Here is a 57,671-nt window from a genome sequence, read left to right as displayed (position 1 = left end):
GCGGCCGATCAGGACAAGGTGTTCAAGGCGTCGAACGCGCGCCGCATCGTGCTCGCGACCAACGTGGCCGAAACCTCGCTGACGGTGCCGGGCATCCGCTACGTCGTCGACACCGGCCTCGCGCGCGTGAAGCGCTATTCGTACCGGAACAAGGTCGAGCAGCTCCAGGTCGAGTCGATCTCGCAGGCCGCCGCGAACCAGCGCGCGGGCCGCTGCGGCCGGGTGGCCGACGGCGTCTGCATCCGCTTGTACGAGGAAAGCGACTACCAGGCGCGCGCGCGCTTCACCGATCCGGAAATCCTGCGCTCGTCGCTCGCGTCGGTGATCCTGCGGATGAAATCGCTGCACCTGACGGCGATCGAATCGTTCCCGTTCCTCGAGCCGCCGCCCGGCCGCGCGATCGCGGACGGCTACCAGCTGCTCAACGAACTCGGCGCGGTCGACGACGACAACGCACTGACGCCGCTCGGCCGCGAACTCGCGCGGCTGCCGCTCGATCCGCGCGTCGGCCGGATGATTCTCGCCGCGCGCGACCAGCAGTCGCTGCGCGAGGTGCTGATCATCGCGAGCGCGCTGTCCGTGCAGGACCCGCGCGACCGGCCGATCGAAGCGCAGGAGCAGGCCGACCAGGCGCACCGCCGGTTCGCCGACGAGCGCTCCGAATTCCTGCAGTGGCTGAAGATCTGGGCGTGGTTCGAAGAGGCCGTCGCGCACAAGAAGTCGAACCGCCAGCTGATCGACGCGTGCCGGCAGAATTTCCTGTCGCACCTGCGGCTGCGCGAATGGCGCGACGTCCATTCGCAGCTGCTGACGGTCGTGCGCGAACACGGCTGGCGCCTCAACGAGGTCGAGGCGACCTACGAGCAGGTGCATCTGGCCCTGTTGACGGGCCTGCTCGGCAACCTCGGCATGAAGGCCGACGACGATCCGCACTACCTCGGCGCACGCGGGATCAAGTTCTACCTGTGGCCGGGCTCCGCGCTCGCGAAGAAGGCCGGCCGCTGGGTGATGGCGGCCGAACTCGTCGAGACGAGCCGGCTGTACGCGCGCTGCCTCGCGAAGATCGAGCCGGAGTGGGTCGAGAAGATCGGCGCGCACCTGCTGAAGAAATCGCTGTCGGAGCCGCATTGGGAAAAGCGTCCCGCGCAGGTCAGCGCGTTCGAGCGCGCGACGCTGTACGGGCTGCCGATCTACCACCGCCGGCGCGTCGCGTTCGGCAAGCAGGACCCGGCGCGGGCGCGCGAGCTGTTCATCCGCGGCGCGCTGGTCGAAGGCGAATTCGACACGAAGCTGCCGTTTTTCGCGCACAACCGCAAGCTGCTCGCCGACATCGAGCAGCTCGAGCACAAGTCGCGCCGCCAGGACGTGCTGGTCGACGACGAGCTGATCTACGCGTACTACGACCAGGCGATTCCGGAAGGAATTCACACGGGCGTCGCGTTCGAGCGCTGGTATCGGGATGAAGTGAAGAAGGGCGGCCAGGCGGAGGACAAGCAGCGCCTGCTGTACCTGTCGCGCGACGACCTGATGCGCCACGAGGCGGCGGGCGTCACGACCGAGCTGTTTCCGAAGCGCGCGACGATGGCCGGCGTCGAGATGGCGCTGACCTACCACTTCGAACCCGGCACGCCGCGCGACGGCGTGACGCTCGCGGTGCCGCTGTACGCGCTGAACCAGGTCGACGCGCGCCGCTGCGAATGGCTCGTGCCGGGGATGCTGAAGGAAAAGGTGCAGCTGCTGCTGAAGTCGCTGCCGCAGAAGCTGCGCCGGCATTGCGTGCCGCTGCCCGAGTACGCGGCCGGCTTCGTCGAGCGCACGGGCCGCGAGCGCTTCGGCGCGGGCGGCCTCGTCGAGGCGCTGATCGCCGACGTGCGCGGCGAGACGCAGGTCGCGATGAAGACGGCCGACTTCAAGCTCGAGACGCTGCCCGCTCACCTGTTCATGAACTTCAAGGTGATCGACGAGCACGGCCGCCAGCTCGCGATGGGGCGCAATCTCGCGCAACTGCGCCAGGAACTCGGCGCGCAGGCGCAGCAGCAGTTCCAGAAGATCGCGGCGGCGTCGACGATCGCGCCCGGCGGCGAAGCCGGCGCGGACGACGCAGGCGCCACGCCGGCGCCGGCGGCCACGGCGGGTTCCGCGGCTTCGACGGCGAAGGGCGGCAAGCCGGGCAAGGGCGTCGCACCGCACACGGGCGCCCCGGCGGAAGCCGGCGCGACCGCGCTGTACGAGAACCTGACGACGTGGAACTTCGGCAAGCTCCCCGAGCTGCTGGAGATCCGCCGGCGCGGCCAGACGCTGTACGGCTATCCGGCGCTCGTCGATCGCGGCACGCATTGCGACGTCGAGGTGTTCGACTCGCCGGAGGAGGCCGCGCGGATCCACCGGGCCGGCTTGCGGCGGCTGTTCGCGCTGCAGCTGAAGGAGCCGATCAAGTTCCTCGAGAAGAACCTGCCGGGGCTGCGCGAGATGGCGATGCAGTACATGTCGCTCGGCACGCAGGACGAGCTGCGCGACCAGCTGATCGACACGGCGCTCGACCGCGCGTGCCTGCAGGATCCGCTGCCCGACGACGACGCGAGCTTCCACGCGCGTCGCGACGAAGGCCGCAGCCGCCTGAACCTGCTCGCGCAGGAGATCGCGCGGCTCGTCGGGCAGATCCTCGCCGAATACGCGGGGCTCGCGAAGAAGCTCGCGCAGGCGAAGCCGTTCGCACAGGCCCACGCGGATCTGCAGCAGCAGCTCGCCGCGCTGGTCGGCAAGCGCTTCGTGATCGACACGCCTTACGTGCAGCTTGCACACTTCCCGCGCTACCTGAAAGGCATCGCGCTGCGGATCGACAAGCTGAAGGCCGACCCGGCGCGCGACGCGAAGCAGTCCGGCGAGCTGCTGCCGCTCGTCCAGCAGTACCAGCGCGCGGTGTCGCAGCGCGGCGGCGTCGCCGACCCGCGGCTCGCGGAATTCCGCTGGCTGCTGGAGGAACTGCGCATTTCGCTGTTCGCGCAGGAACTGCGCACGCCGATGCCTGTCTCTGTCAAGCGTCTGCACAAGGTCTGGGAGTCGATGCAGCGCTAGCGCAACGGCGGTTGTCCGGGTCCGCGCCGGCGGCCGGCCCGGCAGGCCGCGCGGCGCCTGCCGCGGCGGGCCGCACGGCGGCCGCGGCGTGCGTCGAAGTGGCGCAGGGCCGACTTCCGTCAACCGGCAGGGCCGGTCGAGCGTTTTACAATCACTGCTGTTCCACGACGTGAGTCTTCATGCGCACTTTCCTTTCCTTCGGCCGCACGCTTGCGCTGGCCGCCGCCGTGCTGGCGCCTGCCGCGCACGCGAATAACGTGATCATCCTCAATTCGGCCGAAGCGACGCTTTCCCTGATCGACCAGCAGACCCGCCAGGTCGTCGGCACGATGCCGACCGGCAAGGAGCCGCACCACCTGATGGCGACGCCGGACAATTCGTCGCTGATCGTCGCGAATTCGGTCTCGAACAGCCTGATGTTCGTCGATCCGAAGACGGGCAAGCTGCAGCGCACGGTCGAAGGCATCGAGGATCCGTACCAGCTCGGCTTCTCGCCCGACAACAAGTGGTTCGTGTCGACCGGGCTGCGCCTCGACCGGCTCGACATCTACAGCTACGACGGCCGCGACCTGCATCTCGTGAAGCGCTTGCCGCTCGCGGTGATGCCGAGTCACATCGCGTTCACGAAGGACAGCAAGACCGTGCTCGTGTCGCTGCAGGTGTCCGGCGAGATCGCGGCGGTCGACCTCGCGACGCAGACGGTCAAGTGGAAGATGCCGGTCGGCAACGTGCCGGCGGGCCTGTGGATGACGCCGGACGACAAGTACCTGCTGGTCGGCATGACGGGCGCCGATTACGTCGCGGTCGTCGACTGGCGCAATCAGAAGGTCGTGAAGACCATCCAGACCGGCAAGGGCGCGCACAACTTCCGCTCGCTCGCGGACGGCACGCACGTCGCGATCACGAACCGGGTCGCGAACACGATCAGCATCATCGACGAGAACACGCTCACCAAGGTCGGCGACATCACCGGCCTGCTGCCGGGCCCGGACGACATGGAGCTGTCCGCCGACAAGAAGACGCTGTGGGTGACGTTCCGCTTCGCGAAGAAGGTCGGGATCATCGACCTGGCCTCGCGCAAGCTGGTGCAGACGATCTCCGTCGGCCGTTCGCCGCACGGCATCTACTTCTACGACCGCGCGCCGTGGAAGGCTGCGAACGGCGCGTGACGGGCGGAGGCGGACGATGCTGCACCTGATCGATGCGTTCGTGTCGGACATCCAGACCTGGCTGTACGTCGACGTCGTGCAGCCGCTCCTCTTCAAGTTCAACCTGATGGACTATGACGAGGACACCTACGACGCGCTGTACTGGGTGATCATCGGCGCGCTCCAGATGGTGCTGATGTTCGCGCTGCTGCGCCCGCTCGAGGCGCTCGCGCCCGTCGAGCGCTGGAAGAACCGCCGCGCGGTGCGGGTCGACGTGATCTATACCGCGATCTCGAAGCTCGGCATCTACACGCTATTCTTCTTCTTCGCGCTGCAGCCGGTGTTCGACCGCCTCCAGGCGTGGCTGCGCCTGCACGGCGTTGCGAACGTCAACCTCGATTATCTGTGGCCGGGCGTGACCTCGCGGCCGATCGTCGCGTTCGCGATCTACCTCGTCGTGCTCGACTTCGCCGGCTACTGGTATCACCGCTGGCAGCACAAGTTCGGCATCTGGTGGGAGCTGCACGCGGTGCATCACAGCCAGCGGCAGATGTCGTTGTGGTGCGACGACCGCAACCACCTGCTCGACAATGTGCTGCAATCGTGTTTCTTCGCGGCGATCGCGCTCGTGATCGGCGTGACGCCGTCGCAGTTCGTCGTGCTGACCGCGGTCACGAACTTCGTGCAGAGCATCCAGCATACGAATGCGCGGCTGTCGTTCGGCTGGCTCGGCGAGCGCCTGCTCGTGAGCCCGACCTTCCACCGGCGCCACCACGCGGTCGGCTACGGTCACGAAGGCACCAAGTACGGCTGCAACTTCGGCGTGCTGTTCCCGTGGTGGGACATGATGTTCGGCACCGCGTCGTGGAACCGCACGGTCGAGCCGACCGGCATCCGCGAGCAGGTCGAAGGCGTGTCCTACGGCGAAGGCTTCTGGGCGCAGCACGGCCTCGCGTTCGTGCGGATCTTCCGGCGCCTCTTTCCCGCGAAGCGCGGCGCGGCGTCGGCCTGAGCGCGTCACTTTCCCGTTGAACGGCTTTCCCGCACGGCCCGCATGCGCTTTGGCGCCTGCGGGCCGTGTGGTTTATCCTTTTCCCGTTTTTCATCGTCGATACAGGTTCGCATGAACGACTTGCTGCGCTCCTTCGTCCGGGCGTTCGCCAGCGCGCTGCACCCGCGCATGCTGTGGCTCACCCTGATGCCGTTCGTCGTCTCCGCGCTGCTGTGGGGCGTCGTGCTGTGGTTCTCGTGGCAGACGCTGATCGACGCCGCGCGCGGCGCGCTCGACGGCTTCGTGCTGACCGCGGCGCTGTACCGCGCGTTCGACGCGCTCGGGATGTCGCAGCTGCATGCGGTCGTCGCGCCGTTCGTCGTCGTGTCGCTCGCGATTCCGCTGATCGTGCTGACCGTGCTGCTGCTGATCGCGACGATCTCGATGCCGGTCGTGATCAGGCACCTGTCCAACCGGCAGTTCGCCGCGCTGGAGGCGAAGCGGGGCGGCACGTTCTTCGGCAGCGTGTTCAATTCGCTCGGCGCGGCGATCGTGGGCGTCGTGCTGCTCGTCGTCACGATTCCGCTGTGGCTGATCCCGCCGTTCTTCGCGTTGTTGCCGCCGGTGATCTGGGGCTGGCTCACGTACCGCGTGATGACCTACGACGCGCTCGCGCAGCACGCGAGCCGCGACGAACGCCGCGCGCTCGTGCGCCAGCATCGCTGGCCGCTGATCGGCATCGGCGTCGCGACCGGGCTGCTCGGCACCGTGCCGACCTTCGTGTGGGTGTCGTCGGTCTGGATGATGGTGCTGTTTCCGTTCGTGGCGGCGGCCATGATCTGGGTTTACGCTTTCATCCTCGTCTTCTCGGCGCTGTGGTTCGGGCACTATTGCCTGCGCGCGCTGGACGACCTGCGTGCGAGTTCGCGCGCCACCGCAATCGACATGGGGCAGGCATGAGCATCGGCATCATCATCATCGGCGACGAAATCCTTTCGGGCCGCCGGCAGGACAAGCATCTGGCGAAGGTCATCGAACTGCTCGGCGCGCGCGGCCTCGCGCTCGACTGGGCCGAATACGTCGGCGACGATCCGGCGCGGATCACCGCGACGCTCGCGCGCGCGATCGCGTCGGGCGACATCGTGTTCTCCACGGGCGGGATCGGCGCGACGCCGGACGACCACACGCGCCAGTGCGCGGCCGCCGCGCTCGGCGTGCCGCTCGTGCTGCATCCGGAAGCGAAGGCGCTGATCTCGGAGCGCATTCGCGAGACGCACACCGATGCGGCCACGCCGGTCGACTTCGAATCGCCGGAAAACCAGCATCGCTTCAACATGGGCGTGTTCCCGGCGGGCGCGACGATCATCCCGAACGGCTATAACCGGATTCCCGGTTTCTCGGTCGGCGATCTCCATTTTGTGCCGGGCTTCCCGGTGATGGCGTGGCCGATGATCGAATGGGTGCTCGACACGAAGTACCGGCATCTCCATCACGCGACGCCGCACGCGGAGCGCTCGCTGTACGTGTTCGAACTGCCGGAGTCGACGCTCACGCCGCTGATGGAGAAGATCGAGCGCGATTTCCCGAGCGTGCGCGTGTTCAGCCTGCCGAGCGTCGGCGATGCCGAGCGCGGCGGGATCTATGCGCGCCGGCATATCGACCTCGGCGTGAAGGGCGAGCCGGAGGCGGTCGCGGCCGCGTTCGTGAAGCTGCGCGAAGGCGTGCACCTGCTCGGCGGCGACGTGGTCGAACCGGAGGCGCCGCGCGCCTGAAGGCCTGAAGGCCGCGCGCGGCGATCGCGCATGCGGGCCGTGGCACGGCCCCGCAAAAACCACGGGCCGCGCAACGCGGCCCGTCATCGGGATGTCATCGCCCGGCTCGACGATGTGGCAGTCGGGCGTGCCTGGGCGGATGCGCCGTCAGGCGCCGATCCACGGCAGTTTCCGGAAGCACCAGCCGTCGACCGTCTTGCGGTGGCCTTCGGCATCCTTGCCGCCCTCGAAGCCTTCGAGCAGGTCGAAGGCCTTCGTGAAGCCGGCCTGCGTCGACGCGACCGCGGCGAGCTTCGAACGCGCGGCGCTGCGGCACAGGAACAGGATCGGCGTATCGGCCGGGAGGGCCGCTTTCAGTTGATCGATGAATTCGGCGTTCGGCACGCCGCCCGGATAGCGCGTCCATTCGAGGTGCAGGTACTGGCCGTCGCCGACGAGCGGGCGGCCGATCCAGTCGAGCTCGGCGCGGGTGCGCACGTCGACGAGGCGTGCCGACGGGTCGAGCTGCAGCAGTTCGAATGCCTCGGCCGGCAGCAGGGCGCCGGCATAGTTGAGCGCGCCTTGGGCGCGGCGTTCTTCGGCCTTCGCGTAAAGCTGGTCGAGCGTACTCATGGCAGGAGGTCTCCGTATCGGTCAAACGAACATTCTAGCGCGGCGCCGCCGCGCCGATGTCCGCGTGCCCGGTGGCGCATGCACCGCCCACGCGCTCACCAAAAGAGTGCAGAATGGCACGAATGCACCAAAAAGATTCGTCGACGCCGTCGCCTCCCCGGGATTGCACCGTTGCGGTGCGGGGGCGCCGCCGCCGGTGCGGGGCCCGGCCCCGGAATCGCGCAGCCGGGCCCCGCTACGGCGCGGGTCGGCGTGATTCGCGTCGGTTTTGCGATGGTTGGCACGGAAGCTGCTATATAGAATTCGGTCGACCCGGGGCACGCTGCGCCAAAGCCAGACTCCGGGCAGCTCGATAAACGAGGCGGTTCCCAGTCCGCCGGAATTGTTCAATCAGGAGAAGAGGTTATGAGTAAAACCGTCGCCGACGTCATGCAGCTCGTGAAGGACGAGGACGTCAAGTTTGTCGATTTCCGCTTCACGGATACGCGCGGCAAGGAACAGCACGTGTCGGTGCCGGTTTCGGCGTTTGACGAAGACAAGTTCGAAAGCGGCCATGCATTCGACGGCTCGTCGATCGCCGGCTGGAAGGGCATCGAGGCGTCGGACATGCTGCTCATGCCGGACCCGAGCGCCGCATTCGTCGACCCGTTCTATGAAGAGTCGACCCTCGTGCTGACCTGCGACGTGGTCGAGCCGGCCGACGGCAAGGGCTACGAGCGCGACCCGCGTTCGCTCGCGAAGCGCGGCGAAGCGTACCTGAAGAGCACGGGCATCGGCGACACCGCCTACTTCGGTCCGGAACCGGAATTCTTCATTTTCGACTCGGTCCAGTGGAACACGGACATGTCGGGCTGCTTCGTGAAGATCAACTCGGAAGAAGCACCGTGGTCGTCGGCCAAGGAATTCGAAGGCGGCAACACGGGCCACCGTCCGGGCACGAAGGGCGGCTACTTCCCGGTCGCGCCGGTCGACACGTTCCAGGACATGCGTTCGGAAATGTGCCTGCTGCTCGAACAGCTCGGCATCCCGGTCGAAGTGCACCACCACGAAGTGGCGGGCCAGGGCCAGAACGAAATCGGCACGAAGTTCTCGACGCTGGTTCAGCGCGCCGACTGGACGCAATGGTCGAAGTACATCATCCACAACGTCGCGCACTCGTACGGCAAGACGGCGACGTTCATGCCGAAGCCGGTCGTCGGCGACAACGGTTCGGGCATGCACGTTCACCAGTCGATCTGGAAGGACGGCCAGAACCTGTTCGCGGGTAACGGCTACGCGGGCCTGTCGGAACTGGCGCTGTTCTACATCGGCGGCATCATCAAGCACGCCCGTGCGCTGAACGCGATCACGAACCCGACGACGAACTCGTACAAGCGTCTGGTCCCGCACTTCGAAGCACCGGTCAAGCTCGCGTACTCGGCGCGCAACCGTTCGGCATCGATCCGCATTCCGCACGTGTCGAACCCGAAGGGTCGCCGTATCGAAACGCGCTTCCCGGATCCGATGGCGAACCCGTACCTGTGCTTCACGGCGCTGATGATGGCCGGCCTCGACGGGATCCAGAACAAGATCCATCCGGGCGAAGCCGCCGACAAGAACCTGTACGACCTGCCGCCGGAAGAGGACGCAAAGATCCCGACCGTCTGCGCAGGCCTCGACCAGGCACTGGAAGCGCTCGACAAGGATCGCGAGTTCCTGACGCGCGGTGGCGTGTTCACCGACGGCATGATCGATGCGTACCTCGCGCTGAAGGAGCAGGAGCTGGCGAAGTTCCGCATGACGACGCATCCGATCGAGTTCGAGATGTACTACTCGCTGTAATCGGCGATGGCGCTTCGATTCAGCGCCGTCATGCCGGTTCGTTCCCGTCGCGTGGCCTGCGGCGGGAACCGCGGAGTCTGAAGGGGGACGGCGTCCAGCCGTCCCTTTTTTGTTCCGAAAATTTCCAATTTCCGACCCGGTAACGCGCGACGACACGCACGATGGCTCTGAAGAATCTCATCAAGGCGAAGACGGGGCAGCCCGAGCGACTGACGGAAGACGAGCGGCTCGCGCGCTCGGGCCTGCTTGCGGGGCTGGAAGCGCTGCCGACGGCCGTGATCGTGCTCGACCGCAAGACGCTGCGGGTCGCGTTCGCGAACCCGTCCGCGGAGGCGATGCTCGACATCTCGCGCCGGCAGCTCGCGCAGCGGCCGTGGGGCGAGATTTTCCCCAATGCGAACGAACTCGCGTCGACGATCACCGCGATCGGCCAGGAGCGCTTTCACGCGACGCATCTCGATACCGTGCTCGACCGGCCCGGCCGCGAGCCGCTGCACGTGCATGCGATCGTCGGCTTCCTCGAGACCGTGCCCGATTTCGTGCTCGTCGAGCTGTTCGAGAACGAACGGCAGTCGCGCACCGATCGCGAGGAGCGCATCCACGACCTGACCGCGGTCAACAAGCAACTGATCCGCAACCTCGCGCACGAGATCAAGAACCCGCTCGGCGGCATTCGCGGTGCAGCCCAGCTGCTCGAATTCGAACTGAGCGGGCGCGAGCGCGGCGAGTTGCGCGAATACACGCAGGTGATCATCAAGGAGTCCGACCGCCTGCAGACGCTCGTCGACCGGTTGCTGGAGCCGCATCGGCATCCGCACATCGTCGGCGACGTGAACATTCATGAAGTATGCGAACGCGTGCGCGCGGTGATGCTCGCGGAATTTCCGCGCGGGCTCACCATCGAGCGCGACTACGACGTGAGCGTGCCGGACTTGCGCGGCGACAAGGAGCAGCTGATCCAGGCGCTGCTGAACATCGTGCGCAACGCGGCGCAGGCGCTGCGCGAGCGGATCGCGCAGGGCGACGCGAAGATCGAGCTGCGCACGCGTATCGCACGCAAGGTGACGATCGCGAAGCGCCTGTACAGGCTGGCACTGGACTTGCACGTGGTCGACAACGGGCCCGGCATTCCGGAGGAGATCCGCGACCGGATCTTCTACCCGCTCGTGTCCGGGCGCGACGACGGCAGCGGCCTCGGCCTCACGCTCGCGCAGACGTTCGTGCAGCAGCACGACGGGATGATCGAGGTCGAGAGCCGGCCCGGTCGTACCGAATTTCAGATCCTGCTGCCGCTCGATCATTGAGCGGCGGCATGGCGATTCACCGGATTCACCCATACCTGACCGACCTATGAAGCCGATCTGGATAGTAGACGACGATCAATCGATCCGCTGGGTGCTCGAAAAGGCACTCGCCCGGGACAGCTTCGCGACGAAGAGCTTCGCGAACGTGCGCGACGCGCTGGCCGCGCTCGACCACGAGACGCCGCAGGTGCTCGTGTCCGACATCCGGATGCCGGGCGGCTCCGGCCTCGAGCTGTTGCAGGCGATGCACGAGCGCCTGCCGGGCCTGCCCGTCATCATCATGACGGCGTTCTCCGATCTCGACAGCGCCGTCGCGGCGTTTCAGGGCGGCGCGTTCGAATATCTCGCGAAGCCGTTCGACGTCGACAAGGCGGTCGAGCTGATTCGCCGCGCGGTCGAGGAGAGCCTGCGCGGCGGCGCGCCGCAGGACGAGCGTGTGGCCGAAGCGCCCGAGATGCTCGGCCAGGCGCCCGCGATGCAGGACATGTTCCGCGCGATCGGCCGCCTGTCGCACTCGGCCGCGACCGTGCTGATCACCGGCGAGTCTGGCACCGGCAAGGAGCTCGTCGCGCGGGCGCTGCACCGTCACAGCCCGCGGGCCAACGGGCCGTTCATCGCACTGAACACCGCGGCGATTCCGAAGGACCTGCTCGAATCCGAACTGTTCGGCCACGAGCGCGGCGCGTTCACCGGCGCGCAGACGACGCGCCAGGGCCGCTTCGAGCAGGCCGAGAACGGCACGCTGTTCCTCGACGAAATCGGCGACATGCCGTTCGACCTGCAGACGCGCCTGTTGCGCGTGCTGTCGGACGGCCAGTTCTATCGGGTCGGCGGCCACAACCCGCTGCGCGCGAACGTGCGCGTGATCGCCGCGACGCACCAGAATCTCGAGTCGCGCGTGCGGCAGGGGCTGTTCCGCGAGGACCTTTACCACCGGCTCAACGTGATCCGGCTGCGGCTGCCGCCGCTGCGCGAACGCAGCGAGGACATCGCGCTGCTCACGCGCCACTTCCTGCAGAAGAGCGCGCGCGATCTCGGCGTCGAGCCGAAGCGCGTGTCCGACGAAGCGCTCGCGTATCTGACGTCGCTCACGTTTCCGGGCAACGTGCGTCAGCTCGAGAATCTCGCGAACTGGCTGACCGTGATGGCGCCCGCGCAGACGGTCGAGATCAAGGACCTGCCGCCCGACCTCGTGCCGGCAGGCGCGCCGGTGACGGCGACGGCCGACGGCGTGGATGCGCACGCCGGCACCGGCATGGGCGGTGGCGACATCGCGCGCGTGCAGCCGGCGGCGGGAGCGCCGTTGACGGCAGCCCCCGTCGCGGCCGCGCCGAATGGCGCACCGGCCGGCTATCCGATGTGGGAAAGCGGGCTGCGCACGGAAGTCGCGCGGCTGTTGCGCGAGAATTCGGCCGACGTGATGGACGAGCTCGCGCGCCGCTTCGAGGCGGCCGTGATCCGCGAGGCGCTCGATTTCACGCGCGGCCGCAAGGTCGAGGCGGCAGAGCGGCTCGGCATCGGCCGCAACACGATCACGCGCAAGATCCAGGAACTGCATCTGGAGCCGTAAAGCCTCTGTCGCGGCATGCGCGTGCGTCGCGCATGCCGCGATCGGACATAATCGCGGTTTGCCGTCACGTGCGCTCCCGTCATGTCCGATTCCTTCCGCTGGCCCACCGGGGCCGATCCCTTCCGTTTTCTCGAAGCGCTCGACAGCAAGCGTGCCCGTGCGTGGGTCGACGAGCAGAACGCGCGCACACGGGTCGCGCTGCGCGACGACGATGCGTATCGCGCGTTGACCGCGCGGCTCGCGCAGGCGTATCTGCCGCGCGAACGCCCGGTGATTCCGACCCGCTGGCGCGACTGGGCGTACGACCTGTGGCAGGACGATCTCCATCCGAAGGGACTGTGGCGCCGCGCGCGCTGGGACGACTGGCGCGCGGGCCGGCCCGAGTGGGAAACGCTGCTCGACGTCGACGCGCTCGGCGCGCAAGAGGGCGAGTCGTGGGTGTTCGAGCAGGACGCGATCCTGTACCCGGACGGCGACCGCGCGCTGCTGTCGTTGTCGCCGGGCGGCGCCGACGCGGTCGTCGTGCGCGAATTCGACCTCGTGCAGCGCCGTTTCGTCGACGGCGGCTTCACGATCGACGTGCCCGGGAATCACACGATAGGCTGGATCGACCGCGATACCGTCTACGTGAGCTGGGATCGCGGCGAGGCGCATGCGACCGCCGCCGGCTATCCGTACGAAGCGCGCCGCTGGGTACGCGGCACGCCGCTCGCCGATGCGCCGGTGGTGTTCCGCGGCGAACCCGACGACATCAGCGCGGGCGCGGGGTTCGATCCGATCGACGGCCGCCACGTCGCGTGGCGCAGCGTCGATTTCTTCGACGCGCATGCATACCGGCTGACCGACGCGGGCGAGTGGGCGCGCTACGACGTGCCGACGCACGTCGAGGTCGGTTTCTGGGAAGGTTGGCTGATGCTGGAGCCGCGGCTCGACTGGGACTGCGGCGGCGTGCGTCACGCGGGCGGCTCGCTGCTCGCGATCCGCGAGCAGGCGTTCCTCGCCGGGTCGCACGAACTCACGACGCTGTTCGAGCCGCGACCGACGACGTCCGCGTGCACGTGGACGCACACGAGCACGATGCTGATCGCGAGCTGGCTCGACGACGTGCACAACCGCACGATGCTGTGGCAGCCGCGCCAGGGTGAGGACGGCGCGTGGACGTGGCACGCGCGGCCGTTCGAATGGCCGGGCGACGCGCAGATCGACGTCGAGCCGGTCGAGTCGACGCTGAACGACGACGTGTACGTGGACGTCGACACCTATCTCGATCCGCCCGAATGCTGGCTCGCCGATCTGGCCGACCGCGCGGTCGATGCGCCGTCGCGTCGCGTGCTGCTCGACCGGCCGCCGGTGCGATTCGATGCGGCCGGGCTCGTCGTGCGTCGCGCGAATGCCCGCTCGCGCGACGGCACGGCCGTGCCGTACACGCTGATCGGGCCGCGTGATGCGCTCGATGGCCTGGCGCATCCCGACGGCAGCGCCCGCGTCGCGCGGCCGTGCCTGCTGTCAGGCTATGGCGGCTTCGCGATTCCGAACCTGCCGGGCTACAGCGATGCACTCGGCATCGCATGGCTCGAACGCGGCGGCGTCGCGGCGTTTGCGCACATCCGCGGCGGCGGCGAATTCGGACCGGGCTGGCACGTCGACGCGCAACGCGAGCATCGGCAGCGCTCGTTCGACGACTTCATCGCGGTGGCCGAGGACCTGATCCGCACCGGCGTGACGACGGCCGCGCAACTCGGCATCGAGGGTGGCAGCAACGGCGGGCTGCTGGTCGGCGCATGCATGGTGCAGCGCCCGGAACTGTTCGGCGCGGTGCTGTGCCGCGTGCCGTTGCTCGACATGCGGCGCTATCCGAAGCTGCACGCGGGCGCCGCATGGCTCGACGAGTACGGCGATCCGGACGATGCGCGCGAGGGCGCGGCGCTCGCCGCCTACTCGCCGTATCACCGCGTGCGCGAAGGCGTTGCGTATCCGCCGCTGCTGCTGACGACGTCGACCCGCGACGACCGCGTGCATCCCGCGCATGCGCGCAAGATGGCCGCGCGCATGCATGCGCTCGGACACGAACGGGTGTGGTACTGGGAGAACACCGACGGCGGCCACGGCAGCGCCGACGATCTGGAGCGTGCCGAATCCGATGCGGCGGAATTCGGCTTCCTGTGGGCGCATCTCGGGCCCGCGCCCGCGCGCGCTTGAGCGCAGGCGCGAGCGGGCAGGGCGTTCAACTGACGACCGCGATCACGGGCGTGTGGTCGGACGGCTGTTCCCACGTGCGCGGCACGCGATCGACCTCGCACGACGTGCAGGTTTCGGCGAGTGCCGGCGACAGCAGGATGTGGTCGATGCGCAGCCCCGCGTTGCGGCGGAACGCGAACATCCGGTAGTCCCACCACGTGAAGGTCTTCTCGGGCTGCTCGAAGCGGCGGAACGCATCGACGAAGCCGAGTTCGATCAGTTTCGCGAAATGCGCGCGCTCCTGCGGCGACACGAGGTTCTGGCCTTCCCATTTCGCCGGGTCGTGCACGTCGCGATCTTCCGGCGCGATGTTGTAGTCGCCGAGCAGCGCGAGCTTCGGGTAGCGCTGCATCTCGGTGCCCAGCCACGCCTGCAGCGCGTCGAGCCACTGCATCTTGTAGACGAACTTGTCGGAGTCGGGTGCCTGGCCGTTCGGGAAATACGCAGACACGATGCGCACGCCTTCGACCGTCACGGCGATCACGCGCTGCTGTGCGTCGTCGAAGCCGGGGATGTTGCGCACGACGTCCGATTCGTCGACGGCGAGCGTGTCGCGCGCGAGGATCGCGACGCCGTTGTAGGTCTTCTGGCCCGCGAACCAGCTGCGGTAGCCGATCGCTTCGAGATCGGCGCGCGGATATTTCTCGTCCGGCAGCTTCAGTTCCTGCAGGCACAGCACGTCGGCTCCGCTTTGCGCGAGCCAGTCGAGCACGTGCTGCTTGCGGACGTTGAGCGAGTTGACGTTCCAGGTGGCGATTTTCATGAACGGGAATGCGTGCGGGGGTGAATGCGAAGGACGCCATCTTACCGCGAGCACGGGGCGCGAACGCGCGCGACACACGACGTGAAGCCGGTGCCGTGCGTGTCGATATCGACGGCCTGCGAAGAATTTGTGACAAAAGTATTGACGTGAGTGCTTCATCACCCTATAATTTATTTCTCTGACGCGGGGTGGAGCAGTCTGGCAGCTCGTCGGGCTCATAACCCGAAGGTCGTAGGTTCAAATCCTACCCCCGCAACCAAGCACACCAGGCGATGTGCAGCGCAAGTGACCGATGCGCGCTTCGTCGACAGGAACCCGGCCCCGTGCCGGGTTTTTTGTTTTCAGCCCGCCGCCCACTCGACCGCCGCCTTTGCATGCAGCGCGGTCGTATCGAACACCGGCAGCGGCGCGTCGTCCGCGCCGATCAGCAGCGTGATTTCCGTACAGCCGAGTATCACAGCCTGTGCGCCGCGTTTCGCCAGTTCCCCGATGATCGACACGTAGGTCGCACGCGACCCGGCATCGATCACGCCGTGACACAGCTCGTCGTAGATGATCCGGTGCACGTCGTTGCGTGCGGATTCGTCCGGCACCAGCACGTCGAGGCCGAACTTGTCGCGCAGGCGCTCCGCATAGAACGGCAGCTCCATCGTGTAGCGCGTGCCGAGCAGCGCGACGCGCTCGACGCCGGCGGCGCGCAGCGCGGTGCCGGTCGGATCGGCGATGTGCAGGAACGGCAGCGATACGGCAGCCTCGATCGCGCCGTGCACGCGGTGCATCGTGTTGGTCGTCAGCACGACGAGATCGGCGCCGGCCGCTTCGAGCCGACGCGCGGCATCGGCCATCCGTTCGCCGAGCGCGGCCCAGTCCTGCGCGCGCTGCAGCGCTTCGATCTCCGCGAAATCCACCGTGACCAGCACGCTCTTCGCGTTGTGATGGCCGCCGTGCAGCGCCTTCGAATGGCGATTGATCATCCGGTAGTACTCGGCCGACGATTCCCAGCTCATTCCGCCGATGAGTCCGATCGTTTTCATCCGTCACCTGTGCGTTTCATATGTCGTGGCAGACGAGTATAGGGGGCGGCCCGGGCGCGCGGCGGTACGATCCGCGCGAAGCGGACCGGTACGGCATTGCCGGTCGGGGGTGGCCGGCGAGCGGGTGGAGGCGATCCGAGGCGTTCCGGCTGCGCCGGGCGTCGGCCGTCGGCCGAACGCGGCAGCACGCGACAGTTGAAACGGCCACTGTGTTTTTGTACAGTATCGGCACCGTGAATCCGACCATCATCCCGCCTGCCGATCCGCGCGGGTCGCCGCCCGGCGACGCGCCGTCGCGCGTGCGCAAGATCATCCACTGCGACTGCGACTGCTTTTACGCGTCGGTCGAGATGCGCGACGACCCGTCGCTGCGCAACCGGCCGCTCGCCGTCGGCGGCCGGCCCGACCAGCGCGGCGTGATCGCGACCTGCAACTACGAGGCGCGGCGCTACGGCGTGCATTCCGCGATGTCGTCGGCGCTCGCGATGCGCAAGTGTCCGGACCTGCTGATCCTGCCGTCCGCGATGGACAAATACCGTGCGGCGTCGCGGCAGATCATGGCGATCTATCGCGACTACACGCACGACGTCGAGCCGCTGTCGCTCGACGAGGCGTACCTCGACGTCAGCGGTTCGCAGCTGTGCCAGGGCAGCGCTACGCTGATTGCGCGGGAGATTCGCCAGCGCGTGTACGACACGGTCGGCGTGACGGTGTCGGCGGGTGTCGCGCCGAACAAGTTCATCGCGAAGATCGCGTCCGACTGGAACAAGCCCGACGGTCTGTTCGTCGTGCGGCCGCACGAGGTCGATGCGTTCGTCGCGGCGCTACCGGTGCGCAAGCTGCACGGCGTCGGCCAGGTGACGGCCGCGCGGCTCGACCGGCTGGGCATCCAGACCTGCGCGCAGTTGCGCGGCTGGTCGCTGATCGACCTGCATCGCGAGTTCGGTGCGTTCGGCCGGCGGCTGTACCAGCTGGCGCGCGGCATCGACGAGCGGCCGGTGCGGGCCGACCAGGAGCGCAAGTCGGTCAGCGTCGAGACGACCTACGTGACCGACCTGACGACGCTCGAGCAATGCGCGGACGAGATCCGCCGCCTCGTCGTGCAGCTCGACGCGCGCATCGCACGCGCGGGCGCGGCCCGCACGATCCGCAAGCTGTACGTAAAGATCCGCTTCGCCGATTTCCAGCGTACGACGGTCGAGTGCGTGGCCGACGCGACGAACGCGCAGACGGCCGTCACGCTGCTCGCGAAGGGGCTGCAACGGCGCGCGCAGGCCGTGCGGTTGCTCGGCGTGGGCGTGCGCATCGACGAGGACACGGCCGAGCGTCACGGGCAGTTTTCGCTGTTCGATGACGATGCGGACGAGGGGGCTGATACTGACGGCGCTGCCGCTGCCGCTGCCGCTGCCGCTGCCGCTGCCGCTGCCGCTGCCGCTGCCAACGCCAACGCCAACGCCAACGCCAACGCCAACGCGGAAACCGACGCAATCGACCCGAACGACCCGAACGACCCGAACGACCCGAACGAGGCGAACGCCGACAACGCCGCCAACGACAAAACCTCCGCGCCATGAAAAAAGGCACCGCCGCAGCGGTGCCTTTCGACGCAGCCGGACAAGCCGGACAGCGCGCGCTCAGTGCGCGGGCGAGGCCATCCCGTTGTGACGCAGCAGCGCGTCGATTTCCGGCTCGCGGCCGCGGAACGCCTTGAACGAATCCATCGCCGGCCGGCTGCCGCCGACTTCGAGGATTTCGCGGCGATAGCGCGTGCCGGTCGCCGCGTCGAGCACGCTGCCGCTGGCGGCGGCCGCTTCCTCGAACGCCGCGTACGCGTCGGCCGACAGCACCTCGGCCCACTTGTAGCTGTAGTAGCCGGCCGCATAGCCGCCCGCGAAGATGTGGCTGAACGTGTTCGGCCAGCGCGAGAACGCGGCCTGCGGGATCACGTGGTAGCGCTCGTTGATCTCGCGCGCGAACGCATTCACGCCGGTCGTGCCGGACGGGTCGAAGTCGACGTGCAGCAGCATGTCGAACATCGAGAACACGATCTGGCGCAGCGTGCCGAGGCCGCTCTGGAAGTTCTTCGCGGCGATCATCTTGTCGAACAGCTCGCGCGGCAGCGCGGCGCCCGTATCGACGTGCGACGACATCGACGACAGCACGTCCCATTCCCAGCAGAAGTTTTCCATGAACTGCGACGGCAGCTCGACCGCATCCCATTCGACGCCGTTGATGCCCGACACGCCGAGCTCGTCGACGCGCGTGAGCATGTGATGCAGCCCGTGGCCGAATTCATGGAACAGCGTGATGACCTCGTCATGCGTGAAGCAGGCGGGCTTGCCGCCGACGGGTGCCGAGAAGTTGCAGGTCAGGTACGCGACCGGCGTCTGCACGGTGTCGCCGCGCTTGGCGCGCGCACGCGCATCGTCCATCCACGCGCCGCCGCGCTTGCCTTCGCGTGCGTACAGGTCGAGATAGAACTGCGCGACGAGCGAGCCGTCGCGGTTCTCCACGCGGAAGAAGCGCACGTCCTTGTGCCACACCGGTGCGTCGTCCGGCTTGATCCGCACGCCGAACAGCGTTTCGGTGACGTTGAACAGGCCCTTCAGCACGGCCGGTTCCGGGAAGTACTGCTTGACCTCGTTTTCCGAGAACGCGTAGCGCTGCTGACGCAGCCGCTCGGCCGCGAACGCGACGTCCCACGGAGCGAGCTCGGTCAGGCCGAGTTCCTTCGCGGCGAACGCGCGCAGTTCGTCCCAGTCCTTGTCCGCGTGCGGACGCGCGCGCGTCGCGAGATCCTCGAGGAACGCGATCACCTGTTGCGGCGATTCGGCCATCTTCGGCGCGAGCGATACTTCGGCGAAGTTGCGGTAGCCGAGCATCTGCGCCTCTTCGCGGCGCAGCTTAAGCTCGTCCGCGACGATCGCCGTGTTGTCCCACTCGGCCTTGCCGCCGCCGTATTGCGGCCCGAGTTCGGACGCGCGCGTCGCATACGCGCGGTACAGCGTCTCGCGCATCGCACGGTTCTCGGCGTACTGCAGCACCGGGAAGTAGGACGGAAAGTGCAGCGTGAACTTCCAGCCTTCCTTGCCTTCCTTCTGCGCGGCCTCGCGGGCCGCTTCGATCGCATCGCCCGGCAGGCCGGCCAGCTCGGCCTCGTCCTGCGCGAAATACGCATACGCGTTGGTCGCGTCGAGCACGTGGTCGGAGAATGCCTTCGACAGCGCGGCCTGCTGCTCCTGCAATTCCGCGAAACGCGGCTTCTGATCCTCGGGCAGCTCGGCGCCCGACAGGCGGAAATCGCGCAGGGCGTTGTCGAGGATCTTCTTGCGCTCGGCGGACAGCGTCGCGTATTCGGCGCTCGCTGCGATCGCCTTGTACTTCTCGTACAGCGCGAGGTTCTGGCCGACGCTCGACCAGAATTCGGTCACGCGCGGCAGGTTTTCGCCGTACGCGGCGCGCAGCTCCGGCGTATCGGCGACCGCGTTCAGGTGGCCGACGACGCCCCATGCGCGCCCGAGCGGCTCCGTCGCCTGCTCGACCGTCTCGACGATCGCGGCCCAGGTCGCCGGCGTCGCGGGTGCGCTCGCCGTGTCGACCGCGCGGTTGGCGGCATCGAGCAGCGTGTCGAGCGCGGGCGTCACGTGTTCCGGACGAATCTCGCCGAAGCGGGGCAGGCCGGAGAAATCGAGGAGCGGATTGGTATTGGCGCTGGCGGACATTAAGACTCCCTGTCTGTTGCCGGATGAACCGGGGTGAAAAGGGTGAGGCGCGATGCGGCGGCGCCCGATATCGACATTATTGGGGCGCAACGCGCGCTTTCCAATCGTTAGTTTCTAACGAGGCGATTGACGGAGCGCGACGCGGAGCCGGAAAGGGTCGAAAGGGGCGGAATGAAGCGGAGCGCGGCAGTGTGGCAGGGCGCTGACGCGGCCGCGGCGGGCGGCCGGCGGGACGCCGGCGCACGCATGCGCGCCGGCTGGACGGGCGAGAGGGTCGAAGGCGCTCAGGCGGCCGCGGCGGCGCGCTCGGCGGCTTCGATCGTGTTGATCAGCAGCATCGTGATGGTCATCGGGCCGACGCCGCCCGGCACCGGCGTGATGTGGCCGGCGACTTCCTTCACGCCGGCGAAGTCGACGTCGCCGCACAGCTTGCCCGCGTCGTCGCGGTTCATGCCGACGTCGATCACCGTCGCACCCGGCTTGACCATGTCGGCCGTCAGGATGTTGCGCTTGCCGACCGCGGCGACCACGACGTCGGCCTGGCGCGTGTGCGCGGCGAGGTCGCGCGTCTTGCTGTGGCAGATCGTCACGGTCGCGCCGGCTTCGAGCAGCAGCATCGCCATCGGCTTGCCGACGATGTTCGAGCGGCCGATCACGACGGCGTTGGCGCCTTGCAGCGGGATGCCGTGCGCTTCGAACATCTTCATCACGCCGTACGGCGTGCACGGGCGGAACAGCGGCTTGCCCGTCATCAGTGCGCCGGCGTTCGCGACGTGGAAACCGTCGACGTCCTTCTCCGGCGCGATCGCCTCGATCACCTTGTGGCTATCGATGTGCGCGGGCAGCGGCAGCTGGACCAGGATGCCGTGGATCTTCGGGTCGCGGTTCAGTTCGTCGATGCGCGCGAGCAGGTCGGCTTCCGACAGCGTGTCGGGGTACGCATCCTTCAGCGAGAAGAAGCCGTTGTCCTCGCACGCCTTGATCTTGTTGCGCACGTAGACTTCGCTCGCCGGGTTGGCGCCGACGAGGATCACCGCGAGGCCGGGCTGGTGGCCGCGTGCGGTCAGGGCGGCGGCGCGTTCGGCGGCCTGCGCGCGCAAGGTCTTCGAGAGGGCGTTGCCGTCGATGAGGAGGGCTGTCATGGTGGTGGTCCTGCCGGGAAGTTGGAATGCGGGCGTACGGCGCGCGAAACGCCGCAGCAAAACACGGAATTATACCGGTCGCCTGCCGTCGTCCGACAGCGAATACAAGGAAAGCGTCATGGCGGCGGTGCCGGCGCCCCGGGAGGCGGCGCCGTGCCGTGCCGCGCGAGTGGGCCGCATCGCGCGGCGCGGCGGTGCGGCCGGCCGGGCAGGCGCCCGGCGGCCGCGCGCAACGTTCAGGCCTGCTTCTTCGACAGCGCGAGGCGCAGCAGATCGGCGACCGTGTTGACGTTGAGCTTTTCCATGATGTTCGCGCGGTGCGCTTCGACCGTCTTGATGCTGATCCCGAGATCGTCGGCGATCTGCTTGTTCAGGCGGCCGGCGATGATCCGCTCGAGCACCTGCTGCTCGCGCGCGGTCAGCTTCGACAGGCGCTCGCTCGCGGCGCGCTGTTCCTGGACGCTCTTGCTTTCGCTTCGGGCCTTGTCGAGCATCCGCTCGACGAGCTTGCGCAGCTCGGCCTCGTCGAACGGTTTCTCGATAAAGTCCATCGCACCCTTTTTCATCGTCGACACGGCCATCGGCACGTCGCCGTGGCCCGTGACGAAGATGATCGGCAGCGCGGCGTTGTCGGCGATCAGGCGCTCCTGCAGCTCGAGGCCGCTCATGCCTGACATCCGCACGTCGAGGATCAGGCAGGCGATCTGGCCGGCCTGCTGCGCCGGCTGGTACGCATCGAGGAACTGCTCGGCGCTCGAGAAACATTGCACGCGATAGCCGTTCGCCTCCAGCAGCCAGCGCAGCGAGTCCCGTACGGCCTCGTCGTCGTCGACGACGAAGACAGTTTCCTGAGTGGTGGTGACAGGGCTATTCATAGTTCTCCCGTAACGGTATGTGATGCCGATGCCTCGCGCCCCCCTTGGCCGAGATCAGCGGGTTCCCCAATGGGCAGGCTGCAGTGGAATGTCGCGCCGGAAATGCGGCCGTCCGGTTCGACATTGTTGACCACCCACAGACGCCCCCGATGCGATTCGATGATCGAACGGCAGATGTTCAGCCCCATGCCCATGCCGTCGGACTTGGTGCTGTAAAACGGTTCGAACAGGCGTTCGGCGGTCGCTTCGTCGACGCCCGGACCCTGGTCGATCACGCGGACGTCGACGAAACCCGCGTCGATGTCGGCGACGACGCGGATCACGCCGTCCGCCGACGCCGGCTTCACGTCGGCCATCGCCTCGGCCGCGTTCTTCATCAGGTTCACGAGCACCTGCTCGATCAGCACGGGGTCGACATAAATAATAGGCATTCTTGCGAGGATTTCCGTGACGATCCGGATCCTGCGCTTCCTGGCCTCGATTTCGGCGAGCCCGACTGCGTCGGCGACGATGTCCGCGACCCGCGCCGGCTGGCGCTTCGGCTCGCTGCGCTTCACGAATTCGCGGATCCGCTTGACGATCATCCCCGCGCGCAGCGCCTGCTGCGCGGTCTTTTCCAGCGCGGGCTGCAGCGTCTCGGGCGTGCCGCGGCCGCTTTTCACGAGCGCGAGCGTGCCCGAGCAATAGTTGTTGATCGCGGCAAGCGGCTGATTCAATTCGTGCGCAATCGACGACGCCATTTCACCCATCGTCATCAATCGGCTCGTGAACTGCAGCTTCTCTTCCTGCTGGTGCGCGAGTTCCTGCGCCTTCTTGCGGGTCGTGATGTCGGTCGCGATCTGCATCTGCGCGAGGTGGCCGTCCACCCACTGGATGTACTGGCGGCGCACCTCGAACCACTTCTGGATGCTCTCGACGTACACCTCCTGCGCGTCTGCCGTGCTGCTCGTCAGCGCGGCGGCCGGCAGGCCGGCGAACGCATCGACCATGTCGATCGAGTCGGACGACGCCTGCGCGCGGTCGAAGCCGCCGCCCGACAGCTCGAGGTGGCCGTCCGGGCGGATCCCGAACAGGTGGCGGTAGTAGCGGTTCGCGAACAGCAGCTCGGCTTCGTCGGCGGCCAGCACCGATACCGCGGCGTCGAGGCTTTCGAGCACCGTCGTGAAGCGCTCGTGCGCGGCCGCGAGTTCCTCGCGCGCGCGCTTCGGCTCGGTGATGTCGGTCATCGACGACATCCAGCCGGTCTGGCGGCCCGAGCTGTCGATCAGCGGCGAAACGTAGAGGCGCGCATGGAACAGCGTGCCGTTCTTGCGCCGCACGCGCAGTTCGAAGCCCGAGCTCGGTGCTTTGCCGCGCAGCGTCATGTCGAGCTGGCGCTGCATTTCGGGATACGAGTCGCGCGGCCAGTAGGGGAACGGTGCGACCTTGCCGACGAGGTCGGTTTCGTCCCAGCCCGTCATCCGGCAGAACGCGGGGTTCACGTGCGTGATGCGGCCGTGCATGTCGAGCACGCGCATGCCGATCAGCACCGAATTCTCCATCGCGCGGCGGAAGAACGCCTCAGCGTACAGCGCCTGCTGTGCCTCGAAGCGTTGGCGCGTGTGCTTCCACAGGCTCCAGAGGCTCCACAGCACGAAGCACGACAGGCCGGCCACGAGCCACACGAGCGTGTTGTTGGTCAGGTTCGTGAGCTGCGGGAACGCGTACACGCGCACGGTCAGCCCCTGGCCGGGCGGGTCGAGCGGCAGGTCGTAGTGGGAGTCGCGCGGCAGGCGCGGGCGCGTCGACGTGGACGACAGCTCGCGGTTGTTCGAGTCGGTGATCGAGATCTTGTACTTCGACGACAGCTCCTGCGGGATGTCGTGCTTCAGGATCCCTTCGACCGAGAACACCGCGGCGAGCGAGCCGAGATATTCGCGGTCGCCGCGCATCACGGGCGTCTGCAGCGTGATGAAGCCGTTGCCGAAGTCGTCGTAGATCAGCGGCGAATAGGCCTGGCGGCGCGTGCTGCGCGCTTCGTCGTACGCGCCGCGCACGGCGTCCTGCATCTGCGCGTCGCCGGGTTTCGCGAGCCGCTGGCCGAGCAGCGGAGGATGCACGGTCGGCCAGCGCTGCACGCCGGGCGCGGTGTACCAGTTCAGATAGAGGATTTCCGGATGCGTCTGCATCACGTCCGCGACGGCCATCTGGAATGCGTTCTGGTCGAGGCGGCCGGACGCGAGATCGCGCGACAGCGCCTGCAGTTGCTCCTGCGCGCCCGTCATCGACAGGCGGATCTGCTGCTGCGCCCACGCGACGTTACGGAACAGGGTGTCTTCCTGCTGCTGCTGTTCGCGGCGATTGAGGCTCCATAGAATGAGGCTCATCACCACGAGGAACACGAGGATCGACAGCAGCGGCGTCAGCAAATAGGAATTGGACCACCACGGTCCGTGGTGCCAGCGGGACGGCTGCGACTCCGCCGGCGGGCCCGACGGTCGCGCCGAGCGTGCGAAAAGCCGATCGGTCAACATGGCAGGATTGTAGCGCAGCGCAATACATGGAAAACCTATACCGGATATGTTGAACGGAAACGGATTTATGCCCGCGGCGCGTGCCGCAGAGGCCCGCCGCAAGGGTGCAGCGCAGCAATATTCCGCATTACGAGAAAAGATCTCATAATTCGAAAATTCTGTTGCGCGGGGCCGGCGACGCTCATTACAATCCGTCGGAGCTTGCCCGCAGGCCGCGCCGCGTCGTCTGCACGAGAGCGATCCTCACATTCCAGGACCCAGGAGACGAGAATGTCCGCTGTACCGAACGAAGTGATGAAATATGTCGCCGCCGAACGTGACGACGACCCGCAAGAAACCGTTGAATGGCTCGAGTCGCTCGACGGCGTGATCTCGTCGGTGGGCACCGGCCGCGCGCATTACCTGATCGAAAAGCAGATCGAGTTCGCCCGCATGCACGGCGAACACCTGCCGTTCTCCGCCAACACCCCGTACATCAACACGATCCCGGTCGAAGCCCAGGCGAAGATTCCGGGCGACCAGGACCTCGAGCACCGCATCCGTTCGTACACGCGCTGGAACGCGCTGGCGATGGTGCTGCGCGCCGGCAAGGACACGAACGTCGGCGGCCACATCGCGTCGTTCGCATCGGCCGCGACGCTCTACGACGTCGGCTACAACCACTTCTGGCACGCGGCGTCCGACCAGCACGGCGGCGATCTCGTGTTCGTGCAGGGCCACTCGTCGCCGGGCGTGTACTCGCGCGCGTTCCTGCTCGGCCGCCTGTCGGAAGAGCAGCTCGACAACTTCCGCCAGGAAGTCGACGGCAAGGGCATCTCGTCGTACCCGCACCCGTGGCTGATGCCGGACTTCTGGCAGTTCCCGACGGTGTCGATGGGTCTCGGCCCGATCATGGCGATCTACCAGGCACGCTTCATGAAGTACCTGGAATCGCGCGGCATCGCGAAGACCGCCGGCCGCAAGGTCTGGGCGTTCCTCGGCGACGGCGAGACGGACGAGCCGGAATCGCTCGGCGCGATCGGCATGGCGAGCCGCGAGAAGCTCGACAACCTCGTGTTCGTGATCAACTGCAACCTGCAGCGTCTCGACGGCCCGGTGCGCGGCAACGGCAAGATCATCCAGGAACTGGAATCGGAATTCCGCGGCGCCGGCTGGAACGTGATCAAGGTCATCTGGGGCAGCCGCTGGGATGCGCTGTTCGCCCGCGACAAGACGGGCGCGCTGATGCGCCGCATGATGGAAGTCGTCGACGGCGAATACCAGACGTACAAGTCGGAGTCGGGCGCGTTCGTACGCGAACACTTCTTCAACACGCCTGAACTGAAGGCGCTCGTCGCCGACTGGTCGGACGACGACATCTGGGCGCTGAACCGCGGCGGCCACGATCCGCACAAGATCTACGCGGCGTTCCACGAAGCGACCAACACGAAGGGCGCGCCGACCGTCATCCTCGCGAAGACCATCAAGGGCTACGGGATGGGCGAGTCGGGCCAGGCGATGAACATCACGCACCAGCAGAAGAAGCTGCCGGTCGAGCAACTGAAGAAGTTCCGTGACCAGTTCCGCCTGCCGATCACCGACGAGCAGATCGCCGACGTGCCGTACCTGAAGTTCGAGGAAGGCTCGAAGGAGCTCGAATACATGCGCCAGAAGCGCATGGACCTCGGCGGCTACCTGCCGCATCGCCGCGAGAAGGCGACGTCGCTGCCGGTGCCGGCGCTCGACGCATTCGAGCCGCTGCTGAAGGGCACGGGCGAAGGCCGCGAGATCTCGACGACGATGGCGTTCGTGCGGATCCTGAACATCCTGCTGAAGGACAAGGCGCTCGGCAAGCGCGTCGTGCCGATCGTCCCGGACGAATCGCGTACGTTCGGCATGGAAGGCCTGTTCCGCCAGATCGGTATCTGGAACCAGGAAGGCCAGAAGTACGTGCCGGAAGATTCCGACCAGCTGATGTTCTACAAGGAATCGGAAACCGGCCAGATCCTGCAGGAAGGCATCAACGAAGCGGGCGGCATGTGCGACTGGATCGCGGCAGCGACGTCGTATTCGACGCACGGCGAGATCATGGTGCCGTTCTACATCTTCTATTCGATGTTCGGCTTCCAGCGGATCGGCGACCTGGCATGGGCGGCGGGCGACATGCGCTCGCGCGGCTTCCTGCTCGGCGGTACCGCGGGCCGCACGACGCTGAACGGCGAAGGCCTGCAGCACGAAGACGGTCACTCGCTCCTGTGGGCCGCATCGGTGCCGAACTGCATCAGCTACGACCCGACGTTCGGCTACGAACTCGCGGTGATCGTCCAGGACGGCCTGCGCCGCATGGTGCAGGAGCAGGAAGACGTGTACTACTACATCACGGTGATGAACGAGAACTACGAGCACCCGGCGATTCCGCAGGGCGAGCACGTAGCGGCCGACATCATCAAGGGCATGTACGCGTTCAAGAAGGCCGACGCGGACGCGAAGGCGCCGCGCGTGCAATTGCTCGGCGCGGGCACGATCTTCAACGAAGTGATCGCTGCCGCCGACCTGCTGAAGAACGACTGGGGCGTCGCGGCCGACCTGTGGAGCGTGCCGAGCTTCACCGAACTCGCGCGTGAAGGCCACGAGATCGAGCGCTGGAACCTGCTCCATCCGACCGAGGAGCGTCGCCTGTCGCACGTGCAGAAGTGCCTGAAGGACACGCAGGGTCCGGTCATCGCGTCGACCGACTACGTGCGCGCGCTGGTCGACCAGATCCGCGGCCAGATCGACCGCCGCTTCGTCGTGCTGGGCACGGACGGCTTCGGTCGTTCGGACACCCGCGAGAAGCTGCGTCACTTCTTCGAAGTCGACCGTCACTGGGTCACCGTCGCCGCGCTGAACGCGCTGGCCGACGAAGGCACGATCGAGCGCAAGGTGGTCGCGGACGCGATTGCCAAGTACAACCTCGATCCGTCCAAGCCCAACCCGATGACCGTTTAACGCACACGCGCCGTGTGATGCCGCGCGCCGCTTCCGGGAGGGGCGCGCGCGGCCATGGAGACACAAAAAGATGAGTCAAGCGATCGAAGTGAAGGTGCCGGATATCGGCGATTACAAGGACGTGCCCGTCATCGAGGTGCTCGTGAAGGTGGGCGACACGGTCGAGCCCGAGCAGTCGCTCGTCACGCTCGAGTCGGACAAGGCGACGATGGACGTCCCGAGCCCGGCAGCCGGCACGGTCAAGGAAGTGAAGATCAAGGTGGGCGATTCCGTGTCGGAAGGCTCGCTGATCGTCCTGCTCGAAGGCGGCGCCGCGGCGCAGGTGAACGGTGCGGCCGCGCCGGCAGCCGCACCGGCTCCGGCGGCAGCGCCCGCACCCGCGCCGGCTGCGGCAGCGCCGGCTGCCGCGCCGGCCACGTCGGGCGGCACGCTCGAGGTGAAGGTGCCGGACATCGGCGACTACAAGGACGTCCCGGTGATCGAGATCGGCGTGAAGGTCGGCGACACGGTCGAGAAGGAGCAATCGCTCGTCACGCTCGAGTCCGACAAGGCGACGATGGACGTGCCGAGCCCGGCCGCAGGCGTCGTGAAGGAAATCAAGGTCAAGGTGGGCGATTCGGTGTCCGAAGGCACGCTGATCGTGCTGCTCGACGCCGCTGGCGGCGCGCCTGCCGCCGCGCCGCAGGCGAGCGCGCCGGCTCCGGCCGCTGCCGCGCCGGCACCCGCCGCCGCACCGGCACCCGCGAAGGCTGCACCGGCTCCGGCTGCTGCCGCGCCGGCCGCCGCAACGTCGGGCGAGTACCGCGCGAGCCACGCATCGCCGTCCGTGCGCAAGTTCGCGCGCGAGCTCGGCGTGGAAGTCGCACGCGTTCAGGGTACCGGTCCGAAGGGCCGCATCACTAAGGACGACATCACCGGCTTCGTGAAGGGCGTGATGACGGGCCAGCGCGCGGCACCGGCCGCGGCAGCCGCGCCGGCAGGCGGCGGCGAGCTGAACCTGCTGCCGTGGCCGAAGGTCGACTTCTCGAAGTTCGGCCCGTTCGAGGCGAAGCCGCTGTCGCGCATCAAGAAGATCTCGGGCGCGAACCTGCATCGCAACTGGGTGATGATCCCGCACGTCACGAACAACGACGAAGCGGACATCACCGAGCTCGAAGCGCTGCGCGTGCAGCTGAACAAGGAGCACGAGAAGGCGGGCGTGAAGTTCACGATGCTCGCGTTCGTGATCAAGGCGGTCGTCGCCGCGCTGAAGAAGTTCCCGACCTTCAACGCGAGCCTCGACGGCGACAACCTGGTGTTCAAGCAGTACTACCACGTCGGTTTTGCCGCTGACACGCCGAACGGCCTCGTCGTGCCGGTGATCCGCGACGCGGACAAGAAGGGCCTCGTCGACATCGCGAAGGAAATGGCCGAGCTGTCGAAGGCCGCGCGCGACGGCAAGCTGAAGCCGGACCAGATGCAGGGCGGCTGCTTCTCGATCTCGTCGCTCGGCGGGATCGGCGGCACCAACTTCACGCCGATCATCAACGCCCCGGAAGTCGCGATCCTCGGGTTGTCGCGCGGGCAGATGAAGCCGGTGTGGGACGGCAAGCAGTTCGTGCCTCGGCTCACGCTGCCGCTGTCGCTGTCGTATGACCATCGCGTCATCGATGGCGCGGAAGCCGCGCGGTTCAATGCGTATCTCGGCGCGTTGCTGGCCGATTTCCGTCGCATCATTCTTTGATGAGCGTGGGAGTGGCTCGCGGGGGCGTGGGGTTGATGTCTGTGATCCTCGCCCTGTCGTTGAACCTGTTTCGCTAATGGTCTGCTAGCGTCGCCCCTGCGCGGGGCGGCGGTCACTTTTCTTTGTCCCACAGGGACTACCTTCGGGTCGTCTTCCAAAGAAAAGTAACCAAAAGAAAGGCGCGTCCTTGGGCGGACGGCAAAGGTGGTCCTGCCCAGGTTCGCGTTCTTTTGTCAGGCCGTAGTCGGTTCTTGCGGGTTTCTCCCCCTCTGTCTGCAGCTAATCAAGAAGGGGACAGTAATGAGTCTCATCGAAGTCAAGGTTCCGGATATCGGCGATTTCAGCGGCGTCGATGTCATCGAAGTCAACGTGAAGCCGGGCGACGTGATCGAAAAAGAGCAGACGCTCATCACGCTCGAATCGGACAAAGCCTCCATGGAAGTGCCCAGCGACGTCGCCGGCACGGTCAAGGAAGTCAAGGTCAAGGCCGGCGAGAAAGTCTCGCAAGGCACCGTGATCGCCATCGTCGAAGCAGCGGCAGGCGCAGCCGCGCCCGCGAAAGCAGCCGAACCCGCAAAGGCCGCAGCACCGGCTCCGGCCGCCGCGCCCGCCGCCGCCCCGGCCGTCGCTCCGCAAGCCGGCAGCTACAGCGGCTCCGCCGACATCGAATGCGACATGCTCGTGCTCGGTGCCGGCCCCGGCGGCTACTCGGCCGCATTCCGCGCAGCCGACCTCGGCATGAAGACGGTGCTCGTCGAACGTTACTCGACGCTCGGCGGCGTCTGCCTGAACGTCGGCTGCATCCCGTCGAAGGCGCTGCTGCACACGGCGCTCGTCATCGACGAAGCCGCGGCGCTCGCGTCGCACGGCATCTCGTTCGGCAAGCCGGAAGTCGATCTCGACAAGCTGCGCGACTTCAAGGGCGGCGTCGTCAAGAAGCTGACGACGGGCCTCGCCGGCATGGCGAAGGCGCGCAAGGTCGAAGTGGTCACCGGCGTCGGCGCGTTCGTCGATCCGTATCACATGGAAGTGCAGGGCGAGAACGGCAAGAAGGTCGTCAAGTTCAAGCAGGCAATCATCGCCGCCGGCTCGCAGGCCGTGAAGCTGCCGTTCATGCCGGAAGACCCGCGCGTCGTCGATTCGACGGGCGCCCTCGAACTGCGCCAGCTGCCCAAGCGCATGCTCGTGATCGGCGGCGGCATCATCGGCCTCGAAATGGCGACGGTGTATGCGACGCTCGGCGCCGAGATCGACGTCGTCGAAATGATGGACGGCCTGATGATGGGCGCGGACCGCGATCTCGTGAAGGTCTGGGAAAAGTACAACGCGAAGCGCTTCGGCAACGTGATGCTGAAGACCAAGACGGTCGGCGCGGAAGCGAAGGAAGACGGCATCTACGTGAAGTTCGAGGGCGAGAAGGCGCCGGCGGAAGCGCAGCGCTACGACCTCGTGCTGGTGGCGGTGGGCCGCAGCCCGAACGGCAAGAAGATCGGTGCCGACAAGGCAGGCGTCGCGGTCACCGACCGCGGCTTCATCGACGTCGACAAGCAGATGCGCACGAACGTCCCGCACATCTTCGCGATCGGCGACATCGTTGGCCAGCCGATGCTCGCGCACAAGGCCGTGCATGAAGGCCACGTCGCAGCGGAAGCCGCGCACGGCGAAAAGGCGTACTTCGACGCGCTGCAGATCCCGTCGGTGGCGTACACCGATCCGGAAGTGGCGTGGGCCGGCAAGACGGAAGACCAGTGCAAGGCCGAAGGCATCAAGTACGGCAAGGCCGTGTTCCCGTGGGCCGCATCGGGCCGCGCGATCGCGAACGGCCGCGACGAAGGCTTCACGAAACTGATCTTCGACGAGGAAACCCATCGCGTGATCGGCGGCGGGATCGTCGGCCTGAACGCGGGCGACCTGATCAGCGAAGTGTGTCTCGCCGTCGAGATGGGCGCGGACGCGGAAGATATCGGCAAGACGATCCATCCGCACCCGACGCTCGGCGAATCGGTCGGCATGGCCGCGGAACTGTACGAAGGCGTCTGTACGGACCTGCCGCCGCAACGCAAGAAGTAACGCGATCGGCTCGGCCGGCCTCGCGCCGGCCACGAAAAACGCCGCCGCCCGGGATACCCGGACGGCGGCGTTTTCTTTTGCCCGCGGCCGACGGCAGTGCCCGGTCCGTGCTGCGCCATCGCACCAGCGCCACCGGGATGCCCGGATGTTCCGTCGCTGGAAACAAAAAAGCCGCGCAGTGCGCGGCTTTGTCAGGAGCAGGGGACGCTTACGCGGCCGGCTTGCTCGAACGGCGCGATGCAGCAGCGCTCGCAGCCTTCGTCGCGACAGCGGCAGCCGCGTTGAAGTTCGTTTCGGCGATCTCGACGGCTTGCTTGGCAGCCTTCTGGACCGTTTCGTACGTCGTGTTCGCAGCGTTCAGTGCCGACTTCAGTGCGGCGACAGCCGTTTCCGAACCGGCCGGAGCGTTCTTCGCGACGTTGTCGACGAGTGCCTGGACCTTCTTGTTCTGCTCTTCGAATTGCGCTTCGGCAACCTTCGCGAACTCGGCTTGCGTCGACGACGCGATTTCATACAGGTGACGGCTGTACGACAGCACCTTTTCCGCGACCGGCTGCGACAGGCTCGCTTGCAGCGCGATCAGTTCCTGTGCGTCCTTCACCGACAGCAGGCGCTGCGCGTTTTCCTGGCTTTCGGTCAGCGTCGACTTCACGACCTGCAGGTTGAGTTCGATCAGCTTTTCGACGCCTTCGAACGCCTTGGTCGTCAGACCGAACAGGCTTTCGAGGTTGGCTTTCTGTGCGGCGGCGATTTGCTCGGGGGTCAGCAAGGACATGTCAAGCTCCTGAAAAGCGATCACGTCGATCGCAGGGATAAAGGGCACTACGATGGGGAACCTCGGCGCCGCGTGCTTTGTGCAACGCAGCAATGAGTCATATTTTAGGGCAGAGAAAAGTCTTGTCAAGCACTTTTTGTGCATTGCACAATCACGACAAATTATCGATAAAACAACGGGTTATCGCGGCCGGTTCGGAATCGGTTTCAGACGTGTTCCCACATGGTGCGCACTTGGCCGGGGCAGGCGCGCCGCACCGTGATCATGCACAGGTAAACCTGACAGGCATGTGGAACGTTATGCTTCTGTTCCTGTCGAAAAGCGCGCCGTTTCGCGATGCGCATGCCGTGGCGATGTGCCGCCGCCGCGGTCAAGACCGGTGCCTGGTACACCGAACGCCGGATACGTACTTTCCCCGCTTTAATTCGTCGCCAAAGTGACGTTATCTCAATTAACCGCGTGGTAATTCGGGAGACGGGTACTGTCGGGCGGCGCATCCCATGAATTTTTTCGATGGGAGCGCGAGGGTTGATCGAGTCATCGTTGGTCGACCCTTACATTCCGGTTTAACGACGATCGGTAAGTGCCTAATATTGCTCTTTTTTTCAGCTTTAACTACACTTGCGGAAACCCCGCCCGCTTTGTCCAGACCCCAATGAAAGCCGAATCGTTTTCACCGCGCAGATTGTTGCAGAGCATGACGCTCGGCACGGCTGTGTCGGTCGCCGTCGCCTTGCTGGCGACCGCCGCGTCCGTCGCGCCCGCTGACGCCTTTGCCGCCACTGCGAAGACCCACCAGGCCGCCAAGAAAGCCGCTTCCACTTCTTCGGAAAAGAAGCGGACGGTGAAGGCCGCCTCCGCGAAATCCGCCAACGTCGCGTCGGCCGATGCGCCGAAGGCATCGCGCAAGCGCGCGACGCTCGCGTCGAACGTGCACGGCCATCGCGGCGCGGTGCGCAAGGTCGCGTTCCAGCCGCGTCGCCCGACGGTCGGCCAGGCATTCGGCCTGCACGACACGCCGGACGCGCTCGCGCTGCGCTCGAGCGTCGCGTACGTCGTCGACCAGAACACCGGCGAGCCGCTGTTCGACAAGAATTCGCTCGCCGTCGTGCCGATCGCATCGATCTCGAAGCTGATGACGGCGATGGTCGTGCTCGACTCGAAGTCACCGATGACCGACCAGATCGAAGTCACCGACGAAGACCGCGACTACGAGAAGGGCACGGGTTCGCGCCTGTCGGTCGGCTCGGTGCTGTCGCGCGAGGACATGCTGCACATCGCGCTGATGGCGTCGGAAAACCGCGCGGCCGCCGCGCTGTCGCGCTACTACCCGGGCGGCCGTCCGGCGTTCATCGCCGCGATGAACGCGAAGGCGAAGTCGCTGGGCATGAACGACACCCACTTCGAGAATTCGACGGGCCTGTCGAGCTCGAATGTGTCGAGCGCACGCGACCTCGTGAAGATGGTCAACGCGGCGTACCAGTACCCGATGATCCGACAGTTCTCGACCGACCGCACGTACGACGTCAATACGGGCAAGCGCAACCTGGTCTACAACAGCACGAACGCGCTGATCCGCGGCAACGGCTCGTGGGACATCGGTCTGCAGAAGACGGGTTTCATCAACGAGGCGGGCGAATGCCTCGTGATGCAGGCGACGATCCATGGCCGGCCGATGGTGATGGTGCTGCTGGATTCGTTCGGCAAGTATTCGCGCTTCGCCGACGCGGCACGCCTGCGCAACTGGCTCGACGCCGGCGGCGGCGAGCGCCTGACGGCCGCCAATACGGCGAACGGCGGCACCTGAGCGTGTCACGGCGGTTCGCGCCGTGCCGATCGCCGCAAAGAAAAAGCCCCGCGATGCGGGGCTTTTTTTCATCTGGCGCCATGCGGCGGGCGGCGCGGCTCACGCGTGCCGTTGCAGCCCTTCGGCATCCTTCGTGGGCGCGGGCCGGTAGCCGAGCGATTCCGAGATGGTCAGCGCGGTGCGGCTCAGCTGGCCGAGCCACGCGTCCTGCAGGCGGTCCGCCGGGGCCGACAGCGACAGGCCCGCGACGAGCTTGCCCGAGTCGTCGTAGATGCCGGCCGCGATGCAGCGCACGCCCAGCTCCAGTTCCTCGTTGTCCCGCGCGCACGATTGCTGGCGCACGAGTGTCAGCTCGCGCTCGAGCTTCGCGATGTCGGTGATGCTGTTCTGCGTATGGCCGGACAGCCCGGTGCGCGTCGCATAGGCGCGCACGCGCGAGGTTTCGTCGACCGCGAGAAACAGCTTGCCGACCGACGTCAGATGCAGCGGCGCGCGGCCGCCGATTGCGCGGACGACCTGCATCCCCGAGCGCTCGGAATACGCGCGCTCGATATAGACGATTTCGTCGCCCTGACGCACCGACAGGTTCACGGTCTGGCCGGTCAGGCGATGCAATTCGCGCATCGGCATCAGCGCAGCGTCGCGTACCGACAGGCGCGCCTTCACGAGGTTGCCGAGTTCGAGCAGCCGCATGCCGAGCCGGTAGGTGCCGGGATCGGAGCGGTCGACGAGGCGGCAGGTCACCATGTCGTTGAGGATGCGGTGTGCGGTCGACGGATGCAGCTCCGTGCGCTGCGCAAGCTCTTTCAGGCTGACGGGGTCGCTGTGCGCGGCGAGCGCGTCCAGCAGCCGCATCATGCGTTCGATCACCTGGATCGACGTTTTGGAATCCGGGGTGGGTTGGCTCATGTCGGGGGAGAATCGGTTGACGCGTCAAGCGGTGTTGCGTCGATTGTATCTCGTATCGTGAAAAAAGCGAACGCCGTTCGAGGAAGTCCTCGTTTCCGGCATCGCGCACTTGCGCGCGCGCCGGCGTTGGTCTTGCCGGCCAAACGGCGGATAATGAGAGCCGTTTTCTCGAAGGAGCGCGTATGCGAGTCGGTTTGTTCGTGACCTGCCTGGTCGACCTGATGCGTCCGGAAATCGGCTTTTCCGCGCTGAAACTGATTCGCGAAGCCGGCTACGAGGTGTTCGTGCCGCCCGCGCAAACCTGCTGCGGCCAGCCGGCCTACAACTCGGGCGACCGCGCGCTCGCACGGGATCTCGCCGAAAAGACGCTGCGCGAGTTCGAGCAGTTCGATTACGTCGTCGCGCCGTCGGGCTCGTGTGGCGGCATGATCCGCGCGCACTACGGCGACCTGTTCCGCGACGACCCCGAACTGATGGGGCGCTATGCGCGATTCCAGCAGAAAGTCTACGAACTGACCGATTTCCTCGCGAACGTCGCGAAGGTGACGCTCGCCCCCGGCGAATTCACGGGGCCCGTCACCTATCACGACTCATGCTCGGGCCTGCGCGAGCTCGGCGTGAAGGCGCAGCCGCGCGCGCTGCTCGCGCAGCGCGGCGTGGCCGTCACCGAGATGAAGGACTGCGAGCACTGCTGCGGCTTCGGCGGCACGTTCGCGGTCAAGTACGGCGACATTTCGGCGGCCATCGCGGACGAAAAGTGCGCGAACGTGCGCGCGTCCGGTGCGGGCGCCGTCGTGCTCGGCGATCTCGGCTGCATGCTGAACATCGAAGGGCGGTTGCGCCGCACGGGCGACCGCGACACCCGCGTGCTGCACGTCGCGCAGGTGCTGGCGGGCGACGTCTGACGCCCGGTTCCCGCTTACTTTTCCTCGATACCGCGATGCAAGTTCAATCGATGCATTTCAAGGCGCGCGCCGGCCAGAAGCTGGCCGACCAGCGCCTGCAGCAGAACCTGAAGAAGCTGTCGACGAAGTTCGTGTCCGCGCGCGCCGATGCGATGACCGCGATCGACTTCCAGGCGACGCGCGCCGCGCTGAAGGCGCGCCGCAACCGTGCGCTGGAGAACCTCGACGTGTGGCTCGAGGCGTTCGAGCGCGAAGCGACGCGGCGCGGCACGACGGTGCTGTTCGCGGAAACGACCGCGGACGCCGCGCGGCTCGTCGCCGACATCGCGCGGCGCCACGACGTGAAGAAGGTCATCAAGACGAAGTCGATGGTGTCCGAGGAAATGCGCCTGAACGCGGTGCTTGCCGAGATGGGCGTGCAGTCGATCGAGACGGACCTCGGTGAATACATCCTGCAGATCAACGACAACGAGCCGCCGAGCCACATCATCGCGCCCGTCGTGCACAAGGACAAGGACGAGATCGCCGACCTGTTCGCGCGCACGCACCACCGCGAGCGGCTGACCGAGATTCCGGACATGACGCGCGAGGCGCGCGAGGTGCTGCGCCCGCATTTCCTGTCGGCCGACATGGGCGTGACGGGCGGCAACTTCGTGATCGCCGAGACGGGGTCGGTTGCGCTCGTCACGAACGAAGGCAACGAAGGGATGTGCACGGTGATGCCGCGCGTGCATGTCGCGGTGACGGGCATCGAGAAGGTGCTGCCGACGCTCGAGGATCTCGCGACCGCGATGCGTCTGCTGCCGCGTTCGGCGACCGGCCAGAAGACCTCGAACTACTTCTCGGTGCTGACCGGGCCGCGCGGCCCCGGCGACGAGGACGGCCCGGAACACAACTACGTGGTGCTCGTCGACGGCGGCCGCACGGGCCTGATCGGCGGCGAATTCCAGGAGATGCTGCGCTGCATCCGCTGCGGCGCGTGCATGAACCATTGCCCGGTGTACCAGAAGGTCGGCGGGCACGCGTACGGATGGGTCTATCCGGGCCCGATGGGGTCGGTATTGACGCCGAGCTACGTCGGGATCGACCGTGCGCTCGACCTGCCGCAGGCCGCGACGCTGTGCGGCGAATGCGACAGCGTGTGCCCGGCCGGAATCCCGCTGTCGCACCTGCTGCGCACGCTGCGCGAGAAACAGGTCGAGCGGCACCTGCGGCCGTGGCGCGAGCGCGCCGCGCTCGCCGCGTGGGGCTTTGTCGCGCGCCGGCCGCTCCTTTACGCGCTGACGACCAAGCTCGCGGTACGGATCCTCGAGCGGCTGGGCGGCAACGGCGGCACGCTGCGGCGCCTGCCGATGATGGGTGGCTGGATGGACACGCGCGACATGCCGACGCCGACCGGCCGGACGTTCCGCGAACTGTACGCGGCCTCGCAAAGCCACCTGGGCTGACGACTGTTCATCGGGTGGCAACAGTGCGTTCGCTATTCATGTATTTATCTTGATAGGTGCGGTCTATAGAATCCTGCCTGTAGTCCCCGGAATCGGGTTTCGGGGCATGAGGTCAAGGAGCCGCATCATGAAAAAGACAATATCGATGTACTGGCCGCTGGCAATCGTCGTTCCGCTCGCCGCGGCCGCTTATCTGCACGCGATGGCCGACGCGCCGGCGAGTGGACCGATCGCCGTTCACCAGGCATCGGCCGAGCTCGCGCGCGCGGTGTCGTTCGGTCTGGTCGACGACGCGGCGACACCGTTGCCGGCCGCATCCGGCGACGTCGTGCTCGCCGCACCCAAGGCGCTGTAAGGCACGCCGCCGTCGCTTTGCGCGGCGGCGCGATTCCGGGCGCCTTTGTATAATGGCGCGTTGTTCTCCCGCGCGGCTCGCCGCGGCTTTCCGATAGTGCGATGACCCGCGTTGCGATCTGTTTCGTCTGTCTCGGCAATATCTGCCGTTCGCCCACTGCAGAAGGCGTGATGCGCCACCAGGTGGACGCGGCCGGGCTGGCCGACCGGATCGAGGTCGATTCGGCCGGTACCGGCGACTGGCACGTCGGCGAGCCGCCCGACACGCGCGCGCAGGCGGCGGCCCGCACCCGCGGCTACGACCTGTCGGCGCTGCGGGCGCGGCAGGTGAGCGCGGCGGATTTCGAGCGGTTCGACCTGCTGCTGGCGATGGACGAAGCCAATCTCGCGGAATTGCGGCGGCGCTGCCCGCCCGGGCATCGCGACAAGGTGCGCCTCCTGATGGAATTCGCGCCGGGCGCGGCCGGGACCGAAGTGGACGATCCTTATTTCGGCGGCGCGCAGGGCTTCGAACAGGTGCTCGACCAGGTCGAGCGCGCGTGCGCGGGCCTGCTGGACACCCTCCGGAGCGGTACCGCACGCTGATCGTGGGGTATTCAGCGGTCTGCGAATACCCTGTCGAAGACATGGATACTTGACTAAAAACGTCAAATATTTATACTTGACCAAAATCGTCAAGATTGCAGTCCCCTAGACACCATGAGACTCACCACCAAAGGCCGTTTCGCCGTCACGGCGATGATTGACTTGGCACTGCGCCAGGAGCAGGGCCCGGTGACGCTTGCAGGCATCAGCCAGCGCCAGCGGATTTCGCTCTCGTATCTCGAACAGCTGTTCGGCAAGCTGCGCAGGCATGAAATCGTCGAATCCGTGCGCGGCCCGGGCGGCGGCTACAACCTCGCGCGTCGCGCGCAGGACGTCACCGTCGCCGACATCATCATCGCGGTCGATGAACCGCTCGACGCCACGCAGTGCGGCGGCAAAGGCACGTGCGACGGCTCGAAGCAGCCCGACGGCCATTGCATGACGCACGAGCTGTGGTCGACCCTGAACCAGAAAATGGTCGAATACCTCGATTCGGTATCGCTGCAGGATCTCGTCGATCAGCAGCGCGCACGCGAGGGTGCGCCCGCGGTGCTGCGCGACCGGCGCGCGCCGGAGCCCGCCGCGGCGCCGGCCGAACCGGTGCGCACGATGCCGCTCGGTCCCAATTCGGTGTTCAACATCGCGAGTTCGTGAGCGCGAACGCGCCGCACACCCCATAACGCACATAGTCCCTGCACAGAATACCCGGAGCGACAGATGACCCAAGAGACTCTCCACCTGCCCATCTACATGGATTACAGCGCGACGACGCCGGTCGACCCGCGCGTGGTCGACAAGATGGTGCCGTACCTGCGCGAGCAGTTCGGCAACCCGGCATCGCGCAGCCACGCGTACGGCTGGGATGCCGAGCGCGCGGTCGAGGAAGCGCGCGAACAGGTGGCTGCGCTCGTGAACGCGGATCCGCGCGAGATCATCTGGACGTCCGGCGCAACGGAATCGGACAACCTTGCGATCAAGGGTGCCGCGAACTTCTACAAGGGCAAGGGCAAGCACATCGTCACGGTGAAGACCGAGCACAAGGCCGTGCTCGACACCTGCCGCGAGCTCGAGCGCGACGGCTTCGAAGTCACCTATCTCGACGTGAAGGAAGACGGCCTGATCGACCTCGACGTGTTCAAGGCCGCGCTGCGCCCGGACACGATCCTCGTATCCGTGATGCACGTGAACAACGAGATCGGCGTGATCCAGGACATCGAGACGATCGGCGAGATCTGCCGCGAGAAGGGCATCGTGTTCCACGTGGACGCCGCACAGTCGACCGGCAAGGTCGAGATCGACCTCGCGAAGCTGAAGGTCGACCTGATGTCGTTCTCGGCGCACAAGACCTACGGCCCGAAGGGCATCGGCGCGCTGTACGTGCGTCGCAAGCCGCGCGTGCGCATCGAAGCGCAGATGCACGGCGGCGGCCACGAGCGCGGCATGCGTTCTGGCACGCTGGCGACGCACCAGATCGTCGGCATGGGCGAAGCGTTCCGCATCGCGCGTGAAGAAATGGCGACCGAGAACGAGCGCATCCGCATGCTGCGCGACAAGCTGCTGCGCGGCCTGTCGCAGATCGAGGAAACGTACGTGAACGGCGACATGGAGCACCGTGTCCCGCACAACCTGAACATCAGCTTCAACTTCGTCGAAGGCGAGTCGCTGATCATGGCGATCAAGGACGTCGCGGTGTCGTCGGGCTCGGCTTGCACGTCGGCGTCGCTGGAGCCGTCGTACGTGCTGCGTGCACTCGGCCGCAACGACGAACTCGCGCACAGCTCGATCCGCTTCACGGTCGGCCGCTTCACGACGGAGCAGGACGTCGACTTCGTGATCAACCTGCTGAACAGCAAGATCGCGAAGCTGCGCGAACTGTCGCCGCTCTGGGAAATGCACCAGGAAGGCATCGATCTGTCGACGATCGAATGGGCCGCACACTGAACACCGCATTGAATACATTCGCGGGCGGATTTGCGCACGCAGACGTAACGAGTCAAGGAGTTTGAGTCATGTCATACAGCAACAAGGTTCTGGATCACTACGAAAACCCGCGTAACGTCGGTTCGTTCGCGAAAGACGACGACGCGGTCGGCACGGGCATGGTCGGCGCGCCGGCCTGCGGCGACGTGATGAAGCTGCAGATCCGCGTCGGCGCGGACGGCGTGATCGAAGACGCGAAGTTCAAGACGTACGGTTGCGGCTCGGCCATCGCGTCGAGCTCGCTCGTGACCGAGTGGGTGAAGGGCAAGACCCTCGACGAGGCACTGTCGATCAAGAACACGCAGATCGCCGAAGAGCTGGCCCTGCCGCCGGTGAAGATTCACTGCTCGATTCTCGCGGAAGACGCGATCAAGGCAGCCGTGGCCGACTACAAGAAGCGCCACGACACCAAGGAAGGCGATCAGGCAGCAGCCTGAGCGGCATCGAGCGGCTTGTGAAGGATCGCGGCGGGCCCGGGTGGCGCGCCGCGGCAAGGACATCATGGCAATTACACTGACCGAAAAAGCAGCACAGCACGTCCAGAAATACCTCGTCCGTCGCGGCAAGGGTGTGGGCCTGCGGCTTGGCGTTCGCACGACCGGGTGCTCGGGGCTCGCGTACAAGCTCGAGTATGTCGACGAGCTGGCTCCCGAGGATCAGGTGTTCGAGAGCCATGGCGTGAAGGTCGTCGTCGACCCGAAGAGCCTCGCGTACATCGACGGCACCGAGCTCGACTTCGCACGCGAAGGCCTGAACGAGGGGTTCAAGTTCAACAACCCGAACGTGAAGGACGAGTGCGGCTGCGGCGAATCGTTCCGCGTGTGACGCGGGTTTCCGCGCGATGCGGGCAAGAGGCGGCACGGGCCGCCTTTTTAATGTGCGGCGTTTGCCGCGCGACGAACCGGAATTGAACGCGACGATGGTTTCGCTGAAAGACAGCCACTTCGATCTGTTTCACCTGCCGGCGCAATTCGCGCTCGACGAGACGGCGCTCGACAGCGCCTATCGCACGGTGCAGACGCAGGTGCACCCGGACCGCTTCGCGGCGGCCGGCGACGCGCAAAAGCGCATCGCGATGCAATGGGCGACCCGTGCGAACGAAGCCTACCGCACGCTGCGCGATCCGCTGAAGCGCGCGACCTATCTGCTGTCGCTGCGCGGCGTCGACATCGGTGCCGAAAACAACACCGCGATGGAGCCCGCGTTCCTGATGCAGCAGATGGAGTGGCGCGAAGGCATCGAGGATGCCGCGGCTGCCCGCAACGTCGACGCGCTCGATGCGCTGCTCGCCGAGCTGCGCGACGAAAAGCGCGTGCGCCTCGAGCGCCTCGGCACGCTGCTCGACAGCGCGGCCGACCAGGCCGCCGCCGAGGCCGTGCGCCAGCTGATGTTCATCGAACGGGTCGCGTCGGAAGTGGGCGCGCAGATCGAGCGCCTCGAAACTTAACCGCGTGCCTCGCGGCACGCGCAGCAAACGGGCCGAGCGCCCGAACGAACCAAGATGGCTTTACTGCAAATTTCCGAACCGGGCATGGCGCCGGCGCCGCACCAGCGGCGACTCGCTGTCGGGATCGATCTCGGCACGACGAACTCGCTCGTCGCGGCCGTGCGCAACAGCGTGCCCGAAGTGCTGCCGGACGAAGCGGGCCGCGCGCTGCTGCCGTCGGTGGTCCGTTATCTGGAGAAGGGCGGCCGCCGCATCGGTCACGAAGCGAAGGAGCAGGCCGCGACCGATCCGCGCAACACGATCGTGTCGGTCAAGCGCTTCATGGGCCGCGGCAAGGCCGAGGTCGAAGGCGCGGCGAACGCGCCGTACGAATTCGTCGATGCACCCGGCATGGTGCAGATCCGCACGATCGACGGCGTGAAGAGCCCGGTCGAAGTGTCGGCCGAGATTCTCGCGACGCTGCGTTACCGTGCGGAAGACACGCTCGGCGACGACCTGGTCGGCGCGGTGATCACGGTGCCCGCGTACTTCGACGACGCGCAGCGCCAGGCGACGAAGGACGCCGCGCGCCTCGCGGGCCTCAACGTGCTGCGCCTGTTGAACGAACCGACCGCGGCTGCGATCGCCTACGGTCTCGACAACGCGGCCGAAGGCCTCTACGCGGTGTACGACCTCGGCGGCGGCACGTTCGACCTGTCGATCCTGAAGCTGACGAAGGGCGTATTCGAAGTGCTGGCCGCGGGCGGCGATTCCGCACTCGGCGGCGACGATTTCGACCACGCGCTGTTCGGTCACGTACTTGCGCAGGCCGGCATCGACCCGAAGGCGCTCGCGCCCGAGGACGTGCGCCTGCTGCTCGATCGCGTGCGCGTGCTGAAGGAAGCGCTGTCGTCCGCGCCGCAGGCGTCGCTCGACGTGACGCTGTCGACCGGTGCACACCTCGTGCAGACGATCTCGCACGACACGTTCGCCGCGCTCGTCGAGCCGCTCGTGCAGCGTACGCTGACGCCGACCCGCAAGGCCCTGCGCGATGCGCAGGTGAGCCCGGCCGACATCAAGGGCGTCGTGCTGGTCGGCGGCGCGACGCGCATGCCGGTGATCCGCGAGGCGGTCGCGAAGTATTTCGGCCAGCCGCCGCTCGTCAACCTCGATCCGGACCAGGTCGTCGCGCTCGGCGCGGCGATCCAGGCCGACCTGCTCGCCGGCAATCGCGGCAGCGGCGACGACTGGCTGCTGCTCGACGTGATCCCGCTGTCGCTCGGCGTCGAGACGATGGGCGGTCTCGTCGAGAAGATCATTCCGCGCAATTCGACGATTCCGATCGCGCGTGCGCAGGAATTCACGACCTTCAAGGACGGCCAGACCGCGATGGCAATCCACGTCGTGCAGGGCGAGCGCGAGCTCGTCGCCGACTGCCGCTCGCTCGCGCGCTTCGAGCTGCGCGGCATCCCGCCGATGACGGCCGGTGCGGCGCGCATCCGCGTGACCTACCAGGTCGATGCGGACGGGCTGCTGTCGGTGTTTGCGCGCGAGCAGCATTCGGGCGTCGAGGCGTCGGTCGTCGTGAAGCCGTCGTACGGCCTCGCCGACGACGACATCGCGAAGATGCTCGAGGACAGCTTCAAGACCGCCGAGATCGACATGCGGGCACGCGCGCTGCGCGAAGCGCAGGTCGAGGCCGAGCGGATGATCGAGGCGACGCAGGCGGCGCTGGCGGCCGACGGCGAATTGCTCGACGACGCCGAACGCACGCAGGTCGACGCGCTCGTCGCGGCGCTGCGCACGATCGCGCAGGGCGACGACACGGACGCGATCGAGACCGCGACCAAGACGCTGGCCGACGGCACCGACGAATTCGCGGCGCGCCGGATGGACAAGAGCATCAAGCGCGCACTGTCGGGCCGCCGCCTCGACGAGATCTGAACGAACGAACTGCATGCGGGCCGGCGACGGCCCGCACGATATTGAACCGTGCGGCGCCAGCCGCCGCACCCTGACTGACGGAACGGACATGCCTCAACTGGTGGTGCTGCCTCACGTCGAACTGTGCCCGGACGGCGCAGTGATCGACGCGACGCCCGGCAAGAGTATTTGCGACAACCTGCTCGACCACGGGATCGAGATCGAGCATGCGTGCGAGAAGTCGTGCGCGTGCACGACCTGCCACGTGGTGATCCGCGAGGGCTTCAACGATCTCGAGCCGTCCGAGGAGGACGAAGACGACCTGCTCGACAAGGCATGGGGCCTCGAGCCGACATCACGCCTGTCGTGCCAGGCGATCGTGAAGGAAGATTCGGACCTGGTGGTCGAGATCCCGAAGTACTCGATCAACCACGCGAAGGAAAATCACTGACGGATCGGCGGGGCGGACTCGCCACGTATACGGGAGAGCAGGCCATGAAATGGACCGATTCGCGCGAAATCGCCATCGCGCTGGCAGAGAAGCATCCGGACGTCGATCCGCAGCGGGTCAATTTCGTCGACCTGCGCCAATGGGTCATCGAGCTGGACGGCTTCACCGACGACCCGGCGCACTCGGGCGAGAAGATCCTCGAAGCGATCCAGGCCCACTGGATCGACGAATCGGACTTCGACGACGAAGACTGAGGTTCGCGCCGACGCCCGCACCGCGTGGCGCCGGCAACGCTCCCGCAAAAGGAAAAGGCTCGTGACGCGTCACGAGCCTTTTTCATTTCCGCGCGGCGCAAGAGCCGCGCGGCGATTCGTCATGCATTACGAGCCGACCAGCGTGCCGTTCTCGATCCGCACGCGCTGGCCCTGGCCGAACGGCGGCGGGTTGTGGTACGTGAACGTGCGCGTCGCGCCGCTTTCCATCTGGACCTGCACCTGGTAGTCGGTTTCCGCGCGCACCTGCTTCTCGACCTGGTTGCCGGCGAGACCGCCGCCGAGCGCGCCGATGATCGTCATCGCGGTGCGGCCGTTGCCGTGACCGAACTGGTTGCCGAGCAGGCCGCCGGCCGCTGCGCCGCCGACCGCGCCGATCCCCGAGCTCTGGCCCGGCGTGCGCGTCTGCGTGATCGCGACGACCGTGCCGCAGGTCTGGCAATAGGCCGGCTGCGCGGGTGCGGACGGCTGTTGCGCGTATTGCGGCGGTTGCGGTGCCGGCGTATGGCGGTGGTGCGTGGCTGCCGGGCGCGGCGCGGGCCGCGGCTCGGCTTGTGCCGCAGCTGCTTTCTCAGCAGCGGCTTTCTCGGCCGCAGCCTTCTGCGCGGCCTGTTCGGCTGCCTGCTGCTGCGCTTGCGCGGCGAGCGCGGCGCTGGCTGCCGCGGCCGTATCGACGGCCGGCTGCGACGCGATCAGCGCGGCCTGGGTCTGGCCGTTCTGCGCGTTGTTGCTGCTGGCCTTCGGGAAGATGCCCGTGATCGCGGCAGTGGCGGCGAGGCTGGCGACGATGACGGCGCCTGCGGCGGTCGCGATGAGCGGGTGCAGGCGTTGCTTTTGCGGCGTGGTTTGATTCTGGTTGTCCATTTTCTTCTCCGGTGTCGACCCGGTTTCGCACGTTGGCGCTGGCCGGATCCCACGCTCGGGAGCGAGCAGACTTGGCGTTCCGGCGCCTCGTTCTGGTCCCGTGGTCATGCGTGGTGACGCAACAGGAGTGTCGTCCACGAGCGAGCGGCGCACCGTATCAAGGTGTAACGAATTGCAGCGCGGGATCGGCGTTTGCTACAGGGAAAACCCGGAGAAGGCCGTCGCGACGAGGGAATAAAACGGGGGAGGATCGAAAACCGGTGAACGCCGGCAGGCGGGATTTACGCGTGGTTACAAAGCTGACGCGTGCGCGCCGCAGGGCGCGGCGCACACGCTGGCACGCCGTCAGTCTTCGCGGCGCAGGTGCGGGAACAGCAGCACGTCGCGGATCGTCGGGCTGTCGGTCAGCAGCATCACGAGACGGTCGATGCCGATCCCGCAACCGCCCGTCGGCGGCATCCCGTGTTCGAGCGCGCGGATGTAGTCGGCGTCGAAGAACATCGCTTCCTCGTCGCCGGCATCCTTCTGCTCGACCTGCTTCTTGAAGCGCGCGGCCTGGTCTTCCGGATCGTTCAGCTCCGAGAAGCCGTTCGCGATCTCGCGGCCGGTCATGAACAGCTCGAAACGCTCGGTGATGCCCGGCACCGTGTCCGACGCGCGTGCGAGCGGCGACACTTCGACCGGGTAGTCGATGATGTAGGTCGGCTCCCACAGCTGCGATTCGGCGGTTTCCTCGAACAGCGCGAGCTGCAGCGCGCCGATGCCGGCGTTCAGGAAGGCCGGCTGCGACACGTCGACGCCGAGGCGCTTCAGTTCGGAACGCAGGAACGCGTCGTCCGACAGCTGGCCGTCGGTGTACTGCGGCGCGTACTTTTGGATCGCCTGCGTGATCGTCAGGCGGTGGAACGGCTTCGCGAGATCGAGCTCGCGGCCCTGGTACTGGATCGTCGCGGTGCCGAGCGCATCGATCGCCGCCTGGCGGATCAGCTGCTCGGTGAAGTCCATCAGCCAGCGGTAGTCGGTGTACGCGGCGTAGAACTCCATCATCGTGAATTCCGGGTTGTGGCGCGGCGACACGCCTTCATTCCGGAAGTTGCGGTTGATCTCGAACACGCGTTCGAAACCGCCGACGATCAGGCGCTTCAGGTACAGCTCCGGCGCGATGCGCAAGAACATCTGCATGTCGAGCGCGTTGTGGTGCGTGACGAACGGCTTGGCCGCGGCGCCGCCCGGGATCGGGTGCAGCATCGGCGTCTCGACTTCCATGAAGTCGGCGTTGTCCATGAACTTGCGGATCGACGCGATGGTCTTGGTGCGCGCGCGGAACGTGTCGCGCGTTTCCGGCGTGACGATCAGGTCGACATAGCGCTGGCGATAGCGCATTTCCTGGTCGGCGAGGCCGTGGAACTTGTCCGGCAGCGGACGCAGCGCCTTCGACAGCAGGCGCAGTTCCTTGCACTGGACCGACAGCTCGCCCTTGTTGGTGCGGAACAGCACGCCGCGTGCGGCGACGATGTCGCCCAGGTCCCACTTCTTGAATGCGTCGTAGGTTTCCGCGCCGACGTCGTTCGGCGTCACGAAGAACTGGATCTGGCCCGAACCGTCCTGCACCGTCGCGAAGCTCGCCTTGCCCATCACGCGCTTGAGCATCATGCGGCCGGCGACCGACACCTCGACCGGGTTCGCTTCGAGCGCGGCCTTGTCCGAGTCGGCGAATTTCACCTGGAGATCGGCGGCGTGATGCGTCGGCCGGAAATCGTTCGGATAGGCGACGCCTTGCTCGCGCAGTGCGCGCAGCTTCTCGCGGCGCTCGGCGATGATCTGGTTTTCGTCCGCCGCGACGGCGGGCTGCGTTTGGGTCGGTTCGGTCATGATGGTCGGAATTCGGAGTGGGTGCGGCAACGCAACGGGAAGGGCGGCGCGACCGGAGGGGCCGCGCCGCGGCGCTTACACGCCCTGTTTGAGGCTCGCGCTGATGAAGTCGTCGAGATCGCCGTCGAGGACGGCTCTCGTGTTGCTCATTTCGACGTTCGTGCGCAGGTCCTTCACGCGGCTCTGGTCGAGCACGTACGAACGGATCTGGTGGCCCCAGCCCACATCGGTCTTGCTCGATTCGAGCTTGTCCTGTTCGGCCTGGCGCTTGCGCATTTCGACTTCGTACAGGCGCGATTTCAGCATCGCCATTGCTTCGGCGCGGTTGCGGTGCTGCGAGCGGTCGTTCTGGCACTGCACGACGATACCGGTCGGCATGTGCGTGATCCGCACCGCGGAGTCGGTCTTGTTGATGTGCTGGCCGCCCGCGCCCGATGCGCGGTACGTGTCGATGCGCAGGTCGGCCGGGTTGATCTCGACTTCGATCGAATCGTCGATTTCCGGATAGACGAACACCGACGAGAACGACGTGTGACGGCCGCCCGACGAGTCGAACGGCGACTTGCGCACGAGGCGATGGATGCCCGTTTCGGTGCGCAGGAAGCCGTATGCGTATTCGCCCGTGACCTTGACCGTCGCGTTCTTGATGCCGGCGACGTCGCCGTCGGACTCTTCGAGCACCTCGGCCTTGAAGCCCTTGCGTTCGCAGTAGCGCAGGTACTGGCGCAGCAGCATCGATGCCCAGTCGCACGCCTCGGTGCCGCCGGCGCCGGCCTGGATGTCGATGAAGCAGTTGTTCGGGTCGGCCGGGTTCGAGAACATCCGGCGGAACTCGATGTCGCCGACGCGTGCTTCGAGCTTCTTCGCGTCGTCTTCCGATGCGACGAGGGTGTCTTCGTCGCCTTCCTCGCGTGCGAGCTCGAACAGGTCGAGCGCATCGCGCAGGTCGCTATCGAGCGCCGTCAGCGTCGTGACGACGCCTTCGAGCAGCTTTTTCTCGCGGCCGAGCGCCTGGGCGTTCTTCGAATCGTTCCAGACGTTCGGGTCCTCGAGTTCCTTGTTGACTTCGGTCAGACGCGCAGCTTTGGCGTCGTAGTCAAAGATACCCCCGAAGCTCGCCCGCGCGGTTGCGCAGGTCGAGCAGGGAGCTTTCGATCGCGTTGAGACGTTCCGCTTCCATGATCGTTCGCTGTTCTTGCTTCGTAAAAAAGCGGAATTATAGCCGATCGGCAGGGTTTCCCGGTGACGCGGAGTGTGCTTGCGCGCGCGCCGCGGCCCCGTCCGGCGCGGCGCGCATGTGGTCCGCATGGTTCGCACATGGCCCGCGGGCGCCGCGGGCCGGGTGGCCGGCCGGTCGGCGCTCAGCCGGCCGCGTGTTCGACGATCAGCTGGACGCGCGTCACGCCGTTCCACGTGTCGGCCACGAGGCGGTACGCGATCAGCGCGCTCGCCGGCAGCGGCTCGGTGTGGTTGAACCAGATCGCGTTGAAGCGCTGGCGGCCGCGCGCCAGTTGCAGCTTCAGGTGCTTTTCCTTCACGAGCGACTGCGACACGACGTCGAATTCGCCGGAGAAAAGCGGGGCCGGAAAGCCCTGGCCCCAGACGGCTTCGTCGAGCAACCCGACGAACTGCGGCGTGAAATACGCTTCCTCGAGTTCGCCGTCGGTCTCGATCACGCGCGCCAGCGCGTCGTCGGACAGCCATTCGCGCGCGACGGCCTCGAACGCGGCCGCGAAGCGCGGCACGTTGTCGGTGTCGAGCGTGAGACCGGCCGCCATCGCGTGGCCGCCGAACGCGACGATCAGGTCGGGCTCGCGCTTCGACACGAGGTCGAGCGCATCGCGCAGGTGGAAGCCGGGAATCGAGCGGCCCGAACCCTTGACCCGCGTGCCGGCCTCGTCCGCATGCGCGAACGTGAACGACGGGCGGTGGAATTTCTCCTTGAGCCGTCCGGCGACGATGCCGATCACGCCCTGGTGCCACTCGGGATTGAACAGCGTGATCGTGCATGCGTCGGCCGGATCGACGTCGGCGAGATCGGCGAGCGCCTGCTGCTGCATGCCGGCCTCGATCTCGCGGCGCTCGCGGTTCATCACGTCGAGCTGCTGCGCGAGGTCCCACGCGCGGCCGATGTCGTCGGTGATCAGGCACTCGATGCCGAGCGACATGTCCGAGAGCCGCCCCGCAGCGTTCAGGCGCGGGCCGAGGCCGAAGCCGAGGTCGAAGCCCGATGCGGTGCGCGCCTCGCGGCCGGCGGCGCGGAACAGCGCGGCGATACCCGGCTGCATGCGGCCGTTGCGGATGCGCTGCAGCCCCTGTGCGACGAGCACGCGGTTGTTGCCGTCGAGCCGCACCACGTCGGCGACGGTGCCAAGCGCGACGAGGTCGAGCAGCCCGTCGAGACGCGGTTCGGTCTCCTTGCTCGCGAATGCGCCGCGGCGGCGCAGCTCGGCGCGCAGCGCGAGCAGCACGTAGAACATCACGCCGACGCCGGCGATGTGCTTGCTCGGGAACGCGCAGCCGGGCTGGTTCGGGTTGACGATCGCGCGTGCGGCGGGCAGCGCGTCGCCGGGCAGGTGGTGGTCGGTCACGAGCACGTCGATGCCGCGTGCGTTCGCGGCCTCGACGCCCGCGACGCTCGCGATCCCGTTGTCGACGGTGATCAGCAGGTCGGGCTTGCGCGCGGCCGCGAGTTCGACGATCTCGGGCGTGAGCCCGTAGCCGTATTCGAAGCGGTTCGGCACCAGGTAGTCGATTTGCGCGCCGAACATCCGCAGGCCGCGCACCGCGACCGCGCTGGCGGTCGCGCCGTCGCAGTCGTAGTCGGCGACGACCAGCAGGCGCCGCTGGTCGGCGATCGCGTCGGCGAGCAGCGCCGCGGCGTCCGCGCAGCCTTTCAGTTCGGTGGGCGGCACGAGGCGCGCGAGCGCCGTCTCGATGTCGGTCGGGGACTGCACGCCGCGCGACGCGTACAGGCGCGCGAGGACGGGATGCAGGCCGTGGCGCGCGAGCGCTTCGGCGTCGGCGGGCGCGACGGGGCGGGTAACGATCCGGGTCATACAGGTCGGGTTATTCGAACAGGGATGCCAGCGCGCGGCGGCGCCAGAACTTGCGCAGGTCGCCGCGCGTCGCTTGCAGCGTCACGGAGCTGGTGTCGCCGCACAGCGTGAAGTCGACGCCGGCCAGCTCGCCGTTCTGCAGCGCGGCGAGGGCGGGCGCGAACCAGTCGCGCTCGAGCGCGGCGAGCGCGTCGTGCCAGCGTGCCCAGTCCTGTTCGATGAACGGGGCGGACAGCGTGGGCAGCTCGACGAGCGTCGCGCCGGCGGCGGCGGGTAGTGCGCCGAATGCGGCCGGCACGGCGCCGGCCTCGGCCTGCGCCGCGCGCGCGAGGCCGAGCGCGGCGGGCGACACGGACAGCACGCGCGCGAACGGCTTGCCGACCGGCTTCAGCGTGCCCTGCGCGTGGAACCAGATCGAATTGACGGCGGGCAACCCGCGCGCTTCGCGCGCTTCGTTGACCGGATGCTGGAACCACGCCATCTGCACTTCGTTCTGCAGCTTCATCCACATCCGCGAGCGTTCGCCGGTGTGCGCCTCGTGCGGCAACCAGATCTCGATGTTGCGGCCGCTGGCGCGCAGCGGCGCGGCGCCGGCGAGGCGGGCGAGCTGCTCGCTGGACAGGTACCAGCGCGCCGGATGCGGCGCTTCCAGTCGCACGCCGAGCTCCTCGATCAGCGGGCGCGCGACCGCCAGCAACGCGGCGGCGTCGCCGTCGTCGAGCGCGAGGCTCGCCGGGTCGACGAGCACGAGGTGATCGTGCGCGATTTCGACGTGAACCGGCTCGACGCATGCCCAGGCCTGGGTGCCCGGGTCGCCGCCGTCCGCCAGCAGCATGTAGGGCGCGAGCGGTGCCTCGTCGGCGGCGTTGCCCTGGGTCGCGCCGAACCGGCGGGCCAGCCAGCGCTCGTGCGGCAGCGTGCGCTGGAAGTCCTCGCCGGCCACGCGCTCGACGAGGCTCGCGCGGGCGAGCAACTTTTCGAGCGCGGGGCTGTCCAGCGTGTGCAGGGACGAGGCCGCATCGGCCGCCGACGGCAGCGCGAACGGAACGAGAAAATGGAGGCGTCGGTCGTGCATGATGGTGCGCATTGTATGGCAAACTGCGCGCGTGATCGGGCCGGCTGACGGTCCGATTGGGCCCGATTGCGTCCGGCGACCGCTTTTTTCGACCGCGCCCCGGGCGGCGCTCCGGCCTCGGGCCGCCATCCCCGCCGTAACCAGCAGAAAGGATTCGCTTGAAACTTCCGTACGAATGGCAGATCGGCTGGCGCTACACGCGCGCCGGCAAACGCACGACCGGCAACGGCTTCATTTCCTTCATCGCGCTCGTGTCGATGCTCGGGATCGCGCTCGGCGTCGCGGCGCTGATCGTCGTGCTGTCCGTGATGAACGGCTTCCAGAAGGAAGTGCGCGACCGCATGCTGTCGGTGCTCGCGCACGTCGAGGTGTTCTCGCCGACCGGCTCGATGCCCGACTGGCAACTGACCGCGCAGGAAGCGCGCCGCAATCCGTCGGTGACGGGCGCGGCGCCGTACGTCGACGCGCAGGCGCTGCTCACGCGCCAGGACGCGGTGAGCGGCGTGATGCTGCGCGGCGTCGAGCCGTCGCTCGAACCGCAGGTGTCGGACATCGGCAAGGACATGAAGGCGGGCCAGCTCGCCGCGCTCGTGCCCGGCCAGTTCGGCATCGTGCTCGGCGACGCGCTCGCCGGCAACCTCGGCGTGACGGTCGGCGACAAGGTCACGCTCGTCGCTCCCGAAGGCACGATCACGCCGGCCGGGATGATGCCGCGGCTCAAGCAGTTCACGGTCGTCGGCGTGTTCGAGTCGGGCCACTACGAATACGACAGCACGCTCGCGATGATCAACATCCGCGACGCGGAGGCGCTGTTCCGGATGGCCGCGCCGACCGGCGTGCGGCTGCGGCTCACCGACATGCAGAAGGCGCCGCAGGTCGCGGTCGAGCTGTCGCATACGCTGTCGGGCAGCCTGTACATCCGCGACTGGACCCAGCAGAACAAGACCTGGTTCTCGGCCGTGCAGATCGAGAAGCGGATGATGTTCATCATCCTCACGCTGATCATCGCGGTGGCAGCGTTCAACCTCGTGTCGTCGCTCGTGATGACGGTGACCAACAAGCAGGCCGACATCGCGATCCTGCGCACGCTCGGCGCGCAGCCGGGCTCGATCATGAAGATCTTCGTCGTGCAGGGCGTGACGATCGGCTTCGTCGGCACCGCATCGGGCGTCGCGCTCGGCTGCCTGATCGCGTGGAGCATTCCGTGGCTGATCCCGATGATCGAGCACCTGTTCGGCGTGCAGTTCCTGCCGCCGTCGGTGTACTTCATCAGCGAGCTGCCGTCCGAGCTCGTCGCGGGCGACGTCATCAAGATCGGCCTGATCGCGTTCGTGCTGTCGGCCGTCGCGACGCTCTATCCGAGCTGGCGCGGCGCGAAGGTGAAGCCGGCGGAGGCGCTGCGCTATGAATGATCGCGCGACCGCATTCGCGGATTCACGACAACCCATCAGACAGGACTCGGCAGGTATGCAGGAATACGTGCTTCAGGCGCGCGGGATCACGAAGGCGTTCGTGCAGGGCGGCTTCAACGTGCAGGTGCTCAACAACACCGAGCTGACGGTGCGGCGCGGCGAGAAGCTGGCGGTCGTCGGCGCGTCGGGCTCCGGCAAGAGCACGCTGCTGCACGTGCTGGGCGGCCTCGACGAACCGAGCGCGGGCGAAGTGTCGCTGCTCGGCAAGCCGTTTACGCAGCTCGCCGAGCGCGAGCGCAACGAGCTGCGCAACCGCGCGCTCGGCTTCGTCTACCAGTTCCATCACCTGCTGCCGGAATTCACCGCGCTCGACAACGTCGCGATGCCGCTGCGCATCCGCCGGATGACGACCGAGGACGCGCGCGCGCAGGCACAGGCGATGCTCGAACGTGTCGGTCTCGGCCCGCGTGCGAAGCACCGGCCGGGCGAGCTGTCGGGCGGCGAGCGGCAGCGCGTCGCGATCGCGCGCGCGCTGGTGACGAAGCCGGCCTGCGTGCTCGCCGACGAGCCGACCGGCAACCTCGACGGCACGACGGCCGATACCGTGTTCAACCTGATGCTCGAATTGTCCGAGACGCTCGAAACGAGCTTCGTGATCGTCACGCACGATCCCGAGCTCGCCGCGCGCTGCGACCGCATCATGCGCCTGCGCGACGGCGTGCTGCACGAGGAGCCGGCGCTGCCGGTGTGAACGAACGCCTCCGCCGTGCCGCCGGACGAGTCCCGGCGTTGCGGCGGGGCGCAGGAAAGCCGCCATGTGGATCGATACGCATTGCCATCTCGATGCCGCCGAATTCGACGCCGACCGCGACGCGGTCACGCAGGCGGCGCGTGCGGCCGGCGTGTCGCGCATCGTGATTCCGAGCATCGGGCGCGACAACTTCACGACCGTGCGCGAACTGGCGCAGCGCACGCCGGGCGCGGTCTATGCGCTCGGCATCCACCCGATGTATACGCCGCACGCACGCGACGAGGATCTCGACCGGCTGCGCATGGAGATCGAGGCGAGCCTCGACGATCCGCGCTTCGTCGCGATCGGCGAGATCGGGCTCGACTACTTCGTGCCGGGGCTCGACGAAGCGCGGCAGCAATTCTTCTACCAAGGGCAGCTCAAGCTCGCGCGGGAATTCGACCTGCCGGTGCTGTGCCACGTGCGCAAGTCGCAGGACCGCGTGCTCGCCGGGCTGCGCCGCTTCGGCGTGCGGCGCGGCATCGCGCATGCGTTCAACGGCAGTTTCCAGCAGGCCGACGCGTATCTCGCACAGGGGCTGCATCTCGGTTTCGGCGGCAACGTGACGTTCGGACGCGCGTTGCAGATCCGCCGGCTCGCCGCGCAGTTGCCGCTCGACGCGATCGTCGTCGAGACCGACGCGCCCGACATCGCGCCCGAATGGGCGTACAAGTCCCGCAATGCGCCCGACCAGGTGCCGCGCATCGGTGCCGTGCTCGCCGAGCTACGCGGGATCGACGCGCACGCGCTGTCCCTATCCACAACGGCTAACGCGCTCGGCGCGCTGCCGCGACTCGCCCTTTCGTCCGCATAATCGTTGCCGGAAGGCGCCGTCTCGACAGCGGCAGCGCCAGGTCGACGAGGAGGCGCGATGCGCGTGTGGTGGATCGCGTTCGCGCTCGGCGTCGTCGTGCTGCAGCGGCAGGCGGCGTTGCCGGGCGCGGGCGGCTGGGCAGGCGGGGCGGCGGTGCTGGCCGGTTGCGGCGCGCTGCTCGCATGGTGTGCGCGGCGCCGTCGAACCCGCGCGATCGTCGCGCTCCGGTGGGTGCTGTGCGGGTACGCCGCCGGTGCGATCGGATTCGGCTATGCGGCCGCGCGCGCCGAATGGCGGCTGCGTGACAGCCTGCCCGTCGAGCGGGAAGGGCGCAACATCGTCGTCACGGGCGTGATCCGCGGGTTGCCGGTGATCGACGACACCGGTGCGCGACTGCTGTTTGCCGTCGAATCGAACGATGCGGCGCTGGCCCGGTTTCCTCCCGTGATCCGGTTGTCGTGGCGCACGTACGGCGCGCCCGGAGCACGCGACGCGATGCCCGATTTGCGCGCCGCGCAGCGCTGGCGCCTCGTCGTGCGCCTGAAGCGTCCGCATGCCGAGGCGAATCCCGGCGTGCGAGACAGCGAGGCGGCATGGCTCGCCGCGGGCATTCGCGCGATCGGCTATGTGGTCGCGCCCGAGCGGGCGGAACTGCTCGACGCGCGTGCGTCGGGATGGCGCGCGTCGATCGATCGGCTGCGCGACGCGCTGCGTGCCCGTATCGGCGATGCGCTCGGCAGCGGCGCGCGCCATCACGGCATCGTGACCGCGCTCGCGGTCGGCGATCAATCCGGCATCGGCGACGACGCGTGGCGCGTGCTGCGCAATACGGGCACGAGTCATCTGGTCGCGATCTCCGGGCTGCACGTCGGGCTCGTCGGCGCGCTCGCCGGCGGGATCGCATCGATCGTCTGGCGGCGTCTGCGCTGGCGAGGACGTGCGGCGGCGCTGATGATTCCCGCGCCTTACGTGGCTTCGGTTGCCGCGCTGACGGCAGCCGCCGGCTATGCGGCGCTCGCCGGCTTCAACGTGCCGGCGCAGCGCGCATGGTGGATGATCGCGGCCGGTGCGGCCGCCTATCTGGCCGGACGCAGCGTGCCGACGTCCACGGTGCTGTGCGCGGCGCTCGGCGGCGTGCTGCTCGCCGATCCGTGGGCCGTGTTGTCCGCCGGGTTCTGGCTGTCGTTCGGCGCGGTCGCGGTGATCCTGATGGCGGTCGCGGGCTGGCGCGCGGTGCGCGAATTCGACGGGGGCGACAGGCGCGACAGCGGCGACGGTGCGGGGGATGGCACCGCCGCGGTCGACCGCTGGAGGTGGCTGCGAGCAGGGTGCGCGCGTACCGGGCGCCGAATCGCGGAGGCCACGCGCGTGCAGTACGCGGTGACGATCGGCCTCGCGCCGCTGACGGCAGCGTGGTTCGCGCAGATCTCGGTATCCGGCCCGTTCGGCAATGCGTTCGCGATCCCGTGGGTCAGTGCCGTCGTGACGCCGGTCGTGCTCGCCGGTATCGGGTTGCCCGCGCCGTTGGACGGCTATGCGTTCCGGCTCGCGCATGCGGCGCTCGAACCGATGATGGCGCTGCTGGGGCATCTCGCCGACTGGCCGGCCGGCGTATTCTGGCTGCGCATGCCCGACTGGCCGGTGTTGATGCTGGCGTGCATCGGCGTCGCATGGGTGTTGATGCCGCGCGGCTGGCCGCTGCGCTGGGCCGCGCCGATCACGTGGCTGCCGCTGCTTGTGCCGGCGCCGGATAAACCGCCGCCGGGCGGCTTCCGGCTGACCGTGCTCGACGTCGGGCAGGGCGCGTCGGTGCTGGTCGAGACCGCGCGCCGGACCTTGCTGTTCGATGCGGGGCCGGGGCCGGAGTCGACCCATGCCGGCCAGCGGATCGTTGCGCCGTCGTTGCGCTCGCGCGGAATCCGGACCGTCGATACGCTCGTGCTCAGTCATGCGGACGCCGATCACGCGGGCGGCGCGGCGGCCGTCTATGCGGCGGTCGAGGTGCGTCAGCTGCTTGCCGGCATCGCGCCGCGGCACCGGCTGTGGCGCGACGCGCAGGCGGCCGGCGTGACCGATCGGTTGCCTTGCGCGGCCGGGCAGCGGTGGAGCTGGGACGGTGTCGTGTTCACGATGCTGTGGCCGCCGCGCATGGAGGGGGCCGGTCCGTCGAACGAACAATCGTGCGTGCTGCGCATCGACGCGGTGGGCACGTCGGCCCTGCTGACGGGCGACATCGAGGCGCGCGCCGAGCGCCGCCTGGTGGCCGATGCGCGCGACGCGCTGGCCGCACAGATCCTCGTCGTGCCGCACCATGGCAGCCGCACGTCGTCGGTCGAGCCTTTCCTCGATTCGGTCGGGCCGCGCGTCGCGGTATTTCCTGTAGGCTATCGCAATCGCTTCGGGCATCCGCACCGGACGGTCCTCGCGCGCTACGAGGCGCGCGGGATTCCGCTGCCACGCACCGATCGCGACGGGGCCGTGCGGTTCGACGTCGCGCCGGCGGACGGCGGTTTTGCGTTCGAGCGTTATCGCGATGCGCAGCGACGGTACTGGATGGACCGGTGAGTTGGTGTGATGGCGCGCAGCAGGAACGAAGAGACCGGACACGTGCTGGAGCAGCGGAGCCCGCCGATCGCGAAGCATGGGGCGGGAGTAAGTGCTAAAGCACCAACTCCCGTCGACCGCGAAGCATGGGACGGGAGTAAGCGCTAAAGCGCCAACTCCCGTCGACAAAGGAGACATTGGCGTTTGAAGGACATCCTCCACTTCTCGCACGCGAACGGTTTTCCGGCCTCGACGTACCGGACGATCTTCGCCGAGCTGGCAGACGACTACGACCTGCGTTACATCGAGCGCATCGGCCACGACCGCCGCTACCCGGTGACACGCGACTGGCCGCATCTCGTCGAGCAGCTGCTCGACGACATCGGCAGCCGCTACGAGCGCCCGGTCTGGCTCGTCGGCCATTCGCTCGGCGGCTACCTGTCGCTGATGGCCGCGCTGAAAAAACCGCACTGGGTGCGCGGCGTGGTGATGATCGATTCACCGATCATCGCGGGATGGCGCGCCGGCGCGCTGCGGGCGAGCCAGTGGGCCGGGCTCGACGAGCGGCTGTCGCCGGCGGCCGCGACGCGCAACCGGCGCACGCGCTGGGCGAGCCGCGACGAAGCCTGGCGGCACTTTCACGAGAAACCCGCGTTCGCGCGCTGGGACGAGCGGATGCTGTCGGACTACATCGACCACGGCATCCCGCAGGCGGGCGCCGACGGCGAACGCGCGCTCGCATTCGACCGGCAGGTCGAATACCTGATCTACCGGACGCTGCCGCACACGCTCGGCCCGCGGCTCGCGCACGGCGCGCCGGTGCCGCTCGGCTTTCTCGCCGGCACGCGCTCGCGCGAGGTGCGGCAGGTCGGGCTCGAGGCGACGCGCCGCGCCACGCGCGGGCGCATCGAATGGATCGAGGGCAGCCACCTGTTCCCGATGGAGCGGCCGATCGAGACGGCCCGCGCATTGCAGCGGATGCTGAATTCGCTGAAAACGGCGGAGGGCGGCGTGCCGCGCGACAGCGCAGCGCTCGCGAACAGCGCCTGACGCCTTGGTCCGGTGC

The 57,671-nt window shown here is 67.4% G+C and carries 45 protein-coding genes and 1 tRNA gene (1 of these 46 running past the window's edge); 32 read left to right on the top strand and 14 right to left on the bottom strand.

The window, feature by feature from the left end; all coding sequences use genetic code 11:
* From hrpA to DIE12_RS23695, 5 genes are all read left to right on the top strand, one after another.
* Positions 1–3,075, top strand: partial view of an ATP-dependent RNA helicase HrpA gene (gene hrpA / locus DIE12_RS23715; RefSeq protein ID WP_124522164.1) — the 3' portion only. It extends 1,107 nt beyond the left edge of the window; only the last 3,075 of its 4,182 coding nucleotides appear in the window; its start codon lies off the left edge, out of view; it ends in the stop codon at positions 3,073–3,075.
* A 179-nt stretch (positions 3,076–3,254) separates the two neighbouring features.
* Positions 3,255–4,244, top strand: a complete 990-nt coding sequence (locus DIE12_RS23710) for a beta-propeller fold lactonase family protein (RefSeq protein WP_044847670.1) — start codon at positions 3,255–3,257, stop codon at positions 4,242–4,244.
* Positions 4,245–4,260: 16 nt separating this feature from the next.
* Positions 4,261–5,235 carry a sterol desaturase family protein gene (locus DIE12_RS23705; protein WP_124488325.1) on the top strand — a complete coding sequence of 325 codons (975 nt, stop codon included), beginning with the start codon at positions 4,261–4,263 and terminating at the stop codon, positions 5,233–5,235.
* 111 nt (positions 5,236–5,346) lie between these two features.
* On the top strand, positions 5,347–6,174 hold the full coding sequence (locus DIE12_RS23700; protein WP_044849102.1) for an EI24 domain-containing protein: 828 nt from the start codon (positions 5,347–5,349) through the stop codon (positions 6,172–6,174).
* On the top strand, positions 6,171–6,986 hold the full coding sequence (locus tag DIE12_RS23695; protein ID WP_044849103.1) for a molybdopterin-binding protein: 816 nt from the start codon (positions 6,171–6,173) through the stop codon (positions 6,984–6,986). The genes DIE12_RS23700 and DIE12_RS23695 overlap by 4 nt, the downstream gene beginning before the upstream one ends.
* Positions 6,987–7,133: 147 nt before the next feature.
* On the opposite strand, the gene DIE12_RS23690 is transcribed toward DIE12_RS23695, so the two are convergent.
* Positions 7,134–7,598, bottom strand: a complete 465-nt coding sequence (locus DIE12_RS23690; protein ID WP_044849104.1) for a rhodanese-like domain-containing protein — start codon at positions 7,596–7,598, stop codon at positions 7,134–7,136.
* 405 nt (positions 7,599–8,003) lie between these two features.
* Between DIE12_RS23690 and glnA the strand changes: the two genes are divergently transcribed.
* The 4 genes from glnA to DIE12_RS23670 all read left to right on the top strand — a co-directional run bounded on the left by glnA (position 8,004) and on the right by DIE12_RS23670 (position 14,492).
* The gene (gene glnA, locus DIE12_RS23685; RefSeq protein ID WP_044849105.1) at positions 8,004–9,419 is read left to right on the top strand and encodes a type I glutamate--ammonia ligase; all 1,416 of its coding nucleotides are present in this window, start codon (positions 8,004–8,006) and stop codon (positions 9,417–9,419) included.
* Positions 9,420–9,580: 161 nt separating this feature from the next.
* Positions 9,581–10,723, top strand: a complete 1,143-nt coding sequence (glnL, locus tag DIE12_RS23680; RefSeq protein WP_044849106.1) for a nitrogen regulation protein NR(II) — start codon at positions 9,581–9,583, stop codon at positions 10,721–10,723.
* A gap of 46 nt (positions 10,724–10,769) precedes the next feature.
* Complete coding sequence (gene ntrC, locus DIE12_RS23675; RefSeq protein ID WP_124488324.1) at positions 10,770–12,293, top strand: nitrogen regulation protein NR(I); 1,524 nt, start codon at positions 10,770–10,772, stop codon at positions 12,291–12,293.
* A gap of 81 nt (positions 12,294–12,374) precedes the next feature.
* Positions 12,375–14,492, top strand: a complete 2,118-nt coding sequence (locus DIE12_RS23670) for a prolyl oligopeptidase family protein (RefSeq protein WP_124522163.1) — start codon at positions 12,375–12,377, stop codon at positions 14,490–14,492.
* 25 nt (positions 14,493–14,517) lie between these two features.
* Here DIE12_RS23670 and xth read toward each other — a convergent pair whose 3' ends face one another.
* On the bottom strand, positions 14,518–15,294 hold the full coding sequence (xth, locus tag DIE12_RS23665) for an exodeoxyribonuclease III (protein WP_124522161.1): 777 nt from the start codon (positions 15,292–15,294) through the stop codon (positions 14,518–14,520).
* Between the two features lie 182 nt (positions 15,295–15,476).
* Between xth and DIE12_RS23660 the strand changes: the two genes are divergently transcribed.
* Positions 15,477–15,553, top strand: a tRNA-Met gene (locus DIE12_RS23660).
* A gap of 82 nt (positions 15,554–15,635) precedes the next feature.
* On the opposite strand, the gene DIE12_RS23655 is transcribed toward DIE12_RS23660, so the two are convergent.
* A complete protein-coding gene (locus tag DIE12_RS23655) occupies positions 15,636–16,328 on the bottom strand; it encodes an aspartate/glutamate racemase family protein (protein ID WP_124488321.1) in 693 nt (230 codons plus the stop codon).
* A gap of 209 nt (positions 16,329–16,537) precedes the next feature.
* Between DIE12_RS23655 and dinB the strand changes: the two genes are divergently transcribed.
* Positions 16,538–17,902 (top strand): DNA polymerase IV, encoded by a 1,365-nt coding sequence (gene dinB / locus DIE12_RS23650; protein ID WP_124551377.1) that lies wholly within the window; start codon positions 16,538–16,540, stop codon positions 17,900–17,902.
* A 60-nt stretch (positions 17,903–17,962) separates the two neighbouring features.
* Here dinB and DIE12_RS23645 read toward each other — a convergent pair whose 3' ends face one another.
* The 4 genes from DIE12_RS23645 to fixL form a co-directional block, all read right to left on the bottom strand.
* Positions 17,963–20,050: a M3 family metallopeptidase gene (locus DIE12_RS23645; RefSeq protein ID WP_124522159.1), complete on the bottom strand. Its 2,088-nt coding sequence runs from the start codon at positions 20,048–20,050 to the stop codon at positions 17,963–17,965.
* A 284-nt stretch (positions 20,051–20,334) separates the two neighbouring features.
* Entirely contained in the window at positions 20,335–21,192 is an 858-nt protein-coding gene (folD, locus tag DIE12_RS23640) for a bifunctional methylenetetrahydrofolate dehydrogenase/methenyltetrahydrofolate cyclohydrolase FolD (protein ID WP_124522157.1), read from the bottom strand.
* A 236-nt stretch (positions 21,193–21,428) separates the two neighbouring features.
* Positions 21,429–22,067, bottom strand: a complete 639-nt coding sequence (gene fixJ, locus DIE12_RS23635) for an oxygen response regulator transcription factor FixJ (protein ID WP_006493245.1) — start codon at positions 22,065–22,067, stop codon at positions 21,429–21,431.
* Positions 22,064–24,580 (bottom strand): oxygen sensor histidine kinase FixL, encoded by a 2,517-nt coding sequence (gene fixL / locus DIE12_RS23630; RefSeq protein WP_124522156.1) that lies wholly within the window; start codon positions 24,578–24,580, stop codon positions 22,064–22,066. Before fixL ends, fixJ begins: the two co-directional genes overlap by 4 nt.
* 270 nt (positions 24,581–24,850) lie before the next feature.
* Between fixL and aceE the strand changes: the two genes are divergently transcribed.
* From aceE to lpdA, 3 genes are all read left to right on the top strand, one after another.
* Entirely contained in the window at positions 24,851–27,547 is a 2,697-nt protein-coding gene (gene aceE / locus DIE12_RS23625) for a pyruvate dehydrogenase (acetyl-transferring), homodimeric type (protein ID WP_044849249.1), read from the top strand.
* A 70-nt stretch (positions 27,548–27,617) separates the two neighbouring features.
* Entirely contained in the window at positions 27,618–29,270 is a 1,653-nt protein-coding gene (aceF, locus tag DIE12_RS23620; protein WP_124488316.1) for a dihydrolipoyllysine-residue acetyltransferase, read from the top strand.
* Positions 29,271–29,570: 300 nt separating this feature from the next.
* Positions 29,571–31,340 (top strand): dihydrolipoyl dehydrogenase, encoded by a 1,770-nt coding sequence (gene lpdA, locus DIE12_RS23615; RefSeq protein ID WP_124488315.1) that lies wholly within the window; start codon positions 29,571–29,573, stop codon positions 31,338–31,340.
* 208 nt (positions 31,341–31,548) lie between these two features.
* On the opposite strand, the gene DIE12_RS23610 is transcribed toward lpdA, so the two are convergent.
* Positions 31,549–32,115, bottom strand: coding sequence for a phasin family protein (locus tag DIE12_RS23610; protein WP_044848197.1), 567 nt, complete (start codon positions 32,113–32,115; stop codon positions 31,549–31,551).
* Between the two features lie 655 nt (positions 32,116–32,770).
* Here DIE12_RS23610 and pbpG point away from each other — a divergent pair.
* Positions 32,771–33,922 carry a D-alanyl-D-alanine endopeptidase gene (gene pbpG / locus DIE12_RS23605; protein ID WP_044848196.1) on the top strand — a complete coding sequence of 384 codons (1,152 nt, stop codon included), beginning with the start codon at positions 32,771–32,773 and terminating at the stop codon, positions 33,920–33,922.
* 99 nt (positions 33,923–34,021) lie between these two features.
* On the opposite strand, the gene DIE12_RS23600 is transcribed toward pbpG, so the two are convergent.
* Positions 34,022–34,831 carry an IclR family transcriptional regulator gene (locus tag DIE12_RS23600; RefSeq protein ID WP_124488314.1) on the bottom strand — a complete coding sequence of 270 codons (810 nt, stop codon included), beginning with the start codon at positions 34,829–34,831 and terminating at the stop codon, positions 34,022–34,024.
* Between the two features lie 182 nt (positions 34,832–35,013).
* Here DIE12_RS23600 and DIE12_RS23595 point away from each other — a divergent pair, with 182 nt between their 5' ends.
* The 12 genes from DIE12_RS23595 (at position 35,014) to iscX (ending at position 44,157) form a co-directional block, all read left to right on the top strand.
* A complete protein-coding gene (locus tag DIE12_RS23595; protein ID WP_044848195.1) occupies positions 35,014–35,736 on the top strand; it encodes a (Fe-S)-binding protein in 723 nt (240 codons plus the stop codon).
* Between the two features lie 35 nt (positions 35,737–35,771).
* Positions 35,772–37,184: a lactate utilization protein B gene (locus DIE12_RS23590; protein WP_044848194.1), complete on the top strand. Its 1,413-nt coding sequence runs from the start codon at positions 35,772–35,774 to the stop codon at positions 37,182–37,184.
* A 127-nt stretch (positions 37,185–37,311) separates the two neighbouring features.
* Positions 37,312–37,539 (top strand): hypothetical protein, encoded by a 228-nt coding sequence (locus tag DIE12_RS23585; protein WP_124488312.1) that lies wholly within the window; start codon positions 37,312–37,314, stop codon positions 37,537–37,539.
* A gap of 101 nt (positions 37,540–37,640) precedes the next feature.
* Positions 37,641–38,123, top strand: coding sequence for a low molecular weight protein-tyrosine-phosphatase (locus DIE12_RS23580; RefSeq protein ID WP_124522154.1), 483 nt, complete (start codon positions 37,641–37,643; stop codon positions 38,121–38,123).
* Positions 38,124–38,237: 114 nt separating this feature from the next.
* On the top strand, positions 38,238–38,777 hold the full coding sequence (gene iscR, locus DIE12_RS23575; protein WP_006760276.1) for a Fe-S cluster assembly transcriptional regulator IscR: 540 nt from the start codon (positions 38,238–38,240) through the stop codon (positions 38,775–38,777).
* A 63-nt stretch (positions 38,778–38,840) separates the two neighbouring features.
* Positions 38,841–40,064 (top strand): IscS subfamily cysteine desulfurase, encoded by a 1,224-nt coding sequence (locus DIE12_RS23570; RefSeq protein ID WP_044848191.1) that lies wholly within the window; start codon positions 38,841–38,843, stop codon positions 40,062–40,064.
* Positions 40,065–40,132: 68 nt separating this feature from the next.
* Positions 40,133–40,540: a Fe-S cluster assembly scaffold IscU gene (iscU, locus tag DIE12_RS23565; RefSeq protein WP_009691729.1), complete on the top strand. Its 408-nt coding sequence runs from the start codon at positions 40,133–40,135 to the stop codon at positions 40,538–40,540.
* A gap of 64 nt (positions 40,541–40,604) precedes the next feature.
* Entirely contained in the window at positions 40,605–40,928 is a 324-nt protein-coding gene (gene iscA / locus DIE12_RS23560) for an iron-sulfur cluster assembly protein IscA (protein WP_011885413.1), read from the top strand.
* Between the two features lie 94 nt (positions 40,929–41,022).
* Positions 41,023–41,550 carry a Fe-S protein assembly co-chaperone HscB gene (gene hscB / locus DIE12_RS23555; protein ID WP_044848201.1) on the top strand — a complete coding sequence of 176 codons (528 nt, stop codon included), beginning with the start codon at positions 41,023–41,025 and terminating at the stop codon, positions 41,548–41,550.
* Positions 41,551–41,604: 54 nt separating this feature from the next.
* Positions 41,605–43,473, top strand: coding sequence for a Fe-S protein assembly chaperone HscA (gene hscA, locus DIE12_RS23550; RefSeq protein WP_124522152.1), 1,869 nt, complete (start codon positions 41,605–41,607; stop codon positions 43,471–43,473).
* Between the two features lie 88 nt (positions 43,474–43,561).
* Positions 43,562–43,903 carry an ISC system 2Fe-2S type ferredoxin gene (fdx, locus tag DIE12_RS23545; RefSeq protein WP_044848189.1) on the top strand — a complete coding sequence of 114 codons (342 nt, stop codon included), beginning with the start codon at positions 43,562–43,564 and terminating at the stop codon, positions 43,901–43,903.
* A gap of 44 nt (positions 43,904–43,947) precedes the next feature.
* Positions 43,948–44,157 carry a Fe-S cluster assembly protein IscX gene (iscX, locus tag DIE12_RS23540; protein ID WP_124522150.1) on the top strand — a complete coding sequence of 70 codons (210 nt, stop codon included), beginning with the start codon at positions 43,948–43,950 and terminating at the stop codon, positions 44,155–44,157.
* Between the two features lie 126 nt (positions 44,158–44,283).
* On the opposite strand, the gene DIE12_RS23535 is transcribed toward iscX, so the two are convergent.
* The 5 genes from DIE12_RS23535 to DIE12_RS23515 all read right to left on the bottom strand — a co-directional run bounded on the left by DIE12_RS23535 (position 44,284) and on the right by DIE12_RS23515 (position 51,057).
* A complete protein-coding gene (locus tag DIE12_RS23535) occupies positions 44,284–45,039 on the bottom strand; it encodes a glycine zipper 2TM domain-containing protein (protein WP_124522148.1) in 756 nt (251 codons plus the stop codon).
* 345 nt (positions 45,040–45,384) lie between these two features.
* Positions 45,385–46,911 (bottom strand): lysine--tRNA ligase, encoded by a 1,527-nt coding sequence (gene lysS / locus DIE12_RS23530; RefSeq protein WP_124488307.1) that lies wholly within the window; start codon positions 46,909–46,911, stop codon positions 45,385–45,387.
* A 75-nt stretch (positions 46,912–46,986) separates the two neighbouring features.
* Positions 46,987–48,091, bottom strand: a protein-coding gene (gene prfB, locus DIE12_RS23525; RefSeq protein ID WP_124488306.1) for a peptide chain release factor 2 whose coding sequence is annotated in 2 segments (ribosomal slippage) — positions 46,987–48,009 and positions 48,011–48,091 — 1,104 coding nt in all. Because the reading frame shifts where the segments join, the coding sequence is not laid out codon by codon here.
* 181 nt (positions 48,092–48,272) lie between these two features.
* Positions 48,273–49,970 carry a single-stranded-DNA-specific exonuclease RecJ gene (recJ, locus tag DIE12_RS23520; RefSeq protein WP_124522147.1) on the bottom strand — a complete coding sequence of 566 codons (1,698 nt, stop codon included), beginning with the start codon at positions 49,968–49,970 and terminating at the stop codon, positions 48,273–48,275.
* Positions 49,971–49,980: 10 nt separating this feature from the next.
* Positions 49,981–51,057, bottom strand: a complete 1,077-nt coding sequence (locus DIE12_RS23515) for a regulator (RefSeq protein ID WP_185500419.1) — start codon at positions 51,055–51,057, stop codon at positions 49,981–49,983.
* A 146-nt stretch (positions 51,058–51,203) separates the two neighbouring features.
* Here DIE12_RS23515 and DIE12_RS23510 point away from each other — a divergent pair, with 146 nt between their 5' ends.
* The 5 genes from DIE12_RS23510 (at position 51,204) to DIE12_RS23490 (ending at position 57,655) form a co-directional block, all read left to right on the top strand.
* Positions 51,204–52,457 carry a lipoprotein-releasing ABC transporter permease subunit gene (locus tag DIE12_RS23510; protein ID WP_044848183.1) on the top strand — a complete coding sequence of 418 codons (1,254 nt, stop codon included), beginning with the start codon at positions 51,204–51,206 and terminating at the stop codon, positions 52,455–52,457.
* Entirely contained in the window at positions 52,450–53,208 is a 759-nt protein-coding gene (gene lolD, locus DIE12_RS23505) for a lipoprotein-releasing ABC transporter ATP-binding protein LolD (RefSeq protein ID WP_081051465.1), read from the top strand. Before DIE12_RS23510 ends, lolD begins: the two co-directional genes overlap by 8 nt.
* Before the next feature lie 64 nt (positions 53,209–53,272).
* Positions 53,273–54,061 (top strand): TatD family hydrolase, encoded by a 789-nt coding sequence (locus DIE12_RS23500; protein ID WP_124522143.1) that lies wholly within the window; start codon positions 53,273–53,275, stop codon positions 54,059–54,061.
* Between the two features lie 57 nt (positions 54,062–54,118).
* On the top strand, positions 54,119–56,626 hold the full coding sequence (locus tag DIE12_RS23495; RefSeq protein ID WP_124522141.1) for a DNA internalization-related competence protein ComEC/Rec2: 2,508 nt from the start codon (positions 54,119–54,121) through the stop codon (positions 56,624–56,626).
* A 183-nt stretch (positions 56,627–56,809) separates the two neighbouring features.
* Complete coding sequence (locus DIE12_RS23490) at positions 56,810–57,655, top strand: alpha/beta fold hydrolase (RefSeq protein WP_124522139.1); 846 nt, start codon at positions 56,810–56,812, stop codon at positions 57,653–57,655.
* Positions 57,656–57,671: the final 16 nt, after the last annotated feature.

It is taken from the genome of Burkholderia sp. Bp9015, assembly GCF_003853505.1.
Classification (GTDB): Bacteria; Pseudomonadota; Gammaproteobacteria; order Burkholderiales; family Burkholderiaceae; genus Burkholderia.
This window is presented reverse-complemented; position numbering and strand designations above follow the sequence as displayed.

Coding starts and splice junctions, on each gene's coding strand:
- DIE12_RS23710 (WP_044847670.1), top strand. CDS start 3,255: ATGCGCACTTTCCTTTCCTTCGGCCGCACGCTTGCGCTGGCCGCCGCC.
- DIE12_RS23705 (WP_124488325.1), top strand. CDS start 4,261: ATGCTGCACCTGATCGATGCGTTCGTGTCGGACATCCAGACCTGGCTG.
- DIE12_RS23700 (WP_044849102.1), top strand. CDS start 5,347: ATGAACGACTTGCTGCGCTCCTTCGTCCGGGCGTTCGCCAGCGCGCTG.
- DIE12_RS23695 (WP_044849103.1), top strand. CDS start 6,171: ATGAGCATCGGCATCATCATCATCGGCGACGAAATCCTTTCGGGCCGC.
- DIE12_RS23690 (WP_044849104.1), bottom strand. CDS start 7,598: ATGAGTACGCTCGACCAGCTTTACGCGAAGGCCGAAGAACGCCGCGCC.
- glnA (WP_044849105.1), top strand. CDS start 8,004: ATGAGTAAAACCGTCGCCGACGTCATGCAGCTCGTGAAGGACGAGGAC.
- glnL (WP_044849106.1), top strand. CDS start 9,581: ATGGCTCTGAAGAATCTCATCAAGGCGAAGACGGGGCAGCCCGAGCGA.
- ntrC (WP_124488324.1), top strand. CDS start 10,770: ATGAAGCCGATCTGGATAGTAGACGACGATCAATCGATCCGCTGGGTG.
- DIE12_RS23670 (WP_124522163.1), top strand. CDS start 12,375: ATGTCCGATTCCTTCCGCTGGCCCACCGGGGCCGATCCCTTCCGTTTT.
- xth (WP_124522161.1), bottom strand. CDS start 15,294: ATGAAAATCGCCACCTGGAACGTCAACTCGCTCAACGTCCGCAAGCAG.
- DIE12_RS23655 (WP_124488321.1), bottom strand. CDS start 16,328: ATGAAAACGATCGGACTCATCGGCGGAATGAGCTGGGAATCGTCGGCC.
- DIE12_RS23645 (WP_124522159.1), bottom strand. CDS start 20,050: ATGTCCGCCAGCGCCAATACCAATCCGCTCCTCGATTTCTCCGGCCTG.
- folD (WP_124522157.1), bottom strand. CDS start 21,192: ATGACAGCCCTCCTCATCGACGGCAACGCCCTCTCGAAGACCTTGCGC.
- fixJ (WP_006493245.1), bottom strand. CDS start 22,067: ATGAATAGCCCTGTCACCACCACTCAGGAAACTGTCTTCGTCGTCGAC.
- fixL (WP_124522156.1), bottom strand. CDS start 24,580: ATGTTGACCGATCGGCTTTTCGCACGCTCGGCGCGACCGTCGGGCCCG.
- aceE (WP_044849249.1), top strand. CDS start 24,851: ATGTCCGCTGTACCGAACGAAGTGATGAAATATGTCGCCGCCGAACGT.
- aceF (WP_124488316.1), top strand. CDS start 27,618: ATGAGTCAAGCGATCGAAGTGAAGGTGCCGGATATCGGCGATTACAAG.
- lpdA (WP_124488315.1), top strand. CDS start 29,571: ATGAGTCTCATCGAAGTCAAGGTTCCGGATATCGGCGATTTCAGCGGC.
- DIE12_RS23610 (WP_044848197.1), bottom strand. CDS start 32,115: ATGTCCTTGCTGACCCCCGAGCAAATCGCCGCCGCACAGAAAGCCAAC.
- pbpG (WP_044848196.1), top strand. CDS start 32,771: ATGAAAGCCGAATCGTTTTCACCGCGCAGATTGTTGCAGAGCATGACG.
- DIE12_RS23600 (WP_124488314.1), bottom strand. CDS start 34,831: ATGAGCCAACCCACCCCGGATTCCAAAACGTCGATCCAGGTGATCGAA.
- DIE12_RS23595 (WP_044848195.1), top strand. CDS start 35,014: ATGCGAGTCGGTTTGTTCGTGACCTGCCTGGTCGACCTGATGCGTCCG.
- DIE12_RS23590 (WP_044848194.1), top strand. CDS start 35,772: ATGCAAGTTCAATCGATGCATTTCAAGGCGCGCGCCGGCCAGAAGCTG.
- DIE12_RS23585 (WP_124488312.1), top strand. CDS start 37,312: ATGAAAAAGACAATATCGATGTACTGGCCGCTGGCAATCGTCGTTCCG.
- DIE12_RS23580 (WP_124522154.1), top strand. CDS start 37,641: ATGACCCGCGTTGCGATCTGTTTCGTCTGTCTCGGCAATATCTGCCGT.
- iscR (WP_006760276.1), top strand. CDS start 38,238: ATGAGACTCACCACCAAAGGCCGTTTCGCCGTCACGGCGATGATTGAC.
- DIE12_RS23570 (WP_044848191.1), top strand. CDS start 38,841: ATGACCCAAGAGACTCTCCACCTGCCCATCTACATGGATTACAGCGCG.
- iscU (WP_009691729.1), top strand. CDS start 40,133: ATGTCATACAGCAACAAGGTTCTGGATCACTACGAAAACCCGCGTAAC.
- iscA (WP_011885413.1), top strand. CDS start 40,605: ATGGCAATTACACTGACCGAAAAAGCAGCACAGCACGTCCAGAAATAC.
- hscB (WP_044848201.1), top strand. CDS start 41,023: ATGGTTTCGCTGAAAGACAGCCACTTCGATCTGTTTCACCTGCCGGCG.
- hscA (WP_124522152.1), top strand. CDS start 41,605: ATGGCTTTACTGCAAATTTCCGAACCGGGCATGGCGCCGGCGCCGCAC.
- fdx (WP_044848189.1), top strand. CDS start 43,562: ATGCCTCAACTGGTGGTGCTGCCTCACGTCGAACTGTGCCCGGACGGC.
- iscX (WP_124522150.1), top strand. CDS start 43,948: ATGAAATGGACCGATTCGCGCGAAATCGCCATCGCGCTGGCAGAGAAG.
- DIE12_RS23535 (WP_124522148.1), bottom strand. CDS start 45,039: ATGGACAACCAGAATCAAACCACGCCGCAAAAGCAACGCCTGCACCCG.
- lysS (WP_124488307.1), bottom strand. CDS start 46,911: ATGACCGAACCGACCCAAACGCAGCCCGCCGTCGCGGCGGACGAAAAC.
- recJ (WP_124522147.1), bottom strand. CDS start 49,970: ATGACCCGGATCGTTACCCGCCCCGTCGCGCCCGCCGACGCCGAAGCG.
- DIE12_RS23515 (WP_185500419.1), bottom strand. CDS start 51,057: ATGCGCACCATCATGCACGACCGACGCCTCCATTTTCTCGTTCCGTTC.
- lolD (WP_081051465.1), top strand. CDS start 52,450: ATGAATGATCGCGCGACCGCATTCGCGGATTCACGACAACCCATCAGA.
- DIE12_RS23500 (WP_124522143.1), top strand. CDS start 53,273: ATGTGGATCGATACGCATTGCCATCTCGATGCCGCCGAATTCGACGCC.
- DIE12_RS23495 (WP_124522141.1), top strand. CDS start 54,119: ATGCGCGTGTGGTGGATCGCGTTCGCGCTCGGCGTCGTCGTGCTGCAG.